This window comes from Ideonella sp. FW305-24, assembly GCF_058788035.1.
The window spans coordinates 1-56,158 of sequence record NZ_JBYTAI010000013.1; the positions used below are offsets into that span (position 1 = coordinate 1).

At 66.6% G+C, this 56,158-nt stretch carries 51 protein-coding genes and 1 pseudogene (1 of these 52 cut by a window edge); 29 read left to right on the forward strand and 23 right to left on the reverse strand.

The features are described from left to right. From AC3WR5_RS26005 to AC3WR5_RS26015, 3 genes are all read right to left on the reverse strand, one after another. Positions 1-2,345: RHS repeat protein (locus tag AC3WR5_RS26005; RefSeq protein ID WP_492488233.1), on the reverse strand; the 2,345-nt coding region annotated here is incomplete at its 3' end. 105 nt (positions 2,346-2,450) lie between these two features. Next, on the reverse strand, positions 2,451-2,747 hold the full coding sequence (locus AC3WR5_RS26010) for a hypothetical protein (RefSeq protein ID WP_492488235.1): 297 nt from the start codon (positions 2,745-2,747) through the stop codon (positions 2,451-2,453). After that, complete coding sequence (locus AC3WR5_RS26015; protein WP_231011867.1) at positions 2,744-2,872, reverse strand: helix-turn-helix domain-containing protein; 129 nt, start codon at positions 2,870-2,872, stop codon at positions 2,744-2,746. The genes AC3WR5_RS26010 and AC3WR5_RS26015 overlap by 4 nt, the downstream gene beginning before the upstream one ends. A 273-nt stretch (positions 2,873-3,145) precedes the next feature. On the opposite strand from AC3WR5_RS26015, the gene AC3WR5_RS26020 reads away from it, so the two are divergent. After that, a complete protein-coding gene (locus AC3WR5_RS26020; protein ID WP_492488236.1) occupies positions 3,146-3,838 on the forward strand; it encodes an XRE family transcriptional regulator in 693 nt (230 codons plus the stop codon). Positions 3,839-3,855: 17 nt separating this feature from the next. On the opposite strand, the gene AC3WR5_RS26025 is transcribed toward AC3WR5_RS26020, so the two are convergent. The 7 genes from AC3WR5_RS26025 to AC3WR5_RS26055 all read right to left on the reverse strand — a co-directional run bounded on the left by AC3WR5_RS26025 (position 3,856) and on the right by AC3WR5_RS26055 (position 10,502). Then, positions 3,856-4,614: a flagellar brake protein gene (locus tag AC3WR5_RS26025; RefSeq protein WP_141285063.1), complete on the reverse strand. Its 759-nt coding sequence runs from the start codon at positions 4,612-4,614 to the stop codon at positions 3,856-3,858. A gap of 50 nt (positions 4,615-4,664) precedes the next feature. Further along, a complete protein-coding gene (locus tag AC3WR5_RS26030; RefSeq protein WP_141285061.1) occupies positions 4,665-4,964 on the reverse strand; it encodes a flagellar protein FliT in 300 nt (99 codons plus the stop codon). Between the two features lie 51 nt (positions 4,965-5,015). Continuing rightward, entirely contained in the window at positions 5,016-5,450 is a 435-nt protein-coding gene (gene fliS, locus AC3WR5_RS26035) for a flagellar export chaperone FliS (protein ID WP_141285059.1), read from the reverse strand. Between the two features lie 223 nt (positions 5,451-5,673). Further along, on the reverse strand, positions 5,674-7,125 hold the full coding sequence (gene fliD, locus AC3WR5_RS26040; RefSeq protein ID WP_492488239.1) for a flagellar filament capping protein FliD: 1,452 nt from the start codon (positions 7,123-7,125) through the stop codon (positions 5,674-5,676). Between the two features lie 139 nt (positions 7,126-7,264). Beyond that, the gene (locus AC3WR5_RS26045) at positions 7,265-8,110 is read right to left on the reverse strand and encodes a flagellin domain-containing protein (protein WP_141285055.1); all 846 of its coding nucleotides are present in this window, start codon (positions 8,108-8,110) and stop codon (positions 7,265-7,267) included. A gap of 383 nt (positions 8,111-8,493) precedes the next feature. Beyond that, positions 8,494-9,339: a flagellin domain-containing protein gene (locus tag AC3WR5_RS26050; RefSeq protein ID WP_141285053.1), complete on the reverse strand. Its 846-nt coding sequence runs from the start codon at positions 9,337-9,339 to the stop codon at positions 8,494-8,496. Positions 9,340-9,656: 317 nt separating this feature from the next. After that, positions 9,657-10,502: a flagellin domain-containing protein gene (locus AC3WR5_RS26055; protein WP_141285051.1), complete on the reverse strand. Its 846-nt coding sequence runs from the start codon at positions 10,500-10,502 to the stop codon at positions 9,657-9,659. A 262-nt stretch (positions 10,503-10,764) separates the two neighbouring features. Between AC3WR5_RS26055 and AC3WR5_RS26060 the strand changes: the two genes are divergently transcribed. The 6 genes from AC3WR5_RS26060 to AC3WR5_RS26085 all read left to right on the forward strand — a co-directional run bounded on the left by AC3WR5_RS26060 (position 10,765) and on the right by AC3WR5_RS26085 (position 18,565). Next, a complete protein-coding gene (locus tag AC3WR5_RS26060) occupies positions 10,765-11,868 on the forward strand; it encodes a glycosyltransferase (protein WP_492488242.1) in 1,104 nt (367 codons plus the stop codon). A gap of 39 nt (positions 11,869-11,907) precedes the next feature. Beyond that, positions 11,908-12,747 carry a PPK2 family polyphosphate kinase gene (locus AC3WR5_RS26065; protein ID WP_492488244.1) on the forward strand — a complete coding sequence of 280 codons (840 nt, stop codon included), beginning with the start codon at positions 11,908-11,910 and terminating at the stop codon, positions 12,745-12,747. Between the two features lie 71 nt (positions 12,748-12,818). Next, the gene (locus AC3WR5_RS26070) at positions 12,819-14,735 is read left to right on the forward strand and encodes an O-linked N-acetylglucosamine transferase, SPINDLY family protein (RefSeq protein ID WP_492488245.1); all 1,917 of its coding nucleotides are present in this window, start codon (positions 12,819-12,821) and stop codon (positions 14,733-14,735) included. A gap of 110 nt (positions 14,736-14,845) precedes the next feature. Beyond that, a complete protein-coding gene (locus AC3WR5_RS26075; RefSeq protein ID WP_492488247.1) occupies positions 14,846-16,360 on the forward strand; it encodes a class I SAM-dependent methyltransferase in 1,515 nt (504 codons plus the stop codon). Further along, positions 16,360-17,733, forward strand: coding sequence for a glycosyltransferase family protein (locus AC3WR5_RS26080; RefSeq protein ID WP_492488249.1), 1,374 nt, complete (start codon positions 16,360-16,362; stop codon positions 17,731-17,733). Before AC3WR5_RS26075 ends, AC3WR5_RS26080 begins: the two co-directional genes overlap by 1 nt. Before the next feature lie 16 nt (positions 17,734-17,749). Then, positions 17,750-18,565, forward strand: a complete 816-nt coding sequence (locus AC3WR5_RS26085; protein ID WP_492488251.1) for a hypothetical protein — start codon at positions 17,750-17,752, stop codon at positions 18,563-18,565. Between the two features lie 8 nt (positions 18,566-18,573). Here the strand turns inward: AC3WR5_RS26085 and AC3WR5_RS26090 are convergent, their stop codons facing one another. Next, positions 18,574-19,077, reverse strand: coding sequence for a hypothetical protein (locus tag AC3WR5_RS26090; RefSeq protein ID WP_492488253.1), 504 nt, complete (start codon positions 19,075-19,077; stop codon positions 18,574-18,576). 320 nt (positions 19,078-19,397) lie between these two features. Between AC3WR5_RS26090 and AC3WR5_RS26095 the strand changes: the two genes are divergently transcribed. Beyond that, entirely contained in the window at positions 19,398-20,942 is a 1,545-nt protein-coding gene (locus tag AC3WR5_RS26095) for a methyl-accepting chemotaxis protein (RefSeq protein WP_492488255.1), read from the forward strand. A gap of 24 nt (positions 20,943-20,966) precedes the next feature. On the opposite strand, the gene AC3WR5_RS26100 is transcribed toward AC3WR5_RS26095, so the two are convergent. Genes AC3WR5_RS26100 through AC3WR5_RS26110 form a run of 3 tightly spaced genes read right to left on the reverse strand, consistent with a single transcriptional unit; the run spans position 20,967 to position 24,053 of the window. Then, positions 20,967-21,671, reverse strand: coding sequence for a class I SAM-dependent methyltransferase (locus tag AC3WR5_RS26100; protein ID WP_492488257.1), 705 nt, complete (start codon positions 21,669-21,671; stop codon positions 20,967-20,969). After that, on the reverse strand, positions 21,664-22,992 hold the full coding sequence (locus AC3WR5_RS26105) for a hypothetical protein (RefSeq protein ID WP_492488259.1): 1,329 nt from the start codon (positions 22,990-22,992) through the stop codon (positions 21,664-21,666). Before AC3WR5_RS26105 ends, AC3WR5_RS26100 begins: the two co-directional genes overlap by 8 nt. A 20-nt stretch (positions 22,993-23,012) precedes the next feature. Continuing rightward, the gene (locus tag AC3WR5_RS26110; RefSeq protein WP_492488261.1) at positions 23,013-24,053 is read right to left on the reverse strand and encodes a hypothetical protein; all 1,041 of its coding nucleotides are present in this window, start codon (positions 24,051-24,053) and stop codon (positions 23,013-23,015) included. Positions 24,054-24,412: 359 nt separating this feature from the next. On the opposite strand from AC3WR5_RS26110, the gene flhD reads away from it, so the two are divergent. The 9 genes from flhD to AC3WR5_RS26155 all read left to right on the forward strand — a co-directional run bounded on the left by flhD (position 24,413) and on the right by AC3WR5_RS26155 (position 32,559). Further along, positions 24,413-24,736, forward strand: coding sequence for a flagellar transcriptional regulator FlhD (gene flhD, locus AC3WR5_RS26115; protein ID WP_141287257.1), 324 nt, complete (start codon positions 24,413-24,415; stop codon positions 24,734-24,736). Positions 24,737-24,815: 79 nt separating this feature from the next. Then, positions 24,816-25,484, forward strand: coding sequence for a flagellar transcriptional regulator FlhC (gene flhC, locus AC3WR5_RS26120; protein WP_141287258.1), 669 nt, complete (start codon positions 24,816-24,818; stop codon positions 25,482-25,484). Between the two features lie 364 nt (positions 25,485-25,848). Beyond that, entirely contained in the window at positions 25,849-26,706 is an 858-nt protein-coding gene (gene motA, locus AC3WR5_RS26125) for a flagellar motor stator protein MotA (protein WP_141287259.1), read from the forward strand. A gap of 102 nt (positions 26,707-26,808) precedes the next feature. Next, positions 26,809-27,747, forward strand: a complete 939-nt coding sequence (gene motB / locus AC3WR5_RS26130) for a flagellar motor protein MotB (protein ID WP_141287260.1) — start codon at positions 26,809-26,811, stop codon at positions 27,745-27,747. Positions 27,748-27,806: 59 nt separating this feature from the next. After that, a complete protein-coding gene (cheY, locus tag AC3WR5_RS26135; protein WP_141287261.1) occupies positions 27,807-28,205 on the forward strand; it encodes a chemotaxis response regulator CheY in 399 nt (132 codons plus the stop codon). Positions 28,206-28,236: 31 nt separating this feature from the next. Further along, positions 28,237-28,869 carry a protein phosphatase CheZ gene (locus tag AC3WR5_RS26140; protein ID WP_211361353.1) on the forward strand — a complete coding sequence of 211 codons (633 nt, stop codon included), beginning with the start codon at positions 28,237-28,239 and terminating at the stop codon, positions 28,867-28,869. A gap of 80 nt (positions 28,870-28,949) precedes the next feature. Then, positions 28,950-29,354 (forward strand): hypothetical protein, encoded by a 405-nt coding sequence (locus AC3WR5_RS26145; protein ID WP_141287262.1) that lies wholly within the window; start codon positions 28,950-28,952, stop codon positions 29,352-29,354. A 64-nt stretch (positions 29,355-29,418) separates the two neighbouring features. Further along, positions 29,419-30,165 carry a class I SAM-dependent methyltransferase gene (locus tag AC3WR5_RS26150; RefSeq protein WP_492488265.1) on the forward strand — a complete coding sequence of 249 codons (747 nt, stop codon included), beginning with the start codon at positions 29,419-29,421 and terminating at the stop codon, positions 30,163-30,165. A gap of 165 nt (positions 30,166-30,330) precedes the next feature. Then, entirely contained in the window at positions 30,331-32,559 is a 2,229-nt protein-coding gene (locus AC3WR5_RS26155; protein WP_492488267.1) for a hybrid sensor histidine kinase/response regulator, read from the forward strand. A 23-nt stretch (positions 32,560-32,582) separates the two neighbouring features. Here the strand turns inward: AC3WR5_RS26155 and AC3WR5_RS26160 are convergent, their stop codons facing one another. The 5 genes from AC3WR5_RS26160 to AC3WR5_RS26180 form a co-directional block, all read right to left on the reverse strand. Beyond that, positions 32,583-33,386, reverse strand: a complete 804-nt coding sequence (locus tag AC3WR5_RS26160; RefSeq protein WP_492488269.1) for a LytR/AlgR family response regulator transcription factor — start codon at positions 33,384-33,386, stop codon at positions 32,583-32,585. Further along, the gene (locus AC3WR5_RS26165; protein WP_492488271.1) at positions 33,383-34,489 is read right to left on the reverse strand and encodes a sensor histidine kinase; all 1,107 of its coding nucleotides are present in this window, start codon (positions 34,487-34,489) and stop codon (positions 33,383-33,385) included. Before AC3WR5_RS26165 ends, AC3WR5_RS26160 begins: the two co-directional genes overlap by 4 nt. A 23-nt stretch (positions 34,490-34,512) precedes the next feature. After that, on the reverse strand, positions 34,513-35,352 hold the full coding sequence (locus tag AC3WR5_RS26170) for a DUF2306 domain-containing protein (protein ID WP_141289664.1): 840 nt from the start codon (positions 35,350-35,352) through the stop codon (positions 34,513-34,515). Between the two features lie 211 nt (positions 35,353-35,563). Then, positions 35,564-36,202 carry a response regulator gene (locus tag AC3WR5_RS26175; protein ID WP_141289665.1) on the reverse strand — a complete coding sequence of 213 codons (639 nt, stop codon included), beginning with the start codon at positions 36,200-36,202 and terminating at the stop codon, positions 35,564-35,566. Beyond that, positions 36,199-37,350: a hybrid sensor histidine kinase/response regulator gene (locus tag AC3WR5_RS26180; protein ID WP_231011873.1), complete on the reverse strand. Its 1,152-nt coding sequence runs from the start codon at positions 37,348-37,350 to the stop codon at positions 36,199-36,201. The genes AC3WR5_RS26175 and AC3WR5_RS26180 overlap by 4 nt, the downstream gene beginning before the upstream one ends. A gap of 304 nt (positions 37,351-37,654) precedes the next feature. On the opposite strand from AC3WR5_RS26180, the gene AC3WR5_RS26185 reads away from it, so the two are divergent. From AC3WR5_RS26185 to AC3WR5_RS26235, 11 genes and pseudogenes are all read left to right on the forward strand, one after another. After that, positions 37,655-38,074: a hypothetical protein gene (locus AC3WR5_RS26185; RefSeq protein WP_231011874.1), complete on the forward strand. Its 420-nt coding sequence runs from the start codon at positions 37,655-37,657 to the stop codon at positions 38,072-38,074. 66 nt (positions 38,075-38,140) lie between these two features. Further along, positions 38,141-38,503 (forward strand): response regulator, encoded by a 363-nt coding sequence (locus AC3WR5_RS26190; RefSeq protein ID WP_141291582.1) that lies wholly within the window; start codon positions 38,141-38,143, stop codon positions 38,501-38,503. A 65-nt stretch (positions 38,504-38,568) separates the two neighbouring features. Then, positions 38,569-40,701, forward strand: a complete 2,133-nt coding sequence (locus tag AC3WR5_RS26195) for a chemotaxis protein CheA (RefSeq protein WP_231011875.1) — start codon at positions 38,569-38,571, stop codon at positions 40,699-40,701. A gap of 304 nt (positions 40,702-41,005) precedes the next feature. Further along, positions 41,006-42,076 (forward strand): annotated as a pseudogene (locus tag AC3WR5_RS26200) (methyl-accepting chemotaxis protein); the annotation flags it as partial. Positions 42,077-42,157: 81 nt separating this feature from the next. Further along, positions 42,158-43,936, forward strand: a complete 1,779-nt coding sequence (locus tag AC3WR5_RS26205; protein WP_492488274.1) for a methyl-accepting chemotaxis protein — start codon at positions 42,158-42,160, stop codon at positions 43,934-43,936. Between the two features lie 162 nt (positions 43,937-44,098). Next, positions 44,099-45,646 carry a methyl-accepting chemotaxis protein gene (locus tag AC3WR5_RS26210; RefSeq protein WP_492488275.1) on the forward strand — a complete coding sequence of 516 codons (1,548 nt, stop codon included), beginning with the start codon at positions 44,099-44,101 and terminating at the stop codon, positions 45,644-45,646. 8 nt (positions 45,647-45,654) lie between these two features. Continuing rightward, positions 45,655-47,586 carry a Cache 3/Cache 2 fusion domain-containing protein gene (locus AC3WR5_RS26215; RefSeq protein WP_492488277.1) on the forward strand — a complete coding sequence of 644 codons (1,932 nt, stop codon included), beginning with the start codon at positions 45,655-45,657 and terminating at the stop codon, positions 47,584-47,586. Between the two features lie 162 nt (positions 47,587-47,748). Continuing rightward, the gene (locus tag AC3WR5_RS26220) at positions 47,749-48,207 is read left to right on the forward strand and encodes a cache domain-containing protein (protein ID WP_492488279.1); all 459 of its coding nucleotides are present in this window, start codon (positions 47,749-47,751) and stop codon (positions 48,205-48,207) included. A gap of 30 nt (positions 48,208-48,237) precedes the next feature. Beyond that, on the forward strand, positions 48,238-49,965 hold the full coding sequence (locus AC3WR5_RS26225) for a methyl-accepting chemotaxis protein (protein WP_492488281.1): 1,728 nt from the start codon (positions 48,238-48,240) through the stop codon (positions 49,963-49,965). A 91-nt stretch (positions 49,966-50,056) separates the two neighbouring features. Further along, positions 50,057-50,590: a chemotaxis protein CheW gene (locus AC3WR5_RS26230; RefSeq protein WP_141290422.1), complete on the forward strand. Its 534-nt coding sequence runs from the start codon at positions 50,057-50,059 to the stop codon at positions 50,588-50,590. Between the two features lie 264 nt (positions 50,591-50,854). After that, positions 50,855-52,408 (forward strand): methyl-accepting chemotaxis protein, encoded by a 1,554-nt coding sequence (locus tag AC3WR5_RS26235; protein ID WP_492488283.1) that lies wholly within the window; start codon positions 50,855-50,857, stop codon positions 52,406-52,408. A gap of 27 nt (positions 52,409-52,435) precedes the next feature. Here the strand turns inward: AC3WR5_RS26235 and AC3WR5_RS26240 are convergent, their stop codons facing one another. Further along, positions 52,436-53,500: a hypothetical protein gene (locus tag AC3WR5_RS26240; RefSeq protein ID WP_492488285.1), complete on the reverse strand. Its 1,065-nt coding sequence runs from the start codon at positions 53,498-53,500 to the stop codon at positions 52,436-52,438. 254 nt (positions 53,501-53,754) lie between these two features. On the opposite strand from AC3WR5_RS26240, the gene AC3WR5_RS26245 reads away from it, so the two are divergent. After that, entirely contained in the window at positions 53,755-54,624 is an 870-nt protein-coding gene (locus AC3WR5_RS26245; protein ID WP_492488287.1) for an SHOCT domain-containing protein, read from the forward strand. Positions 54,625-54,685: 61 nt separating this feature from the next. On the opposite strand, the gene AC3WR5_RS26250 is transcribed toward AC3WR5_RS26245, so the two are convergent. From AC3WR5_RS26250 to AC3WR5_RS26260, 3 genes are all read right to left on the reverse strand, one after another. Beyond that, the gene (locus tag AC3WR5_RS26250; protein WP_492488289.1) at positions 54,686-55,015 is read right to left on the reverse strand and encodes a type II toxin-antitoxin system RelE/ParE family toxin; all 330 of its coding nucleotides are present in this window, start codon (positions 55,013-55,015) and stop codon (positions 54,686-54,688) included. Continuing rightward, positions 55,012-55,284: a YlcI/YnfO family protein gene (locus tag AC3WR5_RS26255; protein ID WP_141289330.1), complete on the reverse strand. Its 273-nt coding sequence runs from the start codon at positions 55,282-55,284 to the stop codon at positions 55,012-55,014. Before AC3WR5_RS26255 ends, AC3WR5_RS26250 begins: the two co-directional genes overlap by 4 nt. A gap of 100 nt (positions 55,285-55,384) precedes the next feature. Further along, positions 55,385-56,158, reverse strand: partial view of an ABC transporter permease gene (locus AC3WR5_RS26260; protein WP_492488291.1) — the 3' portion only. The gene runs 1,800 nt beyond the window's last position; the window shows 774 of its 2,574 coding nt (coding positions 1,801-2,574); the start codon falls outside the window, past its right edge; it ends in the stop codon at positions 55,385-55,387.

The following is a 56,158-nucleotide window of genomic DNA, read 5'->3' on the forward strand; positions in this document are numbered from 1 at the left end:
AAGCGTTCCTTGCCGGTGCCGGTGTCCTTGCGGTGGGAGATCACCGGGCGCCACAGCGCGTCGAAGTAGTTTTCTTCGAGCAGGTTGCCCGTCGTCAGCGTTTGCTTCCAGGTTCCTGCGGCCAAGCCGTAGGGCGGGGCACCCGTGATGGGCGCGAAGGTGACATCGGTGGCGTTGTAGGCCACGGCATCGCCAGTCGGGTAGGTGATGGTCTTGAGCCGGCCCAGCGCGTCATAGGCATAGCCGGTGGTGGCGCCCGCCTCGTCTGTCAGCGAAGTGATGCGGCCGTAGTCGTTGACGACGGCGGTTTTGGTGTGGCCGGTGGGGTAAGCAATGGTCTGCGGAATGCCGCGCTTCCAGCTGCTCAGGGCTATCTTGTGCGGATCGCCCGCACCATCGGTGATGGTGGCCAGCGTGCCGTCGGTGTTGTAGGTGCGAATGTGCTGGAAGGAGCCAAATTTATAGTCGCTGGTCAGCCGGCCCAGCGTGTCGTAGTCATAACCCACGAAGGCGACGCCCGAAGCAGCCTCCTTGACACGGTTGGGCAATCCGATCACCCATTTGTCGAGAATGTCGGTGTAGCTCAGCAACTCAGTGCGTGTGTAAGCGGTATTCAGGCTGCTCGCCTTGGTCACGCTTGCCGGGCGCGCAAAGCTGTCGAAGCTGTTGGCGTACCACTGGAAGGTGGCGCCTTGCTGGGTGATGGTTTTTGAGCGTTGGGGGGTGAGTTGTTCCGTACTGAAATGATCGCCTTCTGCGTCGCTGCTGCCCACAAGAGAAGGAAATGGCTGGCCACCGCCATCGGCCGATGCCGCGTAGGTATAAACCGTCGTGCGGAGCGTGCCATTGGCATTGCCCTCTTCCACCTTCTGCAACTGCCCGTCATTGGCCATCCAGACGGTACCGAAGGTGTGTTTGACCACCTTGCCTTCGCTGTCGGTGACCGTGACAACTTTGGTGTCACCACAGCCTGTGGTGCAGTCTGACCAAGTACCAACCGCTGTCGGATAGCTGTGCGTCCAAGTCATGCTGGGCAGACCTGGCCCGGATAGGGTTTTGGCCTTCAGCGCAAGGTTGGCAAAGATGCGCGGATATACCGCATAAGTCGCTGTTGGAGAGCCGCCTCGGGATAGGCAGATCTTCGGAACATGAGAACGACCATGCTGAGCAGCTGCGATTTGGAACTTGCCAACTGCGCCCGATGGATGGGTCATGGTCACGGTACCGCCACCAGAGGGCGCAACGACGGACTCACAGTTGGGAGTGCCAACATATGAAACGCCTTGCAAGTTTCCGGCAAAATCAAGCGCCCAAGCTGAATTATCAGGCAGCGTGACGGATGTCAAACGTCCATTGACATACCCATACTTCCATGTGCGAGCGCCATCTGTGACTTGGCTAACGGCGAGCGAATTTGAATAACTAAAATCGAGATGCCGACCATCACTTGACACGATGGACAATAACTTTCTTGTATCGGCCGGATCCCAGTTGTACGTTACCGTGTTGCCAAAACGATCCGTGACCACGCTTGGAACCATCCAGTATTCCGCCAACACCACCGATGGCGAGTTGGCACCCGTGGGGGTGGCATTCTTGCGTTGACGCGCCGCAAATGAAGGGTCGCCAGGCGTGATGGCGTACGGACCCGCATACCATTTTTGCATGCGGTCAAACCGATACTTTGTACCGTCCGGCGCAACCACCAAAAACCCTTCCCCCTGCGCAAGTGTAATACAGCCAACCTGATATCCATCATGCGTAACGAGGGGATAGGCGCCGGCATTTCCTCCGGGAGCCGAAGAATTGACAGCGGAACGCTTGACAATTTCCTGATCACCCTTTCCTGGAAGATAGAAAAAAGTACCGTGCCAGAATGACGTGCTCTCTGCTGAATAATCTCCGCTATTATCAGAACCTGCGTGCGGGGCACCAAATTTAGTGCAACGTTGATTGGTTCCATCAGGCGCACCCGGCTCTGCAGGCGTTACCCACCCTCCATTGTGAGCGGCAAATGTCCCGTGAACATGCGGAATCTCCAACTGCCAATCATAGAATGCGCCAGTGGGATTATCGGCGGCAGTCCCCAGGCGCTCACCGAGCGTCCGCCGCCGCCCTGCAGCTACAGGTAGCGCGCTGTTTCCAGGCAATGAAACGTCCTGCTGAACAAACTCCAGGCTGCCGTTGTAGATGTTAACCTTGTCACCAAACAGGTCTGAGCCATACGCCGTGATGGTTCTGGCCGAACCAACGCGTTTGTATTCTTCGTCATACTCATCCGCATGCACCCCGTGCAGCAGCAATGCGCCTGCCAATGCCATCAGGCATTTGATCTTTCTGGACATTCCACCCTCCGTGTTTTTTGCGCGTTGGAGATTAGGTGAGGAAGGGGTGGGTCGCCCATCCCCAAAATGGGGTATCTGGTGAGGCATTTGACGAAGCAGTTTTCATCACGGGTCTTCCGGACCGCCGGACGGCTGTGGCCAATGCAGGCCCACGCTGGCGGCGTTTTCGTTGCTCATGCTGATGAGCCGCGCCACGACCAGCGCGAGGTCATCGGCATCGGTGGTGCCCACGATGAGCTGGGCGGCCGCCATCACATTCGGCAGCGAGCTTTCCGGGCCCACAGCCTGGCGCAGCGCGCTGCGGGCATGAGGGCCCAGGCGCTCATAGGCATGGCAGATGGACAGGTACAGCCGGCGGGGCCGCATGTCGCCGGCGGTCCAGGGGGTGGGCGCCGCGGTCATTTGAGCCCCAGCGCCTTGGCAATGCGATGGCCATCTCCGAAAGTGGCACGGTTCACGCCACGGAGCACCTGGCTCACGGCCTGATAGCGAAAGTCGTTGAGTTCTGCCCACTGCTTCAGTGTCATGCCCTCCTGCTTCAACCGGGTCTTGACCTCTTCCGGCGTCAGAAGCGGAGGACATTGCTCTTTTCGAGACCTCATTGATCAATTCCCCTGAGTTTGATGCTCGTTTTGGATCAATGATAAAGCTCCATAAAGGACATCCACAAGAGCATCCTGTCCTCTGGCATGGGGATGAAAAGCGCAAGGGCACAGGTTCGTCACGGCGAAGCTCACCCGGGCACAGGGGTGAACTGGGGGAGAATTCGTAGCGAATCGCTATCAATTCCGCCACCCCTCATGCCTTCCAAGTCTTTCGTGCCCAGCGCGGATGCCGCGTCTTCCCGTCAGGCGCCGGCACTTGACGTCGCTGCGGTCACGGCGCGGCTGCGCTCGGCGATGGCCGAGGCGGGCGTGGATCAGGCGCGGTTCGCCAGCCGGGCCGGTGTTCCGTTCAGCACGGTGCGGGCATATCTCTCAGGCAGGCGCCTGCCCAGCGCCGAGTTCCTGGCCGGGCTGCACGCGGCGTATGGCATCAATCCCGTCTGGCTGTTGACGGGTGAATCGCCGATGCAGCGCGCGGACCAAGCCCCGGCCATCGGCTGGCACAGGGTGGATGGCGTGAACGAGCCGACGGCCCGCTACGGGCCAGGCCATGCGCTGCGGCTGCCAGAGGACTGGCTGGCGGCACGGGAGCTGAAGCCGGAGGCCCTTTGCGTGGTCAGGGTGGATGGCAATGCCATGGAGCCGGCCCTGCGAAGCGGCGACCTGGTGGTGATCCATCTGAAGGACACCGTGCCGCGCAGCGGCTTCATGTACGCGCTGGTGCAAGGCCCGGAAACGCTGGTGAGGTTGTGCCAGCGGCTGCCGGACGGCTTGATCCGGGTGAGCAGCGCCAACCCGGCGTATCCCGCCTTCGACCTGGACCTGGAGGCCACGCCCGCCGTGACGGTGCTCGGGCGCGTGGTGGCGTCGCTGCGCGACTGGTGCTGAGGCCGGGCCGAAGGGCCTCAGTCCAGCGACAGCATGCGTCGGCGCTTCTGGGTGTTGTCGATATACCGCTGAAGCGCGCGGGTCGCGTTGGCGTCCAGCCGGGTCAGTTCGCAGCCCAGGCGCACGCCCTTGGCTTGCGGCTGGATGGAGGTGACGTGGTGGACCATCAGGCTGGTCTGGAATTCGGTGTCGCCGTCCAGCGAGAGCCGGGTGCCGTGGATGACCACGCCAGGCTCGACCGGGGGCACGTTTTCCGGCAGGAACAGCGCGCAACCGCCAGCACTGACGTCCAGCACACGCAGCTCGAGCCGCATGTCGGGGATCTGCGGGTGGCGAAAGCTCGCCGTCGGCGAGGTGCGTTCCAGCGTGCGCACGCGGTAGGCTGAGCGGCGCTGGAAGCGGAAGAGTTCGCGCGGCATGCTGGTCTGCAGCACGCAGGCGTTCTTGCCATGCACCAGCAACCGGTCGGTCACGTCGAACTGCAGCTTGATCTGGTCCAGATAGCCGACGGCCGAGGCCTCTTCGGCCTCGACCAGGCGCTGCGCGGCGGGCGACATCAGGTCCACGCTGAAGGCCAGCTTGCCCTGCGTCGCGTCGATGCTCCACAGCGTGGTCTGGTAGGCCGTGCCGTCGGACCCGCTGAGGTTGATCACCACGCTGCGGTCCATCAGCGCCTTGAGCAGTGCGCGGATCTCGTGCGGCTCGTCAATGCGGAACTCCTGCATCGATGAACCCGCATGCGGGTTGATCGGGGCCGGGCGGGTGTCGGAAAACATCGGTGAATCCAGTCCGGAGGCGATGAGCGCGTGGGGCTGAGGACAGCCGCTCAGTGCAGCGTCTTGCTGCGGCCGGTCATCATCTGGTCGAGGTCGTCCAGCCAGGGCTCGGCCAGATGGCGGATCTCGGCATCGTTCAGCAAGATGCGCTGCATGATGCGCGACTTGACCTTGCTTTCCTCGGCCTGCAGCGATTCGGAGTGGGCAGCGTTCTTCAACTGGGCAATCAGGACGGCGCAAGCGCCTTCGAGCTTGACGACTTCATCCCAGTTGCCAACGCGGGCGGCTTCGACCATGTCGGCGCTGGCGCGTTCGATCGCCTCGTAAAAGTTCAGCAAGTTGGTGCTCATTTCAGTGTTCCGGCATGTCGTGTCGGGTCTCGGCGTGTCAAAACGCACGGCTCAGTTCAGGCCTTGGTGGACCTGAGGGCCAATGGCCTTCCAGGCTTGGCGCAGGGGATCGACGAGCGAGGCGCACTCATCGAGGATCTTTTCGTCGTTGCGGATGTTGGCCAGCGTCAGGCGCATGGTCAGGTAGGCGTAGAGCGACTGCAGGTCCAGCGCCAGGCGGCCGCCATCCTTCAGGTTTAGGCCGGCCTTCAGCCCTTCTTCGACGATGCGGGCGGCACGGCTGATGGCCTTGCCCTTGGACTCGATCTCGCCAGAGCGCATGTAGCCGCGGGCCTGGCTGACGGATTCCATGAAGCCGTCGAACAACATCTCCACCAGTTTGTGCGGCGAAGCATCGACGATGCTGGTCTCGACACTCACGCGGCGGTAGGCGTGGGCCATGGCACCGGCTTGGCCGAGCGCGTAGGAGAAGCTGGGGGTGAACATTTTGTGAAGTCCGTTTGTTGTTCCGCTTGTGTTGTTTATCGGTGCCCCGTGCGGGCACTTGAGGCGGACCGATCTCCCGTATCACCCCGGGTTTCCGGACAGTTTCAAGACAGATCCAGGGGCTTTTCCCTCTGTGGAACGGCCCTGGAAAGCCCATGAAAAAAGGCGCCCGCAGGCGCCTTCGATGACATGAATCTAGGGAAAGTACCTATCTTTCCGGCGCTCAGGACGACGACGACAAGGCCGCCATCTGCTGGGTGACATAGGACGACAAGGCGTTGAGCGACGCCATCTGCGTGTCCAGCGCCTGGTACTGGGCCTCGTAGCGGGCCTGGACGCCGACCAAACGGGCCTCCATCGAGTCCTGCTGCGACTGGTTGCGTTTGATCGCGGCGTTCAGCGCATCCTGCCGGGTCTGCAGGCTGCCGTCCGAAGCGGTGGCGGCGTCGGCAAGGTCGCGGAAGCGATCCATGAAGCCGGAGCTATCGGCATCGGCGCCGTCGGTGGCCAGCGCCTTGCGCACCTCGGCCGGATTCTTCATCGCAGTTTCAAGCTTCGCGCTGTCCAGCTTCAGGGTGCCGTCCGCGGCCATGGAGATGCCGATGTCGGACAGGTGCGACAGCGAAGACGAGGCCTTGGTGCCGTCGTTGATGATGCCGCGCATCTGCCACTGGAAGCCGATGGCGGTGCGGTCACCCTGCAGCGGCGCGCCCTTCTTGGCCGTTTCGTCGTACTTGGTCTGGTCCTTGATGTAGCTGGCCAAGTCATTGAAGGCCTTGACGAAATCCTTGATGCCGGTGGTCACCGCGTCGGTGTTGTCGGTGATGGTGATCTCGGTGGTCGCGTCACCCGTCACTTTGCCCACGGTGAAGGTCACGCCTTCGGCCACGGTGCTGAAGGTGTTGGTGCTGGACTCGACCTGGATGCCGTTGACCGTGGCTTTGGCATTGCCGGCCGCCAGGTTGCGCGTCATCGTGTTGCTGGAAGCGGTGGCGTCATAAGCCAGTGCCGACAGACCGGTGCCGGCATCGCCATCGTCACTGGTTTCGCTTGCCGTGATGCGGAAGCCGTTCTCGGCGCCGGTGGCAGTGGAGCGCAGCGACAGGCGCGAGCCGTTGGCGTCAGTGACGATGCTGGCCGTGACGCCGGCACCCGCCGCGTTGATCTTGTCCCGAACGGACGTCAGGCTGGTGTCGTCCGGGCCGATGGTGATGTTCAGCGCGCTGCTGCCATCCTTGGCAGTGAAGCCACTCGCAGGACTGCCGCTGCCCCAGGTGCCCAGTTCGATCGTCAACGTGCCTTCGCTCAGCGTTGCGCTGGAAGACGAAAACGCGCCCGAGGTGAGCGTCTGGGACGAGGCCAGGGCCTGCACGGAGACGGAATAGCTGCCAGCGGCTGTGCCATCTTCGGCCGAGCCGGCAACGGCCGTGCTGTCGCTGGAAGTGAAACTCTTCTTCGACCACAGGCTGAGGTCGGCCAGCGCCTGGGCCTTGTCGCCCATGGTCGAGGCATAGCTCTGCATCTTGCCCATCGAGGACAGCGTGGTGCTGAGCGTCGTCTGCTCGGTGGCCAGCAGGTCAACCGGCCTGTGCTCGACCGCCATCAGCGACTTGATGATGGAAGTGACGTCCAGCCCGGAGCCAACGCCCATCGAGGAAAGAGTGCTGCTGGTCATGGTCGGCCCGTCCTTCTGTCCGGCGAGGAATCACCGGTTCTGTGACAACAATGTCGGCGCGAGCACCACGAACTTGAGGGGCTGCGCACCGGAAAGAAAGCCGGCGTCGCGCCGCGTTTGCGCGGCCCCCGGCCGGAGATCAGCCCAGCAGCTTCAGCACCGACTGCGGCAGCTGGTTGGCCTGGGCCACCATCGCCGTGCCGGCCTGCTGCAGGATCTGCGCGCGGCTCATGTTGGCGGTTTCCTGCGCGTAGTCGGCGTCCATGATCCGGCTGCGCGCGGCGGCCTGGTTCTCGACCGATTGCTGCAGGTTGGAGATGATCGCGTCGAAGCGGCTCTGGGTCGCACCGAAGGTCGCACGGGTGTTGTTGACCGTGTCGATGGCCGCGTCGATGTTGTTGATCACATCGGCAATCGCGCCTGACGTCGCCGCAGCATCGATCACCGCGCTGGTCGAGGTGACCGTGGTGATGTCGCTGGACGTCGCCATGTTGGTCGTCGCCACGTCGATCACGTCGTCGGTCGTCGTGTTGGCGCCGATCTGGAAGGTCAGCGTCGTCGCATCGGCGCCCAGGATGTGCTTGCCGTTGAAGGTCGTGCCACCCAGCACGCGGTTGATTTCCGACTGCAGCTGGGTGAATTCCTTGTTCAGCGAATCCTTGTCGGAACTCGAGTTCGTCGAGTTTCGTGCCTGGACAGCCAGTTCCCGCATGCGCTGCAACGCGTCGCCCACCTTGGACAAAGCGCCTTCCGCGGTCTGCGAGAGCGAGATGCCGTCATTCGCGTTGCGGATCGCAACGTTCATGCCGCGCACCTGCGAGTTCATGCGTTCTGCAATCGCCAGGCCTGCAGCGTCATCCTTGGCGGAATTGACACGCATGCCGGACGACAGTCGCTGCATCGACGTCTGCAACGACGACTGCGACATGTTCAGGTTTCGCTGCGCGTTGAGCGAAGCGATGTTCGTGTTAATGGTCTGCGGCATGTGAGCACTCCTCAAGAATCAACCACACCCGGCGAACGTGCCGGCTTGCATGAACCGCTGCGGGTTTGAAACCGCCGCGGGCCCTACAGCCCGGCACTCGATCACCGTCGAAAAGCGCCGCGTCGGATTGACACGGCACCGGACTCGTCAGTGCTTCCGGACCACGCCGCCCGAGCAAGGGCGATGCGTTAGGTGTGATTCTCAAAGCAGTGCCCGATCTGCAAAGCCGCGAAATGCAAGCCGAATCGGGTCTTCTTCCATCCTGGCTTTCGCCGGGATGCCGAACCCGGCCAAAAGCCGGGTGCGGATGGGGAGCCAATGTTCAGAAGGAGGCCAGCGAGGCCGGGGTCGCCCCCGTGTCGCCGGCTTCCTCAGCCCTTTGTTTACTGCAGCAGACGCAGGACCTGCTGCGGCAGCTGGTTGGCCTGGGCGACCATCGCGGTGCCGGCCTGCTGCAGGATCTGGGCGCGGCTCATGTTCGCGGTTTCCGTCGCGAAGTCAGCGTCCATGATGCGGCCGCGGGCTGCGCTTTGCGATTCCACGCCTTGCTGCAGGTTGGCGATCACCGCGTCGAAGCGGCTTTGCGTGGCACCGAAGGTGGCGCGCTGGTCGTTCACCGTGTTGATGGCGGTGTCGATGTTGTCGATCACCGTCGCCAGGGCACCCGAGGTGGCGCTTGCATCGATGGCAGCCGACGAGCCGGTGACAGCGATCATGTCCGTGTTCGTCACCATGTTGGTGGTGTTCACGGTGATGGTGTCGTCCGCGCTGGTGTTCGCGCCGATCTGGAAGGTCATGGCGGTCGCATCGGCGCCCAGCATGTGCTTGCCGTTGAAGGAGGTACCCCCCATCACACGGGTGATTTCTTCCTGCAGCTGGCCGAATTCCTTGTTCAGCGAATCCTTGTCGGAGCTGGTGTTGGTGGCGTTGCGTGCCTGCACTGCCAGTTCACGCATGCGTTGCAGCGAGTCGCCCACCTTGGCCAGTGCACCTTCAGCGGTCTGCGCCAGCGAAATGCCGTCGTTGGCATTGCGGATCGCGACGTTCATGCCGCGAACCTGCGAATTCATCCGTTCGGCGATCGACAGGCCAGCGGCGTCGTCCTTGGCCGAGTTGATGCGCATGCCCGAAGACAGGCGCTGCATCGAGGTGGACAGCGACGATTGCGAAGAAGCCAGGTTGCGTTGAGCGTTCAGCGAGGCAACGTTGGTATTGATGGTTTGAGCCATGATAGTTACTCCAGAATGGGTTCCAAAAGTCTTCCGGTTAAAGCACCGGCGGTTCGTCTTTCGCCTAAGCGCCGGGTGCTCCTCCGGTCGGGCAACTACTCATTTGCCTGACCCTTGGCCATCTCACCGGACCTACAGGACACCGTTGTTTGCGTCCTGTGAGTGGGATATCGGATGCGACTTTTGGAACCTTTAGGACTATCTGCGCCTGCACCCCGAAGCAGCGTCCTGGCAACGCCGGTTCGGGAATTCAGTGGGCTCAGGCCGGTTCGGAAAGAACCGGTTCAACCTGCGACCCTTGCTGGGCCGCCTTGGCGTCATCGAAGCAGCGACAGCACTTGCTGGGGCAGCTGGTTCGCCTGGGCGACCATCGCAGTGCCTGCCTGCTGCAGGATCTGGGCGCGGCTCATGTTGGCGGTTTCGGTCGCGAAGTCGGCGTCCATGATGCGGCCGCGGGCGGCGCTCTGCGCCTCCACGCCCTGCTGCAGCTGGGAGATCACGGCGTCGAAGCGGCTTTGCGTCGCACCGAAGGTCGCGCGCTGGTTGTTGACCGTGTCCAGGGCGGTGTCGATGTCGTCGATCACCGAGGCGATGGCGCCCGAGGTGGCCGAGGCGTCGATGCTCGCCGAGGAGCCGGTCACCGCCTGCATGTCGCTGTTGGTCACCATGTTGGTGGTGCTGACATTGATCACGTCGTCGTTGGTGGTGTTGGCACCGATCTGGAAGGTCATGGCGGTCGCATCGGCGCCCAGCATGTGCTTGCCGTTGAAGCTGGTGCCGCCCATCACGCGGTTGATTTCGCTCTGCAGCTGGCCAAACTCCTTGTTCAGCGAGTCCTTGTCGGAGCTGGTGTTGGTCGAGTTGCGGGCCTGGACCGCCAGTTCACGCATGCGCTGCAGCGAGTCGCCCACCTTGGCCAGCGCGCCTTCAGCGGTCTGCGCCATCGAGATGCCGTCGTTGGCATTGCGGATGGCCACGTTCATGCCCCTGACCTGCGCATTCATGCGTTCGGCGATCGACAGGCCGGCAGCGTCGTCCTTGGCTGAATTGATGCGCAAGCCGGAAGACAGGCGTTGCATCGAAGTGGACAACGACGATTGCGAGGCCGACAGGTTGCGCTGTGCGTTCAGCGAAGCAACGTTGGTGTTGATGGTGGAAGACATTGGGATAACTCCTGCACGGGGCTTGATAACAAGGACCGGAATGGCCCTGGGGTTGCGCCCCCGCTTCAGTTTGTTGGGGCCGTACCCTGGATTTCGGAACCTTGATCGCCGGACTTGAGGGTTTTTTTTCCCGCTTTTCCTTCGATCAACCGGACGCGCTTTGCGGCCTGGGTGGCAGCCGGTCGTCTTGCCGACCAAATGGCCGCCGCCCACCCTGCTTATCGACCGATTGAAGACACCCTGCAGTCCTAAAGTTTCCAAAATGACGGCCAAGCCCCCGCCTCCCCGCCCGCAAGACCCACCGCCCGGCGCCCAGCGCTTCCGGGTGGCGCTGGTGATGATCGTGCGCAACGAGTCGCAGCAGCTCGGCAGGGCGCTGGCCAGTGCCCTGCCCTGGGTGGACGAAGCGCTGGTGCTGGACACCGGCTCCACCGACAACACCGTGGCCCTCGCACGCGCCGCAGGCGCGCGCGTGGCCCATTTCCAGTGGACCCATGACTTTGCCGCGGCGCGCAATGCCGCGCTCGCCCTCGCCGGCGCGGACTGGCACCTGGTGCTGGACGCCGACGAATGGATTGCCGAGGGCGGCCCTGCGCTTGCTTCTCTGCGTGAGTTTGCACCCACTTTTGTTGGCGCCGTGCGGGTGGACAGTCGCCAGGGCGAAGGCCCGCAGGCCAGCACCGCGCCCAGTTGGCTCAGCCGCGTGCTGCCAGGCCATGTGCGCTACGCCGGCCGGGTCCATGAACAGCCGCAGCACCAACTGGATGTGCAGCGCCTGCCGGTGGCCGTGGGTCACAGCGGCTACGCGCCGGCCGCACTGGCCGCCAAGGCCGGCCGCAATGCCAGGCTGCTGCTGGCAGATTTGCGCGAACAGCCAGCCGATGCCTACCTCTGGTACCAGCTGGGCAAGGACCACGACGTGTACGAGCGTTACGCAGACGCCGTGGCCGCCTTCGACCGCGCCGAGGCACTGACCCTCAGCGCCGGCCGCGGCCGTCCGGCCTGGCTGCACGACCTGGTGATCCGCCGCCTGCACGCCTGGAAGCGCTGTGGCCGCCACGCCCAGGCCTTGCAATGGGCCGAGGAAGCGCTGGTGGCCTGGGCCGAATCACCCGACTTCTTCTTTGCCTTGGGCGACCTGCTGCTGGACTGGGCCGCCGACGAACCCCACCGCGCCGAACACCTGCTGCCGATCATCGAACAGGCCTGGCAGCGCTGCCTGCACCTGGGCGAGCGGCCGGAGCTGGAAGGCGCGGTGGCCGGCCGCGGCAGCGTGCTGGCGGCCAACAACCTGGCACTGCTGTACGACTTGATGGACCGCCCGGCCGAAGCCGCCTCCTGCCGCGCCCTGGCTGACGCAGGCTGAAGCCGGGGTCGACCAGCTTCCGCCTGTCATCATGGCGGCATGCCTGCCCGCCAAACCCCCCTGAAACAGCTGCTGGCCAACCACCAGTTCGCCAAGCCCAACCGCGAATTCAAGCTTGCGGCCATCGACACCGCCGCCAAGCCCTTCTCCGGCGGCGACAAGGCCGATGACAAGGCCGCGGTCGACGCGCTGGCGCTGGAGCTCGACACCCTGCAGAACCTCTTCTTCGCCGACCGCCGCTTCAAGCTGCTGGTCGTGCTGCAAGGACTGGACACCAGCGGCAAGGACGGCACGCTGCGCGGCGTGTTCGGCCGCATGAGCCCGCTGGGCGTGCGCACCGTGGGCTGGAAGGCGCCGACCGAACCGGAGCGCGCGCATGACTTCCTCTGGCGCATCCACCAGCAGTTGCCCGCAGCCGGCGAGATCACCGTCTTCAACCGCAGCCACTATGAAGACGTGCTGGTGCCGGTCGTCAATGGCCAGCTGAGCCTCAAGCAGACCTCGCAGCGCTACGCCCAGATCAACGACTTCGAGCGCCTGCTGAGCGAAACCGGCACCGTGATCGTCAAGTTCATGCTGCACATCTCCAACAAGGAGCAGCGCCAGCGCCTGCAGGACCGGCTGGACGACCCGACCAAGCGCTGGAAATTCCAGTCCGACGACCTCACCGTGCGCAAGCAGTGGGACGCCTACCAGCAGGCCTACCAGCGGGCCATTGCCGCCACCGCGACCCCCTGGGCACCGTGGACCATCGTGCCGGCAGACTCCAAGACCCACCGCAACCTGATGATTGCCACGGTGCTGAAGGACCAGTTGCAGCGGCTCAAGCTGCGCTACCCGCCGTCCGACCCGGCGCTGGACCGGCTGCGGGTCGAATAGCAGGGAACTGGCCGGCTGCGGGCCTGCTTATCCGCGCCTGCCGCCGCGCCAGCGCTGCCACAGTGGCAAGGATGAGCCGCCATGCCACCGCCCTCCCCAATGCCCTCGAACGCCATTGGCAAGCGGGGCTGCAAGCCTTGAAAAACCGCGCCTGGGACCGCGCCATCGCCGAGTTCGGCCACGGCGCGCGTCTTGCGCCCTCTGACCGGCTGATGTGGCTGAACCTGGCCCGCGCGCAACTGGCCGGCGGAGCGCTGGACGCTGCCATCGACGCCAGCCGCCAGGCGCAGGCGCTGATGCCCGAGGACCCGCTGGCCTGCCGCCTGCTCGCCGAGTGCCTGGTGCGCCAGCACCGCTTTGCCGAAGCCGCGCAGGTGTTCGATGCCTACCCGGCCCAGGCCGCGCGCGACTTCGAGTGGTACCAGGCCCAGGGCAATGCGCTGTTCCAGAGCCAGCGGCTGCAGGACGCCGTCAGCGCGTTTTTCCAGGCCCTGGCGCTGAAGATCGACGATGCGCTGACCCACTACCGCCTGGGCCTGTGCTTCAAGGACCTGGGCCTGACACGCGAGGCCGCCGAATGCTTCCGCACCGCCGTCTCGCTGGACAGCGACAGCACCCGCGCGCTCGCCCTGTCACTGCTGGTGCACGAAGGCCGGCAGACCTGCGACTGGCGCCTGGTCGACCAGGACACCGCCGAGCTGCTGCAGGCGATTGACCAGGCCGACGCCAAGACCGGCCAGCTGCTCTCGCCGTTTGCACTGCTGGCGGTGGACGCCACGCCGGCCCAGCAACGCCGCATTGGCGAGATCCGCGCCAAGGGCTTGTCGCGCGAGCTCAAGCCACTGCCCGCACCGGTCGGCCCGCGTCGGCCCGGGCGCATCCGCGTCGGCTACCTGTCTTCCGACTTCCACCAGCATGCCACCTCGGTGCTGATGGCCGAGCTGCTGGAGCGCCGCGACAGCAGCCGCTTCGAAGTCACGCTCTACTCGCACAGCATCAACGATGGCAGCGCCGTGATGCGCCGGGTGCGCGCGGCCTGCGAGCATTTCGTGGACGTGACGCACCTGACCCACACGGCCATCGCGCAGCGCATGCGCGACGACGCGATCGACATTGCCGTCGACCTCAAGGGCCACACCCGCGGCAGCCGCTTCGAGCTGCTGGCCCAGCGGCCGGCGCCGGTGCAGGTGGCCTACCTCGGCTACCCGGCCACGACCGGCGCCGACTACATCGACTACATGATTGGCGACCCGGTGGTGACGCCGCTCTCGCACGCCGCGAACTACAGCGAACACATCGCCCAGCTGCCCAACAGCTACCAGCCCAACGACCGCCAGCGCCCGCTGCCGCCAGCCCCCAGCCGCGCCAGCCTGGGCCTGCCGGAAGACGCGGTCGTGCTGTGCTGCTTCAACCAGGTCTACAAAATGTCGCCGCACATGCTGGACCTGTGGGCCGCGATCCTCGCGCAGGCCCCCCGGGCGGTGCTGTGGATGCTGGCCTGGAACCCGCACGGCCAGGCCAACCTGCAGCGCGAGCTGGAAGCCCGCGGCGTGCCGGCCGGCCGCATCTTCTGGGCGCCCAAGCTGCACCTGGGCGAACACATTGCCCGCTTGCGCCAGGCCGACCTGTTCCTCGACACCTGGCCCTGCAACGCCCACACCACCGCCAGCGAGGCCTTGTGGGCCGGCGTGCCGGTGCTGACGGTGCCGGGCCCGACCTACGCCTCGCGCGTGGCCGCCAGCCTGGTGCACGCCTGCGGCCTGCCCGACCTGGCCTGCGCCAGCGAGGCCGACTACGTGGGCCTGGCCGCCGCGCTGGCCAACGAGCCGCAGGTGCTGCAAGGCCTGAAAGCCCAGCTGGACGAACATCGCCTGGCCCTGCCGCTGTTCGACACCGACCGCTACGCCCGCGACTACGAAGCCCTGCTGCAGCGCATGTTCGACCGCCAGCAGGCAGGCTTGTCGCCCACGGCACTCGCCGCAGCCTGAAGACGATAAGGCGCCGCTTGGCCCGTCTCATCGCGCTTTAGTTCACGGCGAGCGCAGGCACCATCGCCTCAGCGCTGGCAGTTGCCGCCGGCGGCCGAGGAACCCTGCGTATGCAACTGCCCCCCGTACACCTGGCCATCATCCAGCCGGCCGGCTATGTCCATTCGCTGGGCTTCCTGGACCAGGCGCGCTATTTCCGCCACCAGTTCACGCGCATGGGCGCGGAGGTGACGATTGCCAAGAACCGGTTGCGCGAGGACGCGGTGAACCTGGTCTTCGGCGCCCACCTGGGCTTTCCCGCCGACTGGCAGCGCCGCCACGCCTGCGTGTTCGTCAACCTGGAACAGCTGGGTGACGGTGGCGCACGCGTCAGCAACGATTACCTGAATCTCTTGCGCGGCGCCGCGGTGGTGGACTACGACGCCGCCAACGTCGCCAGCTACTGCAGCGAGCCGCAGGACGTGCCCATCGTGCCCTTCGGCCACGCGCCCTACCTGGCCGACGGCACCGCACTGCCGCTGCAAGAGCGCCCCATCGACCTGCTGTTCTTCGGCAGCATGAACCCGCGCCGCCAGGCCTTCATCCAGCGGGTGGAAGCCTGCGGCTGGAACGTCGCCAACTTCGACCACCCGCTGTACGGCCCCGAGCGCGACCATTTCGTGCGCCAGGCCAAGGCGGTGCTGAACTGCCATTTCTACGAAAGCAGCCGCTTCGAGCAGGCGCGTGCCTTCCATGCGATGTCGCTGGGCACGCCCGTCATCTCCGAACGCGGCCCGCAGACCCGGCCGAGTGCCGCCTTCGACGAGTCGGTCTTCTGGCTGCGTGAGGGCGAACTCGAAAACTTCTTCCAGCACCAGTTCGCCAGGCCCGTCTTCTTCGCGCAGGCTGAAGCCAGGCTGGCCGCCTTCGCGCGCCACGACACCATCGACGCCTATGCCGACCTGCTGGCCTTTGCCGCCGGCTTCTTCCAGGCCTGGGGCAAGACCCGCGCGGCCGAACCATGGAAGCCCACGCGCGTGAACCTCGGCTCGGGCAAGGACTACAAGCCCGGCTGGCTGAACATCGACATCCTGGCCCGCGCCCAGCCCGACCTGGTGCTGGACCTGGGCCAGGCGCAGAGCTTCCCGCTGACGCTGCAAGGCGAGCGCGGCACCGAGATCCTGCTGGCCCCCGACAGCCTGGACCTGCTCTACGCCAACAACGTGCTGGAGCATGTGCCCGACCTGCCGATGCTGATGGGCAACGCGCTGACGCTGCTCAAGGAAGGCGGCGAATTCCAGATCGAGGTGCCTTACGAAAAGGCGCTCACCGCCTGGCAGGACCCCACGCACCTGCGCGCATTGAACGAGAACTCCTGGCTCTACTACACCGACTGGTTCTGGTACCTGGGCTGGTTCGAGCACCGCTTCGAGGTCGCCCAGTCGCAGTGGCTGGACATGCAGACCAAGCCTTGCAACAAGGAACAGGCGGCGTTCATGAAGATGACGCTGCGCAAGATCGCCACCACGCCGCGCGAGCGCACCGTGGCCCGCGCGATGCAGGCCGATTTCGGCGGCATTGCCGATGACAGCTGGGTGTTCACCGAAGCTGCCGCCCACCCGATTCCGACCGAGGAGGTGCTGTGATGCAGCCCCATGCAGAAGTGATGGCCGTGCTGGCCTTCGAACACCCGAACAATGCCGTGACCAGCGTGGCCGAGCGCATGGCGGCCGGACTGGTCTGCCAGGGCCTGAACGCACGTGTCTTCACGCTGCCGGGCGACGCGCAGGCGCTGGCCGCCGTGCCGCCGCAGCAGATGCTGGGTGTGCTGTCGCTGGGCCCGATGCCGCTGGCCACAGAGATCGACGGCCGCCCGCTGTGGGAACACTTCGGCCGCTCGCCCGTCTCGGTCTACCTGCTGGACGCGCTGCTCTACGACCTGGCCCGCGTGCCGGTGATGAAGGAATTCCTGGCCGACGCCGCCAGCCAGCCCCGCCTCTCGCTGATCTCGCCCGAAGCCGGCTACCGCGACTGGCTGGGCGGCACGCTGCCGGTGGCCTGGCGCTACCTGCCGTTTGCCGCCTTCCCGCAGCTGGCCCTGCCCGGCACTGCAGACGCCACGCCGGCCGAGCCGCAAGGCCGCTTCTGCGTGGTCGGCACGATTGGCGGCGAGCTCGGCAACGCACCGGCCGGCGAAACCCTGCCCGCCTTGCTGCAGCGACTGCTCGGCCGCCGGGTGGACAGCCGCCGCCTGCAGCAAACCGCCGATGCGCTGAACGCACCAGATGCGCACCCGATGCCCGCCCGCACGCTGGCCGCCAGCCTGGGCTGGACGCCGGCCGAGGTGATGACCGGCAACGAGCAGCTGGCCGCGACGATCGCGGTGGACTCCTGGTTCAAGCGCGAGCGCCGCCTGGCCGCAGTGCGCAGCATGACCGGCCTGCAGGTGGACTTCTTCGGCAGCGGCTGGGACCAGCTGCTGGGCGAGGTGCCCGGCTTCCGTCACGTCGGCCAGATCCGCCATGGCGACATTGCCAAGCTGGTGCCGCACTACCTCGGCCTGGTGAACTTCGACCCGAACTGGCAGCACGGCCTGCACGACCGGGTCTACACCACCACCGCGATGGGCTGCCGCATCATCACCAACGACAACAGCGCGCTGGCCGAAGCCGCGCTGCCGGCCGAACAGGTGCTCTGCTACGACGCCAACCGCCCGGCCATCGCAGAAAGCGTGGCCGCCGCCGGCTGGCTGGACAGCCTGCCGCCACCCGCCCGGCCGAACAGCGAACTGCTGGCCCGCCACCAATGGGGTACCCGAATGGCCCAGTGGCTGACCGACGCGCCAATCGACGTGCCCGCGCTGCCCGCACCGGCCATGGCCGATCCGGCCCCGGCCGCCGTCCAGCCGATGCCCGGCCCGGCCTTTGCCGCCAGCGTGAACGCCAGCCTCGGCGCCCAGACCCACTTCTCGCCAGCCCTGCACCCACTCATGCACACGCTGGCCGGCACCCGCCGCTGAGCCGAGGCGAACCCGCATGCCAGCCAACGACCTGCGCGTGGTGCAACTGGGCTCGATGGCCCGGTCCGGCGAAACCCTGTTCCTGCGCACCTTCTCGGTCCACCCGCAAGTGCAGGTGGTGCACGACCTGCGCGTGGGCAACACCGCGGCCGAAACCGCACTGTTCAAGCTGCTGCGCATCTGGCCGGCCAACCGCGTGCCGCGCGTGGAGGTCGAGCGCCTTCTCGGCCCGGCGCTGAAAGCCAGCGCCACCCACCTGCTGCTCAAGCAAGGCGTCTTCCATCCACGCCATGCCTGGCGCGGCGTGAGCCTGGTGCGCAACCCGTACGCGATGTTCGTGTCCCTGTGGACCTACGACGCCGGCAAGCATGCGAACGACCAGCAGCACCTGCGCAACTGGCGCACATTGCGCCTGCCGCGGCTGCTCGCCTGGTGCGACGCGATGGACCCGGTGCTCTCGCGCCAGCTCGCCGCGATGAGCGACCCACTTGAGCAGTTCCTGCTGTTCTATGCCATGCGCGCCCAGCAGCTGAAGGCCAGCGGCCGGCCGCTGCTGCACTACGAAGACCTTGTCAACCAGACCTTGCCGACGCTGCGCAGCGCCTGTCAGGGCCTGGGTTTGACCCCGCACGACGACCTGCTGCGCGCCCACCAGTTCTATGCCAGGGGCGAGGCCGGCCACGGCGGCATGGACCTGGGCTCGCCGATCCGGCCCGGTTCCGACTGGCAACCGTATCCTGGCCTGCCGACTGCCCCGTTCGACGCACTGGTGCGGCAACTGGGCCTGCAGCGCTACATCGGCCTGTACGAGGCTGCGGCACAAGCAGCCTGAGCGGCGTGCTACTCGACCTTGTGGTCTTCTTCCTTGGCAGCGGCCATCGCCTCCGGTTCCAGCTCTTCGGCCGACCGGTTGAAGCGGATGAACACGCCCCAGGCAGCCAGCAAGACGCCAACCGAGACGATGAGCGCCGCCGCGTGCGGCAGCAGCGCCAGGTCTTCATGGATGGCTTTGAAACTCGCCACCAGGCCTTCGATGCCCAGCGCGACCACGACCACCACGAAGAAACGCGAAAGATAACGCCGCACGCGCGTCGGTGCGCTGATGTCCGCGTCGCGGATCACCTCTTCCTCGGCAATGGTCTCGGCGATCTGCAGCGCCACCACCGCCGCGGCCAGCAGGCCGACGGCCTCGATGATGGCCTGCGCGGCAGTGCCATCGAGTCCGCCCATGAAGGCCTGCCAGCCCATGCGGGCGGCTATGACCATCAGCATGAGCGCGGCAAAAGCGAAGAATGCGGCCATCAGGCCATGAACAATGCTGAAAAGACGCTGTACGAGCTTCATCTGGCCTGCCTGGAAGTGCTGGCGAATTTTTTTCCAGCGCCCAGCTGCCTGTCTGTCAGACCACCGGCCGGCGAGGTGCCGGCCAAGGCCTCACCAACACAGCTTCACCCGTTCAGTCGCTGCAGGCTGCCGTCGAACGGAGCGTTCGGGCCGTTGCCGGCAAATGGCAGGGTAGGCGGCGCTGTGTCTGAACACGGTCCCTCTTGGCCGGGACGAAATCACGCTTGGCCCGAAACCGCGCTCATGTGTCTCCACTCATTCGTCGAAGGACACGTCAGCCCGCTGGCCGCGGCACAACCAGAACCATTCGAGGCATCCAATTGCGCGACAACCAACCCATCACCCAACGGGAATACGAATTCCCTGACAACGCGACCCTGATGTCCACCACGGACACGCAGAGCCACATCACCTATGCCAATGCGGCGTTCGTGGAGGTCAGCGGGTTCACACGCGAAGAGGTGATGGGCAAGCCCCACAACCTCGTGCGCCACCCCGACATGCCGGCCGAAGCCTTCGCCGACATGTGGGCCACGCTCAAGGGCGGTGAGCCCTGGACAGCCCTGGTCAAGAACCGGCGCAAGAACGGCGACCACTACTGGGTGCGCGCAAATGCCACCCCGGTGATGCGCGATGGCAAGGTCGCAGGCTTCATGTCGGTGCGCACCAAGGCCTCGCGTGAGGAAATCGCAGGGGCTGAGCAGTTTTACCGTGAGGTCCGCGAGGGCAAGGCCGGCAGCCGGCGCTTCCACAAGGGGCTGGTGGTCCGCTCAGGCCTGGCCGCATGGCGGTCCATGTTCAAGACCCTGTCGGTTCGCTGGCGGATTCGCTTGCCGTTGATGATGCTGGCCCCCACCCTGACCGCTGCTGCAGCGCTGCTGGATGTGAGCGGCGTGGCGCTGGCAGAGTTTGCCGGCGCCAATGCGGCGCTGACACTGCTTGCCTGCCTGTGGCTGGAAGCCCAGATCGCCAAGCCGCTGGAACAACTGCGCGCGCAGGCGCTGCGCGTGGCCAGCGGCGAGAGCCAGAAGTCGGTGCACATGGACCGGGTCGACGAGATCGGCATGACCTTGCGCACCGTCAGCCAGCTGGGCCTGATGTTCCGCTGGCTGATTGATGACGTCAGCGAGCAGGTGCTCAATCTGCAGACCGCGATCCATGAGATCGCGCAGGGCAACCAGGATCTCAGCGTGCGCACCGAGCAGGCGGCTTCCAGCGTGCAGCAGACGGCCTCTTCGATGACGCAGATGACCACCACGGTGCGCAACAGCGCCGAAACCGCGACCACGGCCAACCAGTTGTCTGGATCGGCTTGCGAAGCCGCCACGCGCGGCGGCAAGGCGGTGTCGCAGGTGGTGAACACCATGCACGACATCACGCAAAGCTCCAAGAAGATTGCCGACATCATCGGCGTGATCGATGGCATTGCCTTCCAGACCAACATCCTGGCACTGAACGCCGCCGTGGAAGCCGCCCGCGCGGGCGAACAAGGCCGCGGCTTTGCCGTTGTGGCCGGCGAGGTGCGAAGCCTGGCCCAGCGCAGCGCGGACGCCGCCCGCGAGATCAAGTCCTTGATCGGCAGCAGCGTGGAAAAGGTCGAATCGGGCGCCAAGCTGGTGGACGACGCCGGTCGCACCATGGAAGACATCGTGAAACAGGTTCAGCGCGTCTCGGACCTGATCGCCGAGATCGGCTCCGCCACCCACGAGCAGACCACCGGCATCGGTCAGGTGGGTCAGGCAGTGGGCCACCTGGACGAGATCACCCAGCAGAACGCGGCACTGGTGGAGCAAAGCACCGCCGCCTCGGAAAGCCTGCGCCAGCAGGCCACCCGGCTGGTCGAAGCGGTCAGCGTATTCCGCTGAACACGCTGCACGCTGCCCCTGCCTTCACCAGTTCAGCCGCTGCAGGTTCCCGTCGAACGGGTCGTCCAGGTCGTTGCTGGCGAACGGCAGGTTGGCCGGCAGGAAGGCCTTGAGGCGGCGGATGTCGCCGCAGTCGAAGGCGAGTTCGGGCACTTCGATGCTGCGCTTTTCGAGCAGCACCGAGATGTTGTAGCCGTACTGGCGCACGCGGGCCTGGCGGCAGTCGAAGCCGGCCAGCACCAGGCGGTACAGCAGCAGGCCGGCGTTCCACAGGCTGACGTGACCGCCCACGATCTGGTGTTTCATCGGCGGCACGCTCAGCGCCAGCACGCCGCCTTCGCGCAGCGCGCCGTGCAGCCGGCCAAGGAAGCGCTGGGCGTCGAGCTGGTGTTCCAGCACGTGGCTGCACCAGACACAGTCGTAGCGCTCGGGCAGTTCCAGCGTGTTGAAGTCACCGATCACGCACTGCAGTTGCGGGCTGCGGCGCTCGAAGTAGACCGATTTGCCGTAGTCCACCGTGGTGACCTGCTTGCCAAAGGCCAGGAAGACCTCGCTGTGCTCGCCGGCACCGCCGCCCACGTCCAGCACGCTGTCGAAGTCGTAGTCGCTCAGCAGCGTCCACAGCGCCAGGTCGGCGAACTGCGGGCGCTTCAGGCCCAGCACCTCGAAGCCGGGCAGGCGTTCGTCGGCGCGGGGGTCGTTGGCGGCGCGGGGGGAAAGCTCAGCCATTGACACGCAGCCCGGCGGGGCGTTCGGGGTGCTTGGGGCGCTCGAGACGGCCTGCGCGGGCTGCGGTCTGGCGCATGACCACGCGCAGCGCATCCTTCAGGCCGTCCACTTCCTGGCGCAGGGTGTCGATCTGGTGGTGCGCCTGGGTCAGGGCCTGGCGCATCGTGTCGCTGCTGGCGCCGTCGTCGCGGCGGCTGCCGTGCAAGGCGAAGACCTGGCGGTAGAAGTCGCTGTGGCGCGCGCTGTGGCTGGCATAACCCCACCATGTGTTGTGCAGCTCGCGCAGGTGGTTGGGCCGCGGTGGGTGGCGCAGCGGTTGCGCCCGCGGTGCATCGGGGTTCAGTGCGGCGGCCCACATGGGCTCGCTGAGGAAATCGTGAGAGGCTATCTGCAGGTAGGCCTCGGGGCCGTGCTCGGGCTGGAAGGCCGGCTGGCAGATCGGCGCCATCAGCGAAACGGCTTCCTTGCCGAACCACTGCGCTTCCTGCAGCACGCCGGAAGACAGGCCCACGAAACGCACCGGGCGCTCGCCGGCCATCAGCTCGTAGGTCTCGGCCTCGCAACGCGGCACAGCGCGGCCGAGGATGCGTTCGAGCTGCTGGTGCTCGGCCACGGCAAAACCGTGGGCCAGCGGGTGCGGCTTGTAGACCAGGCGCTCGTTGCCGGCCAGTTGGCGCAGCGTGGTGGCATGGTCGGCCACGCGGGCGAAGCGGCCCTGCGGGTTGATCAGCGAAGCGTCGGCCTCGGTCTGGCCGATGTAGATCCAGGCGCCGTCATACGGGCCAGCGGATTCGTCGTAGCGCTGGCGGTAGCGAACCTGTGCTGCCATCAGCGAGGCTTCGGAGAAGACCTCGTCCATGCGCTGGGCGTGCGGCAGCAGGCGGGCATACAGGTCCGGCCGGTTGGTGCCCAGGGCCATGTAAAGGTCGCTGGCAAAGCGCAGCGGCGACAGCCGCATGTCCAGCCAGGCGTGGCCGCCCTGGTCCAGCGCCTGGCGCAGCCAGGCCGGCATTTCGTAGCCGACGATCAACGCGCCTTCGGGCACGTGCGCGTTCAGGTAGTCGGCCGCAGGGGCCGAGATGCCCAGGTACAGCGCGGCCCAGTCGTGCGCACCGGTGCCGGCGCCGCACAGGCGCAGGAAGTGCGCGGTGTCGAAGCCGGGCTTCAGGTTGTGGCGCTGGCCGCGGCGCGGCGACTTGCCCAGGTCCATGCCGGTGGCATGGAAAACGGGCACGCGGATCAGGTCGTACATGAACTCCTTGGCCGGCCAGAAGGCGTCGCGGCTGAGGTCGTCCAGGCAGGCGATGGTGGTGTAGTGCATGCGCGTGAGCAGTGAGGGTTTCAGCGGGCGTGCAGGCCGAAGGACTGCATCGGCGAGGCGACCGTGTGGATGGGCGCGGGTGTCGGCGCTGGCGGGGCGACCGGCGCTGTCGCAGCCTGCTTGGCGGCCGGCTTCTTGAAACGCATGCCGGTGGGCTTGACGGCGCGTTCCAGCAGCGAGCTGATCAGCGAGCGCGGGTAGCGCAGCCGGTTCTGCTGGCCGCCGCCCCAATACTGGTAATGCTGGCCGAGGTAGCGCGTGACCTGCAGCGCCGTCACCGGCACCTGGCTGCAGGACGACAGCAGCGCCTGCAGCATCAGCTCCATCTCTTCCTCGGACTCGCCGATGGCGATGGCGTCGCCGTTCTGCAGCAGGCCGCCGTAGTTGATCTGGAAGTCGCCGTTGGCGTCGATGAAATGGCTGGCGCAGGTGATCCAGTCTTCCTGCAGCGCGGTCAGGCCGGCCTGCTGGTTGAACTTGTAGTTCGGCCCGCCCAGCGGCCGGGTGTGCTTGACCGGCACGTCGTCCAGGATGGCCACGCGGCCGAGCTTGCTCATGCGCGGCCAGACGCTGTCCAGCCCGTAGCCGCTGATGTTGCCGGCCAGCGTGGGAAATACCCGCGCCAGCATGTCGATGGACAGCACCGGCGCCATGATCTCGACGAAGTTGGTAAAGCGCAGCTGGAATTCGGCGTGCTGCAGCGTGATGGGGTGCACGAAGTAGGAGTCCGGCGTCAGCGCGGGCTGGGCCAGTTCGAGCTGCAGTTCGTCGCAGGTGGTGAACATGCGCGAAACCTGCTCGGGCACGCAAAGCAGGTCGTCGTCCGGCATCCAGACGTAGCGGTACTTCGAAATGAGTTCCCAGTTGGCCGCCAGCGTGCGTTCCAGGCCGGGGTACTTCGGGCCTTTTTGCATGTGGACAAAGACCGCACCGGGCGCCTGGGGGTGTTCATCGCCGAACCAGGACAGCGCATAGTCGAAGTTCTGCTGCTCCAGGCGTTCGATGGTGTGCGGATGCAGGGAGCCGGGACCCGCGCGGTAGAGGATCAGATAGGGTTTCACGGAGGCGCTCCTGGGTTGTCTCTGGCTGGCATGTGGCGCCATGCGGGCGGGCCGCGAGGCGTGAAGCCAGTCTAGGAGCGCACTTGAGCCGGCAAAGCGCCGATGTGAGAGCGCTTTTCGGGGCATCTCGCGGCTGCACAAGTGGCCCGCGGTTTGCCCGGAGAGGGCGGGTTTTGGGCGCTTTGCAGGAGACCCTGCCGCCAGCGTGTAGGAATTTGCCTGACACGCGGATAGTGAAAACGGGGACTCAAGCCGCGGAAGTACCCCGATGTTTCTGCTTTGTATCCATCCCTACAGTTCACTCCATCGCATCTTGATCTTCACCCGGCAAGCCGCCAGCCACTCTTAGGAGCAGACACATGGACACCAACCAAATCCTCGCCGAGATCCGCGAAGCCAACCTGTCTTACCTGATGCTGGCCCAGAGCCTGATCCGCTCAGACCGCGAACAAGCCCTGTTCCGCCTGGGTGTTTCGGAAGAGACCGCCAACCTGATCAGCGCGCTGACCCCGGCGCAGATGATGAAGATCGCCACCGGCAACACGCTGCTGTGCCGCTTCCGCATGGACGACGACCTGGTCTGGGGCCTGCTGACCAGCCACGGCAAGTCGGCCTCGAACGACAGCGTGTCTCGCCTGCATGCCTCGATCCTGATGGCCGGCCGCCATCAAGAGGCGGCCTGACCTGATGTCCCTGGTCCGGCGGGTTGCCGGACAGCCTTGACACCGATACAGATCAAATCAACAGGACGGAGAGAAGACCATGGCCCGCAGCAAAAGCATCCTGACAGAAGCACGGCAGATCGAACGTGCCGTCATCCTGATCAACCTGGGCGCCCGCCTGCAGGTGCTGGAATCTGAAACCGACCTGTCCTACGAGCGCCTGCTGCGCCTGTACAAGGAAGTCTCTGGCAAGAGCCCGTCCAAGGGCCAGTTGCCCTTCTCCACCGACTGGTTCATGACCTGGCAGCCCAACATCCACGCCAGCCTGTTCCTGAACATCCACGAGTACCTGAACAAGACCTCGGAACTCGAAGAGATCGACACCGTCATCAAGGCCTACCAGCTCTACCTGGAGCAGACCGCTTCGCAAGGCCTGGAGCCCATGCTCTCCGTCACCCGCGCCTGGCGCCTGGTCAAGTTCGTCGACAACGGCATGCTGACCATGACCAAGTGCACCGGCTGCGGCGGCCATTACGTGACCCACCCGCACGAGATCGCCCGCCACTTCATCTGCGGCCTGTGCAACCCGCCGGCCCGCGCCGGCAAGGGCCGCCAGGCAGGCGCCCTGCAGCTGCCCAGCGCGGCCGAGCGCGTGCAGCAAAGCCAGCAGGAAGCCAGCGCCCTTGCCGCAGCGGCCGCCGCAGCAGACGAAGCGGACCTGGTGCTCAGCAACGGCAAGGTGATCGATTCGTCGGCCGAAGCCCACTGACGCCACCGCCACCCTGACCCCCACCGAATTCCCGACCCGGCAGCAATTTCCCTGGCATCAACCCGAGCCCGGCTCAAGTTCACGCCGCCGCTGCCGAAGAACCCCTTACGCAGTGCCTGCTTCCCGCAGGACCCCGCTGCAGCGTTTCATGCTTGTCTCCTCCTAGCACTCCCCTGTGCTTTCCTGGCGGACTCCCTGGCGGAGCCCGCCATTTTTCTTTGGGGAGGCGACTTCGCTGCCTGTCGCCGTGGCTTTGGGCTGCTTTTCCGCCTTTCCGCAAGTCTCAAGCCGGCGATGCTCAGCGCCGATATGTTCGCCAAGGGTCGCACTCCTGGCGACTCCACGAGATTCGGAACTCCACACCATGTTCGTCATCGTCGGTTGGCTGCTCGCCATCGGTTGCATCTTCGGCGTGTACATCGCGCACGGGGGCAACATCGGGGTGATCCTGCACGCCCTGCCCTTTGAAATGCTGACCATCTTTGGTGGCGCGATTGGCGCCATGGTGGCCAACAACCAGCCCAAAGTGCTGAAGGCCACGATGAAGGGGCTGGGTGCCTGCTTCAAGGGCTCGAAGTACTCCAAGGCCCGCGCGATGGAGCTGCTGGCGCTGCTGTTCGAGATCCTGCAGAAGGCCCGCAAGGAAGGCCTGATGTCGATCGAGAAGGATGTGGAAGATCCGCACAACTCGCCGCTGTTCCAGAAATTCCCGGTGGTGGGCCATGACCACCACGTGACCGAATTCATCACCGACTACCTGCGCATGATGGTCTCGGGCAACCTGAATGCCCACGAGATCGAGTCGCTGATGGACACCGAACTCGAAACCCACCACCACGAGGCGCACGGCGCTTCGGCGGCCATCGCCCGGCTGGCCGGCGCGCTGCCCGCCTTCGGCATCGTGGCTGCGGTGCTGGGTGTCGTGAACACCATGGGCTCGGTGGGCCAGCCGCCCGCGGTGCTGGGCGGCATGATCGGCTCGGCGCTGGTCGGTACCTTCCTGGGCATCTTGCTGGCCTACGGCTTTGCCGAACCGCTGGCGGGCCTGCTGGAACAGAAGATCGACGAAGACGGCAAGGAACTGCAATGCATCAAGACCACGCTGCTGGCCTCGATGCAGGGCTACGCACCGCAGGTCGCCATCGAATTCGGCCGCAAGGTCCTGTACTCCACCGAGCGCCCGACCTTCGGCGAGCTCGAAAGCCACGTCAAGAAGAAATGACAGCCCCCAAGACGCTGAGTACAGCGTCGCCCCCCCGAGGGGGAGCGGCTGCCTTGGGGCGGCCCGGCGGCAGCCAACTCTTCACCAACGGAGACCTGAGCCATGGCGGGTGATGCGAAAAAGCTCCAGCCCATCATCATCAAGCGCGTCAAGAAGGGCGGCCATGGCGCCCATGGCGGCGCCTGGAAGATTGCCTACGCCGACTTCGTGACGGCGATGATGGCCTTCTTCCTGCTGATGTGGCTGCTGGGCTCCACGACCGAGGGCGACAAGAAAGGCCTGCAGGACTTCTTCCAGTCGCCGCTGAAGGTGGCGATGGGCGGTGGCTCCGGTGCCGGCGATGCGTCGTCCGTCATCAAGGGCGGCGGCGAGGACCTCACCCGCAGCGGCGGCCAGGTCAAGCGCGGCGACATCGAAGCCGGCAAGCGCACCTTCAACCTGCAGGCGCTGAAAGCCGAGCAGCTGCGCGCCGAGGCCGGGCGGCTGCAGGAACTGAAGGCCAACATCGAGCAGCGCATGGGCGCCAGCGAGAAGCTCAAGGCCCTGTCCTCGCAGATCCGGCTGGACATGACACGCGACGGGCTGCGCATCCAGATCGTCGACGACCAGAACCGGCCGATGTTCGACTCCGGCAGCGCCATCGTCAAACCCTACATGCGAGAACTCCTGCGCGCGATCGGCGAGGTCTTGAGCGACGTGCCCAACCTGCTGACCGTGGAAGGCCACACCGATGCCACCCCCTTCCCCGGCGGGGAACGCGGCTACAGCAACTGGGAGCTCTCGGCCGACCGGGCGAACGCTTCGAGACGGGAGCTGATGGCCGGCGGCCTGGCCGAAAACCGCGTGCTGCGGGTGCAGGGCCTGGCCTTCAGCCAGCCCTTCAACCGGCAGGACCCCACTGACCCGAGCAACCGACGCATCTCGATCATCGTGATGAACCGGGAAGCCGAAGACCGTGTGTTCAAGACCGCGCCGGAGCCTCTGCCGGAAGCCGCGCCGGCCACGGCGCCGGAGGCGGCCGAAGAAAAGCCTTCACATTGAACTCAAGTGTGCCCACCCCCCGCCGATAACGCTCTCAAGACCGCCGAGAGGAACCCGACATGAGCAACCCCACCGACCTGAAATTCCTTGTTGTTGACGATTTCTCCACCATGCGGCGCATCGTGCGCGGCCTGTTGAAGGAAATGGGCTGCAACAACGTCGAGGAGGCCGAAGACGGCCAAGTCGCGTTGAACATCCTGAAAGGCGCGAAGTTCGACTTCGTCGTCAGCGACATCAACATGCCCAACATGAACGGCTTCGACCTGTTGAAGGCCATCAAGGCCGACGACACCCTGAAGCACCTGCCGGTGCTGATGGTGACCGCCGAAGCGCGCAAGGAAGACATCGTGCTGGCCGCCCAAAGCGGCGCCGCCGGCTACATCGTCAAGCCTTTCACCAAGGCAACGCTGGAAGAAAAAGTCCAGAAGATCATGCAGAAGCTGGCCGCCACGGCCTGATGCGATCACCCCAAACAACAGGGACCCAGCCATGAAAATGGAAGATCTGACCGCCGTGGCACCCGTCGAGCCCTTGATGGTCTCGCCGGAAGTGTTTCAGCAACTCGGCAACATCACCCGCGTGCTGCACGACACCATGCAGCAACTGGGCGTGATGCCCAAGCTGCAAACCGCCACAGACGGCCTGCCCGACGCCCGCAGCCGGCTGACCTACATCGCCACCAAGACGGCAGAAGCCGCCAACAAGGTGCTGAACTCGGTCGACCAGGCCAAGACCGACCATGCCCGCATCACCGAACTGACGCGCGACATGGCAGCGGCCATCGTGGCCGACCCGGTTCGCGCCGTGGCCTCCGGCTCGGTGATGAATTTCGTCAAGGAAGTCGAAGGCGCCACCTCGCGCATCGACAACCACCTGACCGACATCATGATGGCGCAGGACTTCCATGACCTGACCGGCCAGGTGGTGGCCAAGGTGGTGACGCTGGCCAACGACCTGGAAGACAGCCTGGTCAAGCTGCTGGTGCAAGTCATTCCGCCGGAACAGCGCGAGAAGATCGAGCCGCAGATGCTGCAAGGCCCGGTGGTGAACGCCGAAGGTCGCACCGACGTCGTCACCAACCAGGGTGAAGTCGACGATTTGCTGGCCAGCCTGGGCTTCTGAGCCCCGCCTGCATCCACCTGACAAACGCGCCCCACCCCGGGCGCGTTTTGCCATCCGCCGCCCTCCTTCCCGCCACGCCCATGAGCGACACAGCAGACCCCGCTGCCGCCGCAGCAACCGCCGAAGCAGAAGACCTTGACGCACCCGTGGCGCAGGCCCTGGCCTGGCTGCTGCCGCAGCACCGGGCCACGCCAGCCGACGCGCTGCAACGCATCCGCGTGATCTGCCAGCGGGCCGGCAGCGAGCTCTACCCTGCGCTGCTGCTGGTGCTGGCCACGCATCAGTCGGTGCCGCGCGAGATCCTGGCCGCTGCCATCAAGCAGTTCCGCCGCGACTGCGACGCCTTCAGCCGCGAAGACGTCTGCGGCCTGCTCAACGGCATCGCCAACGGCGGCTTCCAGGGCTTTGACGTCATCCTGCGCACCCGCAAGACCGGGGAAAAGAAGTCCTCCGGCTTCTCCTGGATCCGCGAGGATGATCAATAGGACCTGATAAACCCCGGGTTCTCCGAGCGCTGCCCAATCGGCGCATCGCCACAATCACTGCCAGATGCTGATCTGGCCGCTTCCCGCCTTGCTGACCTGGCTTGCTGCCTGGGGTATGTTCCTCGGGCTGCCGGCGCTGGGCGTGGCCGGGTTGGCGGCGTTCGTGATCGCGGCGGTGCTGGGCTGCGGCGCTGCACTGCTGGCCCGCCGGCAGACGCTGTGGCGCCAGGGTTTCATCGCGCTGGGCTTTCCGCTGTCGCTGCTGGCCCTCGGCGGCGCCGGCCTGCCGGGCTGGCTCTGGCTGCTGCCGCTGGGCGGTTTGCTGCTGCTCTACCCGCTGCGCAGCTGGCGTGACGCGCCGCTGTTCCCCACGCCCGAAGCCGCGCTGCAAGGCCTGGCACGCACCGCGCCCCTGCCCGCCGAAGCCTCGCTGCTGGAAGCCGGCTGCGGCCTGGGCGACGGCCTGCGCGCCTTGCGCGCCGAATACCCGCAAGCCCGCCTGTTGGGCCTGGAATGGAGCTGGCCGTTGCGCCTGTTGTGCGACTGGCGCTGCCGCCGCGCCGGCCTGCAGGCGCAAGTCAGGCGTGCCGACATCTGGGCCTGGGACTGGTCGGCCCACCAGCTCGTGTACCTGTTCCAGCGGCCCGAAAGCATGCCCCGTTCGGTGGCCAAGGCCGAGCGGGAACTGCAGCCTGGCGCGTGGCTGGTCAGCCTCGAATTCGAGGCCACGGAACTGGTGCCCAAGGCCAGGCTCGAAAGCGTGGCCGGCAAGCCGGTGTGGCTGTACCAGGCGCCGTTCAAGCGGCGCTGAAAGCGCCCCGTCCGCAGCCCGCGGCCATTCGTCCACTGCCGTGAGGACTGGCTGACCATTCTTCGACCATGGCCTTCCACCGCAAGCGCAAGCTCAACGACACTGCATCCAACCATTCGGCTACCGGCCCATGACACAAGACTTGATGGCACCGGAGACAGTTGTTTGCACACCCGTGCCCATGTGCTGAAGCATTTCGCCAAGCTGATGCTTCCCTTCGGTGCCCTGACCTGCGCGTTGGCAGGCGTGGCGCTGTGGCGCGGGCTGGACTATGAGGAAGACAGGGCGCTGTTCGCCGAGCAGTCGGCCGCGCTGCGCGGCGCCACTGCGCTGACCGAATCGCTCGCGCCTGTCTTCCGGCACGTGCGCTCGCTGACCCAGGAAGACCCGGTGCGCCAGACCCTCGCCCACCCGGACGACACGCAGCCCATGGCCAAGGCCTTCCACAGCCTGCTGCAACGCAACCCGAACTACCAGCAGGTGCGCTGGCTGGACACCTCCGGCCGCGAGCGGATGCGCATGCAGCTGGTCGACGGCAAGCCGCAGCGGGTCCAGGTCGAGTCCGAGCTGCAGGACAAGTCCGAACGCTACTTCGTCAAGGAAGCCCGGGTGATGCCGCCAGGGGCGATCTACCTGTCGCAGGTGGACGCCTACCAGGAGCACGGCAAGGTGCAGCTGCCGCTGCGCCTGGTGCTGCGGGTGTGCATCGGCGTGGCCGACGACGCCGGCAAGCCGCTGGGCCTGCTGATCATCAACCTCGATGCCAACGCGATCTTCGCCACGCTGGACCGCACGTCCACCGTCGGCAACCGCCAGCTGCTGCTGGTGGACGACCAGGGCCGCTGGCAACGCGAGTTCCGCGCGCCAGCGACGGCCGACGCCCCGCGCATCGCCGACTTCGGCAACCAGCACCGCGGGCTGTGGTCACGCCTCCAGGCCGAGCGCGAAGGCACGGCCATCGACAGCGGGCTGTGGGCCTGGCGCAGCATGGACCCGATGGCGATGGACCAGGCACCGCAACAGTCGCACAACATGCGCTGGTTGGTGCTGACCTACCGGCCGATGGGGGAGCTGCAGGCCACCCGCCTGCGGCTGACGCTGGGTGTGCTGGGCTTTGCCGCCTTGACCCTGTCCATGCTGGCCTTCCTCTGCTGGCGGCTGGCCAAGGAGCGCGGCCTGCTGGTGCAGGCCAGGCAGGATGCCGAGAGCGCTGCCCGCACCAAGGCCGCCTTCCTGGCCAACATGAGCCACGAGATCCGCACCCCGCTGCACGCGGTGGTCGGCATGACGCTGCTGCTCAAGCGCAGCCCCTGCACGCCGCAGCAATCCGAGCGGCTGGAACGCATCCACAGCGCCGCCGGCCACCTGCTGGCGCTGCTGAACAACATCCTTGATGCCTCCAAGCTCGAAGCCGGCGGCCTGCAGCTGGAGGCGGTGGATTTCTCGCTGCCGGCGCTGCTGGACTCGGTGGTCTCGCTGGTCACACCGGCCGCCGAGACCAAGGGCCTGTCGCTCAGCGTGGACCACCGCGACTGCCCGGACTGGCTGCGCGGCGACCCGCTGCGCCTGCGCCAGGCCTTGCTGAACTACGCCAACAACGCCGTCAAGTTCACCGAGCGCGGCGGCATCTCGCTGAATGCCCGGTGCCAGCCGCTGCCCGAGGATCCGCAGCGGCTGGAATTGCTGCTGGAGGTGGAGGACACCGGGCCGGGCATCGCGCCCCAGGTGCTGGCCCGACTGTTCGGCGAGTTCGAGCAGGCCGATGAAACCGTCGTGCGCCGCTTCGGCGGCACCGGGCTGGGCCTGGCCATCACCCGCAAGCTGGCGCGCTGGATGGGCGGCGAAGCCGGCGCCACCAGCGAGCCCGGTCGCGGCAGCGTGTTCTGGCTGCGGGTGCCGATGCAGCGCGGCCAGCCGGTGACCACGGCCACGCTCTCCAGCGGCGAAAACCACGGCGCCGACCAGTTGCTGCGCCAGCGCCATCCCGGCGCCCGCGTGCTGCTGGCCGAAGACAACCCGGTGAACCGCGAGATCGCCTGCGAATTCCTGGCCCATGCCGGCCTGCAGGTCACCGCGGTAGACGATGGCGCCAAGGCGCTGGACCTGGCCCTGGCCAAGGACTTCGACCTGCTGCTGCTGGACATGCAGATGCCCGAGCTCGACGGCCTGGAAGTGGCCCGCCGCCTGCGCGCCGGGCGCGCCGCCCCGCCGCATGTGCCCATCCTCGCCCTCACCGCCAACGCCTTCGACAGCGACCGCCAGGCCTGCCTGGCCGCCGGCATGGACGACTTCATCACCAAGCCCGTCAACCCCGAGCACCTGTACCTGATGCTGCTGCGCTGGCTGGACCATGGCAAGCAGGAGCGCGAGCACTACGCGCAAGTGGCGCAGTGAACCGAAGCGTAGCGCCAAACGCCCTACATCTGCCGGAACAGGTGCAGGAAGCTGCGACTGACTGGCAGCACCTCGCTGCGGTCCTTCAGATGGATGTCGGCGGTCTCGTGCAAGCCGCGGGTCACATGGCTGACCGCAGACAGATTCACCACCACCGAGCGGTGCACCTGAGCAAAGCAGGCCGTGTCGAGTTGCGGCAGCAGTTCCTTCAGCGGCGTGCGCAGCAAGGCCTCCGCAGGCTGGCCAGTTTCGCTGCGCCAGGCCACCAAGGTGTACTTCTCATCGGCCCGAAGAAAGTCGATCTGCTCGACCGGAATCAGTCTCAATGACTGACCCACCCCGGCGCGAAGCCAGCGCAACGGCGCCGCGCCGATACCGGCGGTTTGCTCCTGGCGCTGCAGCAAGCCCGCCAATTGCTGCAACATGACTTCGATGCCAGGCCCCGGCACCTCGACCATCCTCAGGCGCTCCTTCAGCCGGGCCACCGTCTCGGCCAGCCGGGCCGCTTCGACCGGCTTGACCAGGTAGTCCAGCACCCCATGCTCGAAGGCCTTCAGCGCGTAGTGATCGAAAGCAGTGACGAACACGAGATGGGCACGCCGGCCGATCTGCCGCGCCGCCTCCAGGCCTGAAATGCCCGGCATCTGCACGTCGAGAAAGCAAATGTCCGGTTGCAGGGCCTCGACTCCTGCCAGCGCCTCGCGGCCATTGCGGGCCTGCGCCACGACCAACAGCTCGGGCCAGACCTGGGCCAGCATCAGCGCCAGCTCATCACGCAACAGTGGCTCGTCATCGGCAATCAGCGCCGTCGGGCGTCGATCAGTCATGGCGCACCAAGCCCGGACTCGGACTCTTCAGCGGTTTCAGCTGGGAACTCCAGTTCAGCACAGACACCATGCGGCATCAATGCGGTCAAACTCAGCCGGGCATCGCCTGCAAAGGCCAGCAGCATCCTCTCGCGCAACATCGCCAATCCGGTGCCTGGCGGGTCACTGCCGCCGCACTGCAGGCCCACACCGGTGTCCAGGACACGGGCGGTGCAGCGTTGCCCGCGCCGCGATATGCAGACCTCGATCCGTCCCCCCTCCTCGCTGGGGTCGATGCCATGCCGTACTGCGTTTTCCACCAGCGACAGCAGCGCCATCGCCGGGCAGCGCAATGCCGTCGTGGTCTCGTCTGCATGTACCGCGTAGTGGAGGCGGTCGGGCATGCGCATGTGCATCAATGCCAGGTAGGCACGTACCAGCGCCAACTCCTGCGCCACGGTGGCGCTGGGCTCGTTCAGCCTCGGCACGGCGGCACGCAGATAGGCAATCAGGCTGTCGAGCAACGCTGGCGCCCGCGGCGAGCCCACATTCACAAGCGCCCGCACGTTGGCCAGCGTATTGAACAGGAAATGCGGCTGCACCTGCGCCTGCAGAAGCCGCAACCGGGCATCCAGCGCCTGGCGCTGCAGTTCACTGCGCTCCAGCTCGAAGCCCAGCGCCAAGTGGCGTGCCAGTCCTTCGCGCTGCCGCACCATGGCACCGAGCGCCAGCCAGGGCCCGAACAGCACGCCGCAAAAACACAGCGTGCGAAAACCGTTCAGCCGCGTCGGCTCCTGCAAGAGTTGCGGATCGCCGCCGGAAGTGAGCCACATGGCCGCATAGGCACCGATCGGCGCCGCCACCACGACACCCAGCAGTTGCAGCACCCAGCGCGCAAGCCATGCCGGCAGCCGCACCGGCCACTGCTCGGCCCAGCCGTAGGCCAGCATCATCGCCAGCCCGGTGACCACCGCGCGCGCCACCCAGGCCAACAGCGGAGTGACGGTGGAACCCACCCCGAACACCAGGCCGAACGGCAACGTGGCGAACAGCACGAAGCGCACCCGCCGCCACGCCACCAGGCGCCGCAGGCAAGAAGCTGGCAGATCCGAGATGGCGTTCATGCCTTGAGCATAGGGGAGCGGCGTTAGCGCAGTCTCGGCAGCCACATCAACATGGCGGCCGCGCCGATCCCCAGCGCGGTCAGCAAGGTGATCACGCCCAGGCCCGCAGCCATCGCCAGGCGGCCCCGCGACCCGGCCTGGGCACGCACCCGGAAATAGATCTCCAGCACCGACAACGGCAGCAGGTACTGCGCGAAGGCGAGAAACGTCAGGAAGGGCCCCTGGAAGCTGCGCGGATCAAAGCCCGCGGGCCCGCGGTTCAGCACCAGCCAGGCCATCAGCCCGATGCGGAAAAACCACACGCCCGCCACCGCCAAGTAGAGCCGCAGCGCCCAGCGCCGATGGCTGTCGAATCGACGGGCCACCGCGTCCCGTCCGGCCAGTGCGGCAAAGGTCAGGATCAACAAGGCATTGACGCAAATGGCCAGGTGCTGGGAGGTATCACCCACGCCCTGGCGGGTGCCCACGATGAACAGCCCGCCCAGGCTCATCACCACCGCCGAGAACAGGTAAACCCGCCCGTTCCAACGATGCAGCGCCGGCGCCCGCCGCCGCACTTGCGGCAGCAGCTGGATCGCGCCGCCCACGATGATCAGCACTGCAAACAGCAGATGCGAAGCGACCACCCCGTTGCCCAGCGTGTCGCCCGGGACCAGGCCACTCGGCAGTGTCTGGTTCCAACGAGAAGTCTGGCCATCCGCCACGGCACGGCCGTAGAACACCGCCACGTAGCCAGCAAACATCAGCTGGCCGACCACCGCCACAACGCACCAGCCTGCTGCGGCTGCCTTCAGCACAGCCGTCGGCCAGCAAGCGGCAGGCGCAGAGAAGGCCTGGGATGGGTGGCGAATGGAAGGCGGCATGGCATCGACTCCTGCGGTTGGGCCGGCCACCCGGCGCGCAGTGCAACGGGCGATGGCGAACAACCCAGTGTGCCGAGCGAGCGGATGCGCCGAAAGCGCCATGGGACGGACCACTGCGCGGCGGCTTCGAGCCACGCCAGATGCGGATGAACTGCGCCCTGCCTGCAGCCGTTACACCTGAATCGCGCTTTGCGGGTCCGGTACCGGCGGTCTACTCGCCAACCAAGCCATTGCGAATCGCGTAGACCGTCAGCTCGGAGTTGTTGCCCAGCGCCAGCTTTTCCAGCACCCGGGCGCGGTAGACGCTGACCGTCTTGGGCGACAGCGTGAGTTCGGTGGCGATGTCGGACAGGCGCTTGCCGGAGGCGATCATCACCAGGGTCTGCAGTTCGCGGTCGGAGAGCTTTTCGTGCGGGCTCTCGTGCTGGTCGTCCTTGCCGATGTTCTCGGCCAGCAGCTGGGCGATTTCCGGGGTGATGTACTTGCGGCCCTGGGCCACCGTGCGCACCGCCTGCACCAGCACCGCCGGGTCGCCGCCCTTGTTGACGTAGCCGTGCGCGCCGGCCTTCAGCGCGCGGATGGCGTACTGGTCCTCGGGGTACATGCTGACCACCAGCACCTTGACCTGCGAGCCTTCGTCCTTCAGCACGTGCAGCACGTCCAGGCCGCTGCGGCCGGGCATGTTGATGTCCAGCACCAGCACGTCGCAGGTGTCCTTGCGCAGCAGGGCGCGCAGCTCACCATAGTCGCCGGCCTCGCCAATGACTTCGAGGTCAGGCGCATCGGCCAGGGTGTCGCGGATGCCGCGGCGGATCAGGGCGTGGTCGTCACAAACAATGACGCGGGTCATAGGCTTCCCCAGGCGGACGGGTCGTGCGGCCCATGGTCGTCGTCCTCGTCGCCGGGGAGGGTCGGGATGGCATCGGGCTGCAGTGGCACCGAGAGTATCAGCGTTGTGCCGGTCGGGCCGCTGGAAAGGTCGACCCAGCCACCCACGGTGGACGCCCGCTCGTGCAGCCCGCGAATGCCGAAGCTGCGTGTCTTGGCCAGGTCCTCGCCGGACAAGCCCTTGCCGTTGTCGCTCACTTCCAGCGACAGCACGTCCTGCGCCAGCGACAGGTCCAGCCGCACCTTGCTGGCCTGGGCATGCTTGCTGACGTTGGTCAACGCTTCTTGTGCGGTGCGGTAGGCCACCAGCGGCACGCCGGCTGGCAGCACCGGGTTGTCCTGGCTGGTGCGGAACTCGGTGGTGATGCCGGTGCGCTTCTCGAAGCGGCTGGTCATCCACTGCAGCGCGGCCACCAGGCCCTGCTCCAGGATGGCCGGGCGCAGGTTGTGCATGATGCGCTGGCTGGCTTCCAGCGCATGGGTCACGGTCTCGATCGAGGTTTCCAGCCTGGCCTTGAGTTCCGGCGGCGTGCTGGCCTGGCGCGCCATCCAGGCCAGCTCGAACTTCAGCGCGCTCAAGCCGCCGCCCACGTCGTCGTGGATCTCGCGGGCAATCGCCGCGCGTTCCATCTCCACGCTGGTCTGCAGGTGCTGGGCCAGTTCGGACAGGCGCTGGCGCGACGCGGCCAGTTCGCGGTCGGCGCGCTGGCGGGCGCGCAGCGTCTGGTGCGCGGCAATCGCGTGCTCGACCGCCGGCACCAGCCTGGCCAGCTTGGCCTTGAGCAGGTAGTCGCTGGCGCCATCGCGCATGGCCTGCACCGCCACGTCCTCACCGATTTCGCCGGAAACCAGGATGAAAGGCAGCTGCAGCCCCATGCCGCGCACGATCTCCAGCGCCTTCAGCCCGGAGAAGCCGGGCAGGTTGTAGTCGGAGATGAGGGCGTCCCAGGGCTGGCCCAGCGCGGCGCGAAAACCGGGCTCGGTGTCGACCCGCAAGGTTTCGACCTGCAGCCCGCCTCGTTGCAGATGGGCCATGACCAGCGCATGGTCAAGGTCGGAGTCTTCCAGGTGCAGCACCCGCAGCGGGCGGCTCGGATCAGGAACAGCCATTGCTGAAGTATGAACCAGCGCTCGGGGGCCTCGACCGGCGGCGCCCAAGTTTTCTCGCGACTCGGGTGGCGCTCGCTGGCCCTTAATCACGAAATACGCCCTCTTTCTACCTGTGATCGGGTCAACCTCAGGGGGTCTCGTGCCGAAAAATCACTGGCAACTCCTCCACTGACTGTGTCTGTGGGAGGCCGAGTGGCGTGTCGCCCGGCCGGTCCCGAAATAGGGGGAGAACGGAAAAAACTGCCCTGGAGCAACGATGCAGACAATTGAAGTCCAAGTGCCTGATGCGGGAGGAGGTCCCGGCATGCCATTGCTGGCGGCCGCCGACCTCCAGGATCACCTCATGGTGGCCAGCAACGACCTCGAACGCCTGCAGCGGCTGCTGGACGACGCGAGTGAAACGCTGTCCGGGCATTTTTACGGCGCCAGCAGCCAGCTGAACGACGTGATGAGCGCATTGAAAGCGCTGCCCGACCTCGACGGCAGCATGCATGTCGCCATGCAGAACCTGGCCGGCGCGATCACCGCGCTGCAGTTCCATGACATGGCCACCCAATTGATTTGCCACACCCAGAAGCGGCTGCGCAGTTGCGCTGACCGCATCGCCCGTGACGCCATGGGGGATGAAGACGAAGACGGGATGGCGATCGTGGAGGACGGCCCCGGCCGCCCCAACCCGGTGACCCAGGACGAAATGGACGCCGGTTCCATCGATCTGTTCTAGCCCCTCTTCCAACCCGTTCCGCACCTCAGCCTCAGCCCCCCTTAAAGAAATTCTCGGAGAAAAGCGATGCACTCGATTCTTGCCGTTGACGATTCCCCCTCGATGCGCCAAATGGTGGCGTTCACCCTCAAGAACGCCGGTTTCAACGTGGTTGAAGCCGTGGATGGCCAGGACGCCTGGGAGAAGGCCGGCCAGCGCGACTTCAACCTGGTGCTGACCGACCAGAACATGCCCCGCATGGACGGCATCAGCCTGACCAAGAAGCTGCGCGAGAACCCCAAGTTCAAGGCCACGCCCATCCTGATCCTGACCACCGAGTCCAGCGACCAGATGAAGCAGGCCGGCCGCGCCGCCGGTGCCACCGGCTGGCTGGTCAAGCCTTTCGACCCCGCCAAGCTGATCGAGGTGATCGGCAAGGTCATTCGCTGACCTCACCGGTCCACGTTCCGGTCTGACCGGAGCAGCAGAAGTATCAAGATCAGGAGCTTGCAAAAATGGGCGAGACCTCGCACGACAACGGCACCAACGATGGCATCGATCTGAGCCAGTTCTACCAAGTCTTCTTTGAGGAAGCTGGTGAGAACCTGGAAGCGATGGAGCAGAAGCTGCTCGAGCTGGACATCACCGCAGCCGACGACGAGGAGATGAACGCCATCTTCCGTTGCGCGCACTCGGTCAAGGGCGGCGCTGCCACCTTCGGTTTTTCCGACGTGGCCGAATTGACCCACCAGATGGAGACCCTGCTGGACAAGCTGCGCCGCCACGAGCTGCAGCCGACCTCGCAGATGGTCGACGTGCTGCTGTCCGCAGGCGACGCCCTGAAGAGCCTGCTGGCCCGCCACCAGGGCTCAGGCGCCGCGGCGCTGGACACTTCCGAGCTGGTGGCCCACATCCGCGCGCTGGCCGAAGGCCGCGGCGCGTTTGCGCCGGCAGCTGCCGCCACCCCGGCTGCTGCGGCTGCGCCGGTTGCAGCCCCGGCGCCCGCGCCGCTGGTCAGCGGTGTGCGCATGCTGGAGCTGACGGTCGGCCCGCTGGACCACCCTGAAGAGGCCGACAGCATTGCCGACCTGTTCAAGGAAATCACCAACCTCGGCACGATCGAGCCGCTGGACGCCGGCCGCTCGGCCGACGGCATGCGCCGCTTCAAGATCATGACGACGTCGGCCGACGGCGATCTGCTGGACCTGTTCACCTTCCACGTGGCCCGCGAGCAGCTGAAGCTTTCGCCGCTGGGCGATGGCTTCGGTTTCCACGAGGGCGCACCGGGCGCACCCGAAGCGTCTGCCAACGCCAACCAGGACCTGGGCTACGGCTTCTTCGACGACGCCCCTGGCGCGCCGCAGGAAAGCACCGCCGCCGCACCGGCCGCAGCCCCCGCGCCCAGCGCCGAGGTGTCTGTCGTCGCCACGCCGGTGGCCCAGCGCCCGACCGCTCGCGCCGAAGCCAAGGCCGCTGCCGGCCCCGAGTCCAGCACGCTGCGCGTCTCGATCGAGAAGGTCGACCAGCTGATCAACCTGGTGGGCGAGCTCGTCATCACCCAGGCCATGCTGGCCCAGAACAGCCGCGCCGTGGACCAGCAGATCAACCAGCAGCTGCTGTCCGGCCTGGCCGACCTGGAACGCAACACCCGCGACCTGCAGGAAGCGGTGATGTCGATCCGCATGATTCCGATGTCGGTCGTGTTCAACCGCTTCCCGCGCATGCTGCGCGACCTGGCGGCCAAGCTCGACAAGAAGGTCGACCTGGTCACGCAGGGTGAAGCCACCGAACTGGACAAGGGCCTGGTCGAGAAGATCACCGACCCGCTGACCCACCTGGTGCGCAACAGCTGCGACCACGGCATCGAATCGCCGGCAGACCGGGCCGCCAAGGGCAAGCCTGAGAACGGCACCGTGACCCTGGTCGCTTCCCACCAGGGCGGCTCCATCGTGATCGAAGTGCGCGACGACGGCCGCGGCCTGAACCGCGCCAAGCTGCTGAGCAAGGCCCGCGAACGCGGCATCGACGCACCCGATTCGATGACCGACCAGGAGGTCTACGGCCTGATCTTCGCGCCGGGCTTCTCGACCGCCGACCAGGTGACCGACGTGTCCGGCCGCGGCGTCGGCATGGACGTGGTCAAGAAGAACATCACCTCGCTGGGTGGCACGGTCGAGATCGACTCGGCCGAAGGCTACGGCATGAGCGTCAAGGTCCGGCTGCCGCTGACCCTGGCCATCATGGACGGCATGAGCATCGGCGTCGGCGAGGAGTGCTACATCCTGCCGCTGTCCTCGGTGGTCGAATCGTTCCAGATCGAGCCGGGCATGATCAAGACCATTGGCGGCTCGGGCCGCGTGGTCGAGGTGCGTGACGAGTTCATGCCGGTGATCGACCTGGAGAAGGTCTTCGAGGTGCCGCGCTTCGACTTCGAGAACGTCTCGAACATCATGGTCGTGGTGGAAGCCGAAGGCGGCCGCGTGGCCCTGCTGGTCGACGAACTGCTGGGCCAGCAGCAAGTCGTGGTGAAGAACCTGGAAGCCAACTACCGCAAGGTCAACGACGTCTCGGGCGCCACCATCATGGGCGATGGCCGCGTCGCGCTGATCCTGGACATCGGCTCGCTGGTGCGCCGCTCGCGGCACTGATCCCCGCTCCAGCGCCGAAGCGCCTCCACCTGCGCCCTGATCGGCGCAGGCCTGCCTCCTCCTGCTCCCCATCCAGCCCACTCCTATGCTGTCATTCCTCTCGGCCAAGCAGCGTGCACTGCTGGTGCTCGGCTTCATCGCAGCCGGCCAGGCCTGTGTCGCGACCGGCCTGTCGCTTGGCTGGACCACGACCGCCGTGCTCGCCTCCAGCCTGACCCTGAACGCCGTGGCTGCTGCGATCTACGTCGGCAGCCTGATGGTGATCCGTCAGTTCAACGTGCATTTCTGCGGCCTGGTGCGCAACCTGTCCAAGGGCGACCTGTCTCAGGAAATCCGCCCGGTCAATGCGAACCCGGAAACCGCCGTGCTGCTGGGCCTGCTGTCCGAGCTGCAGGCCGAACTGCGCCGCTCGATCACCTCGATCCGCACCGGCGCCGACGGCGTGACCGTGGCCGCCAGCGAGATCGCCACCGGCAACCAGGACCTGTCCTCGCGCACCGAGCAGACCGCCTCCAGCCTGCAGCAGGCTGCCAACTCCATCTCCGAGCTGACCGGCACCGTGCGCCAGAGCGCCGACGCTGCAGCCCAGGCCAACCAACTGGCCAGCTCAGCCGCCGAGGTGGCGCGCCGCGGCGGCGACGTGGTTTCGCAGGTCGTCTCGACCATGGGCGAGATCAGCACCAGCTCGAAGAAGATCGCCGACATCATCGGCGTGATCGATGGCATCGCATTCCAGACCAACATCCTGGCGCTGAACGCGGCCGTCGAAGCGGCACGCGCCGGCGAACAAGGCCGCGGCTTCGCGGTCGTGGCCGGCGAAGTGCGCAGCCTGGCCGGCCGCTCGGCCGAGGCCGCGCGTGAAATCAAGACCCTGATCGGCGCCTCGGTCGAACGTGTCGAAAGCGGCACCCGCCTGGTGCAGGACGCCGGCTCGACCATGACCGAGATCGTCTCCAGCGTGCAGCGCGTGTCCGACATCATTGGCGAGATCAGCGCCGCCGCCAGCGAACAAAGCAGCGGCATCGGCCAGGTCAACAGCGCCGTGACCCAGCTCGACCAGATGACGCAGCAGAACGCTGCGCTGGTCGAAGAGTCTGCCGCCGCGGCCGAGAGCCTGAAGGAACAGGCTTCGCGCCTGGCTGGCGTGGTCGCCAACTTCCGGCTGCAGGACCAGGCTGGTGCGGCGCAAGCGGTGCCCAAGCCGGCGCCGCCTGCCGCCGCGAAGGCGGTCGCCCGCCCCGCTGCCGCACACAAGCCGGCGGCCAGGCCTGTGACTGCCCGCGCACCTTCGCCTGCGCCCGCACGCGCCGCTGCGCCGCCCCCGGCGGCCCGCGTCCCCGCGCCCGCCGGCGACGACGACTGGGCCAGCTTCTGACACGACCGCAGCGCGAGGCGGCAACGCCGGCCTTTGCCACTTCATTGCCTTGAACCCAAGAAACACCGGAGCCTACCCACCATGATGACCTGGATGCGGAACTTCAAGATCCGATTGCGCATGCAAGGCGCGATCGGCATCGTGCTGGCCTTGTTCGCACTGGTCGGCGCCACCGGCCTGATCGGCGGCAGCCAGATGGCCGAACTGAACACCTCGTTCATGACCGCCTCCATCCTCGAGATCAAGGATGTTGCGTCGATCCGCGAGCACCTGGGCGCCGTGCGGCTCTACGAGAAGAGCATGGTCATCGACTACGAAAACACGGCTTCGGTGCAGGCCCATGCCGCCAAATGGCGCGAGAGCGTGGCCTCGCTGAACAAGGCGATCAATGCGCTGCTCGAAGGCGAGGAAGATGAAGACAACGCGGTGGCACGCGAGGCGCTGAAGGACGTGGCGGCCTACACCGAGGGCACCAGCCGCGTGATCAAGCAGATCGAGGCCGGCGCGTTCGACAACGCCCGCACGGCCGACAAGATGCTGGGCCGCGCCAAGGAATCGATCGCGTCGGCCGAGACCAAGTTCGAAAAGATCGAGCAGATCATCGACAACGAGGCCTTGAGCACCCAGCGCGAGTTCAACGAGAAGATGCACATGACGCTGATCATGTTCATCGGCGTGCTGGCGGTGGTGGTCATCGTCGTCGTGCCGGCCACGCTGCTGAACTCGGCCTCCATCATCAAGCCGATGATGCATGCCACCGAGATCGCCAACGCGATCGCCGAAGGCGACCTGACCCACCGCATCGACGCCACCGGCAAGGACGAGGCCGGCGAGCTGCTGCGCTCGCTGCAGCACATGCAGCAGTCGCTGGCCGGCCTGGTCGGTGAAGTCCGCAGCACCTCGGGCAGCATCCATGCGGCGGCCAGCGAAGTGGCCTCCGGCAACACCGACCTCAGCGCCCGCACCGAGCAGGCCGCCAGCAGCCTGGAAGAAACTGCCAGCGCCATGGAAGAGCTGACCGGCACCGTGCGCCAGAGCGCCGACTCGGCCAACCATGCCAGCGAGCTGGCCGGCTCGGCCTCCAGCGTCGCCGAGCGTGGCGGCGAGGTCGTGGCCCAGGTGGTGCACACGATGGACGAGATCAACAGCGCCAGCCGCAAGATCGCCGACATCATCGGCGTGATCGACGGCATTGCCTTCCAGACCAACATCCTGGCGCTGAACGCCGCCGTGGAAGCCGCCCGCGCCGGTGAGCAGGGCCGCGGCTTCGCGGTCGTGGCCGGTGAAGTGCGCAGCCTGGCTGGCCGCTCGGCCGAAGCCGCGCGCGAGATCAAGCGCCTGATCAATGCCTCGGTCGAGAAGGTCGACACCGGCGCCCGCCTGGTGCAGGACGCCGGCAGCACCATGGGCGACATCGTCAGCTCGGTGCAGCGCGTCACCGCCATCGTGCGCGAGATCAGCACCGCCGCTTCCGAGCAGAGCAAGGGCATCAACCAGGTCAATTCGGCCGTGGTGCAGCTGGACCAGATGACGCAGCAGAACGCCGCGCTGGTCGAGGAAAGCGCCGCTGCCGCAGAGAGCCTGAAGGACCAGGCCAGCCGGCTCAACAGCGTCGTGGCGCGCTTCCGTGTCGACGCCTCTTCCCCGGTGGCGGTGCCGGCCCCGAAGGCGCCCGTCGCCAGCCCGATCTCGGCTGCGGAGGCCAAGCCCGCCGCATCGCCGTCGAAAGTTACCAAGCCGGCCGCAACCAGCACCGTCAAGGCCGTCGCCAAGCCCGCAGCCGCTCCGGCGCCGCGTGCCCAGGCCGCCACCGCTGCGACCAGCGCCGCCATCAACGAAAGCGACTGGGAAACTTTCTGACCCCCGGTTAGCGGACCACCGCTTCCTGACGCCAGAACCCGGCAAAGACCGGGTCATGCCCCGCGCCCTGCGCGGCGCGTGGCGACAACGGATACCCATGGAGACGCGAGCTTTGCCGTTCGGGCCACCCCAGGCCCGCTCCAACCCATCCGCGCCATCGCCATGAACCACTTTCTCCGCCGCTTCACCATCCGACAGCGGCTGCTGGGCAGCACCCTCACCCTCTGCATCCTGATCCTCGCAATGGGTGGCTGGTCCGCCATCAGCTTCCGCGCGCTGCAGCAGCACGTGGGCGACATGCTGGACATGCAGGCCGCGACCTCGCGCGACACCAGCGCCATCCTGGCTGCGCTCGAACGTGTGCAGCGCCTCGAACAGTCGGTGATGCTCAATGGCAACAATGCCAACGAAGCCGGCGACTACCACGCGCAGTGGAAGAAGACCGTTGCCGCGACCCGCGCGCAGCTCCAGGCCGTGATGGCCGACCCCGAACGCGCCGCCGCCCTCAAGCCTGGCGTGGACGGTTTCGAAGCCCACGTCAAGCCGCTGGAAGACATCCTGCAGCAGGTGGTGGACGCCAAGATGGACGCCACCGCCGCCTATGCCTACGCCGGCCAGGCCCAGGCCGACCTGGACCAGGCCCGCGACGTGTTCAACAAGTGGGTGGCGCAGACCCATGAGCAGATTGCCAGCACCCGCGAAGCCGACCGCAGCTCCGAAGCCGCACAGTCCAGCGTTCGCATTGGCGTGATGCTGGTGGTGCTGGGCGGCATGGCGGCACTGATGCTGACCATGGTGCGCTCCATCACCGGCCCGCTGCACCGCGCCGCCCACCTGGCCGGCGACATTGCCAGGGGCGACCTGTCGGCCAACATCGCCGACGAAGGGCGCGACGAAGTGGCCAATTTCATGCGCGCGCTGGGCGACATGCAGCATTCGCTGCGCGGCATCGTCGGCCAGGTGCGCGACAGTGCCCACAGCATCCGCATCGCCAGCGACGAGGTTGCCACCGGCAACCTGGACCTGAGCCAGCGCACCGAGCAGGCCGCCAGCAACCTGCAGGAAACCGCAGCCTCGATGGAGACGCTGACGGGCACCGTGCGCCACAGCGCCGACGCGGCGCTGCAGGCCAGCCAGCTCGCCACCTCCGCCTCGGCCGTGGCCCATCGCGGCGGCGAGATGGTCGAGCAGGTGGTGCAGACCATGGCGCAGATCAACCATTCCAGCCGCAAGATTGCCGACATCACCGGCGTGATCGACGGCATCGCCTTCCAGACCAACATCCTGGCGCTGAACGCCGCCGTCGAAGCCGCCCGCGCCGGCGAGCAAGGGCGCGGCTTTGCGGTCGTGGCCACCGAAGTGCGCAGCCTGGCGCAGCGCAGCGCCAACGCCGCCAGGGAAATCAAGGGCCTGATCGGTGCCTCGGTCGACAGGGTCGAGAACGGCGCGCGCCAGGTGCAGGACGCCGGTAGCACCATGGGCGAGATCGTCGCCTCGGTGCAGCGCGTCAGCAGCATCATCAACGAAATCAGCGGCGCTGCCGGTGACCAGAGCCGTGGCATCGGCGAGGTCGGCACCGCCGTCAACCAGCTCGACCAGATGACGCAGCAGAACGCCGCCCTGGTCGAAGAAAGCGCTGCCGCGGCCGAGAGCCTGAAGCAGCAAGCCCGCCAACTGGCCGACGTTGTCGCCACCTTCCGACTCGGCTGAGCCTCCGAATGAAAACCTCACCTCCCTCTTCCGCGCGCCCTTCGGGCTCGATCGCCCGTGACGTGGCCTTGCTCGGTGCCAGCGCCAGCCTGCTGATGCTGCTGGCCGTTGGCAGCCTGCTGGGCTGGCGGGCCACCCGGGCCGAACAGCTCCAGGTGACGCAGCAGGCGCTGCAGCGCACCGAAGCCGTCGCCCACATGATCGACGCCTTCGACGCCGCGGCGCGCGAGTCGGCCCTGCAGGCCCACGCCGGCTTCCGCTCGCTGCTGCCCGGCACGCTGAGCCTGGCCGATGGCCAGCTGCTGCACGGCGGCACCGTGTTGAACAATGAATTTGCCGAGGTCGACAAGTTCCACACGCTGACCGGCGGCGTGGCCACCATCTTCATGCGCGACGGCGACGGCTTTCGCCGCATCAGCACCTCGCTGAAGAAGGAAAACGGCGAGCGCGCCGTCGGCACGCTGCTGGACCCGGCCAGCCCGGCCTGGAAGCCGGTCAATGCCGGCGAGCCCTTCGTCGGCCGCGCGGTGCTGTTCGGCAAGCCCTACATGACGCGCTACGAGCCGGTCAAGGACAGCGGCGGCAAGATCATCGCGATCCTGTTCGTCGGCTTCGACCTGAGCGCCATCCAGGCCTCCATCGTCAAGGTGGTCAACGAAGGCCAGCTGTTCGAAACGGGCGGCCTGGTGCTGATCGACCCGAAGAAGGAAGCCAAGGAAGCGCTGCTGCTGGCCCACCCGAATGCGGCCGGCAGGAAACTGCTGGAAGTGGCGCCACAGGCCGAGCTGCTGCTGAGCGCCACCGACACGCCAGTGGCGCTGCCAGCTGGCGCACTGCTGCGAGGCAACCCGGCCGACGACAGCCAGCGCGCCGTGGTACGCAGCGTGGCCAGCACCGGCTGGCTGCTGGTGGCCGAATGGTCGCAGCGCGAGGCCTTGCGCGAGCACTGGGCCGCGATGCGCTGGCTGGCCGGGCTGGTGCTGGGCAGCGCGCTGCTGCTGGGCCTGGGCCTGCGCGACCTGATGCGCCACCGCGTGGCCGCGCCGCTGGCCGAGCTGGCCGTGGGCGTGCACCGCCTGGCCGACGGGGACCTGCGCGAACCGATGCGCAGCGGCCGCAACGACGAAGTGGGCGCACTGGCAAAAGACCTGGAGCACATGCGCCAGCGCTTCAGCCAGGCACTGCTGACGGTGCACGACAGCGCGGAAGCGATTGCCCATGCCTCGGCCGAAGTCGCCGCCGGCAATGCCGACCTGAGCCAGCGAACCGAGCAGACCGCCAGCAATCTGCAGCAAACCGCCAGCGCGATGACGCAGATGAACGGCACCGTGCGCCACAGCGCAGATTCGGCCCAGCAGGCCGACACGCTGGCCGGCTCGGCCAGCGAGGTCGCGCAGCGCGGCGGCGCAGCGGTGGGCCAGGTCGTCGCCACGATGGACCAGATCAATCACGCGAGCCAGAAGATCGCCGACATCATCGGCGTGATCGACGGCATTGCCTTCCAGACCAACATCCTGGCGCTGAATGCCGCCGTGGAAGCCGCCCGCGCAGGCGAGCAAGGCCGCGGCTTCGCGGTCGTTGCCAGCGAAGTGCGCTCGCTGGCCGGCCGCTCGGCCGAGGCGGCACGCGAGATCAAGCGCCTGATCCAGGCCTCGGTCGAGCAGGTCGACAGCGGCACGCGCCAGGTGCGCGACGCCGGCGCGACGATGGAAGAGATCGTGCGCTCGGTGCGCCGGGTCGGCGACATCGTGCGCGACATCAGCACCGGTGCCGCCGAGCAGAGCGACGGCATTGGCCAGATCCACCTCGCGGTGGGCCAGCTGGACCAGATGACGCAGCAGAACGCGGCGCTGGTCGAAGAAAGCGCGGCCTCGGCCGACAGCCTGCAGCAGCAGGCGCAGGCCTTGAGCGGCGCGGTGGCCAATTTCCGGCTGCGCTGAGCCGCACGCACCGCCTTCTCACCATCAGGTCTTCGCGGCAGTTGCCGATATCCCTCGAAGACAAGTTGATTGCCCCGTGAACAACACCGGCCCGTGCCAGGGCCAAGCCACCGGTCAGCCGCCTCGCGCGGCACCGGATTTCCTCAGCCCAAGGAGACACCCATGCGCCATTTCACCGCCACCCTGATCACCGCCGCCGCCGCTCTCGGCTGCTCCGTCGCCCATGCCGCCGCAGGCGGTGCCACCGAGGCCGACGCGATCGCGATGGTCAAGAAAGGTGTGACCTTCGTGAAAGCCAGCGGCAAGGAAAAGGCCTACGCCGAAATCACCAGCAAGACAGGCCAGTTCCGCCATGAAGACCTGTACCTGACCGTCTACAGCATGGACGGCACGGTGCTGGCCCACGGTGCCAACGAAAAGATGGTGGGCAAGAACCTGATCGAGCTGAAGGACGTGGACGGCAAGGCCTTCGTCAAGGAACGCGTGGAGCTGGCCAAGGCCAAGCCCAGCTTCTGGCAGGACTACAAGTTCACCAACCCCGAGACCAAGAAGATCGAGCCCAAGGCGATGTACTGCGAGCGGCTGGACGAAACCGTCGTCTGCGGCGGCATCTACAAATAAGCCGCAACCCGCGCCGCGTCGGAGGCCTTCATGAAACTTGGAACCAAACTGCTGCTGCCGCCCATCATCACGGCCCTGGTCGCGTTGACCGGCGGCGCGATCAACGGCGCGCTGATGCAGCGCGAGGCCAGCAGCAATGCCGAGGTCTTCACCGCCGCGCTGGACCAGTTGCGCACCGTCACCAGCGTGCAGGAGCAGATGGGCCAGATGCACAGCGGCGTGTACCGCACGCTGACGCTGATCGCTTCGATGGACGAGCCCGCCGTGAAGGCGGTGCGCACCAGCCTGCCCAAGCAGGTGCAGGACATCTCCCGCGTGGCCCAGGACATCAGTGGCCTGCACGACGACGACCAGGCCTTGCGCGACAACGCGCAGCAGGTCGCCAAGGACCTCGCCGCCTATGCCAAGCAGGCCGACCAGGCGATTGACCTGGCCCAGGTCGACCCGAACACCGGCGTGGCCGCAATGCAGGGTGCCGACGCCAGCTTCAAGGCGGCCAGCCAGGCCATGTCCAAGCTGATCGACAGCATCGAGGCCGCAGGCCAGCACACGCAGGAGGCTTCTGCCTCGCGTGGCCAGCGCAATTCGCTGGGCCTGGGCCTGCTGAGCCTGCTGCTGACGGCGGTGGCGGTGCTGGTTTGCGCCGCGCTGCTGCGCAGGGTGATCCAGGCGCTGCGCGAAGCTTCGGCGCTGGCCGAGGCGGTGGCCGATGGCGACCTGTCCCAGCAAGCCGGCGAGAACCAGCGCAGCGACGAGATCGGCCAGCTGCAGCGCAGCCTGACGCGCATGGTGCAGCGCCTGCACGACTCGCTGCAGACCGTGCGCCACGCGGCCAGCAGCATCGCCACGACCAGCAGCGAAATCGCCACCGGCAACCAGGACCTGTCCAACCGCACGGAGCAGACGGCCGGCCGGCTGCAGCAGACGGCTTCGTCGATGCTGCAACTCACGGGCTCGGTCGGCCAGAGCGCCGAAGCCGCAGCGCAAGCCAACCGACTCGCCAGCTCGGCCGCCGAGGTCGCCCAGCGCGGTGGCGCAGCGGTCGCCGAGGTGGTGACGACGATGGACCAGATCCAGGCCGCGTCGCGCAAGATCGGCGACATCATCGGCGTGATCGATGGCATCGCCTTCCAGACCAACATCCTGGCGCTGAATGCCGCCGTGGAAGCGGCACGTGCCGGCGAACAAGGCCGCGGTTTTGCAGTGGTGGCCGGCGAGGTGCGCAGCCTGGCCGGGCGCTCGGCCGAAGCCGCGCGCGAGATCAAGGCGCTGATCGGCGCCTCGGTCGACCGGGTCGAGAACGGCTCGCGCCTTGTGCAGGACGCCGGCACGACGATGAACGAGATCGTCGAATCCTCGCGCCGCGTCTCCAACATCATTGCCGAGATCACCGCCAGCACGGTCGAGCAGCGCGACGGCATTGGCCAGATCAATGGCGCAGTGGCGGAGCTGGACCAGATGACGCAGCAGAACGCCGCGCTGGTCGAGGAGAGTGCCGCCGCGTCCGACACCATGAAGCAACAGGCCCTGCGCCTGGCGCAGGTGGTGTCGACCTTCCAGCTCGGCGCCGCCAGCCACGCCGAAGCGCCGCCAGCTGCGCCCAAGCCCAAGCCCAAGGCCGCCGCCAGCACCGCAGCCCCCACGGAGAGCGCCAGGCCCGCCAGCAAGCCGGTGCCGGCGAAGCCCCGCGCATCGGTGGTGGCACAGGCGGCAGCGCCAGCAGCAGCCGGTGGCGACACCGACTGGACGAGTTTCTAGAAGCCCCTTCACATCGCCGGGAAACGGCCGATATCAACGTCATGCGGTGCCGCAAGAAGGCCCGCCCATCCCACGCAAAGGACCCAACACCATGGACATGATCACCGAAGCCAAGCAAGTGGCCCGGCACGAGGCCGCGCGGGCGGGCAAGGCCGCCAAAGGCGCTGCCGCCGTCACGCACGGCGAATACCTGAGCTTCCGCCTCGGCGGCGAGGAATACGGCATCGACATCCTGCGCGTGCAGGAAATCCGCTCCTACGAGCAGCCGACCCGCATCGCCAATGCGCCCGCCTTCCTGAAGGGCGTGGTCAACCTGCGCGGCGTGATCGTGCCGATCATCGACCTGCGCGTGAAGCTGAACTGCGAACAGGCCGAGTTCAACGACTTCACCGTCGTGATCGTGCTGAACATCAAGGGCCGCGTCGTCGGCGCCGTGGTCGACTCCGTCTCCGACGTGCTGGAACTCTCCAGCGACGCGGTCAAGGAAGCTCCGGCCATGAACGCCAACGTCGACATGTCCTTCATCACCGGCATCGCCAACGTCGGCGAACGCATGCTGATCCTGATGGACATCACGCAGCTGATGAGCTCGTCCGACATGGGCTTGATCGACGACAACTCCTGAAATGGGGCACCCGGTTCGGCGGGAAATGGAGCACCCGGTTCGGCGAAACGCCGAACCACCCGCCGGGCGGGTTGCGCGGCCGCCTTGAGGCGGCTCGGCGCCGGCCGCCGGGGGGCGCTTCGTTCACCCGCCGTGCGGATTAGAGAAGGCCGTCACTTGCGACGGCCTTCTTGCTTTGGCGGGCCAGCGTGAACACCTCAAGCTGCGTTGCCGCTGAGTCGATATCCCCCACACAAACCCGAACATTGAAAGGCTCGTTTCGCCATGTCCTTGAACCGATGGAAGCTGGGGGCCCGGCTGGGCGGGGGATTCGCCATCGTGCTGAGCCTGATCGCGGCCATGGCGCTGACCGGCATCTGGCGCCTGCACTCGCTGGAGGCCTCGATGCGCGCGACGATGGAAACGCCGCTCGCCAAGGAGCGCATGTTCGAGGAGTGGTATCGCAACATCGCCGTCGGCGTGATGCGCTACACCGCCATTGCCAAGAGCGCTGACACGACGCTGGAAGCCCAGTTCGCGCCCGAGGTGAAGATCACCACCGCGCGCGGCACCGAGATCGCCAAGCTGCTGGAGGCCATGCCCAAAAGCGCCGAGGAAAGCAGCCTGCTGGAAGGCGTGTACGCCGAGCGCAAGAAGTACATCGCGGCGCGCGACAAGGTTGGCGCCGCCAAGCGCGAGGGCAACTCCGAAGCCGCGGAGCAGTTGCTGGCCAACGAGTTCCGCCCCGCCGCCAAGGTCTACATGGAGAAGATGCAGGCGCTGATCGACTACCAGCACCGGCACATCGACACGCTGGCCGCCGAGAACGACGCGCTGGCTTGGCAAAGCCAATGGCTGATGGGCATGCTGGGCCTGGTGGCGCTAGGCTTGGGCGCCTGCTTTGCCTGGCTGCTCACCGTCTCCATCACCCGGCCGCTGGCCCGCGCCGCAGACGTCGCCGGCCAGGTTGCCGGCGGTGACCTGCGGGTGCAGGTGCGGGCCGAGGGCCGGGACGAGGTCGCCGTGCTGATGCGCGCATTGGGCACCATGACCGACAACCTGCGCGACCTGGTCAGCCAGGTGCGCACGACGACCGACAGCATTGGCACCGCCAGCTCGGAGATCGCCACCGGCAACCACGACCTGAGCGCCCGCACCGAGCAGACCGCTTCCAGCCTGCAGGAGACCGCCGCCTCGATGGAGCAGCTGACCGTCACGGTGCGCCAGTCGGCTGCCTCGGCCCAACAGGCCAACCTGCTGGCCGCCACCGCCGCCGAAGTGGCCGCGCGCGGCGGCACTGTGGTCGGCGAGGTGGTGGCGACCATGAGCGCCATCAGCGCCAGCTCGAAGAAGATCGCCGACATCATTGGCGTGATCGATGGCATCGCCTTCCAGACCAACATCCTGGCGCTGAACGCCGCCGTGGAAGCGGCCCGCGCCGGCGAACAAGGCCGCGGCTTTGCGGTGGTGGCTGGCGAGGTGCGCAACCTGGCCCAGCGCTCGGCCGGAGCCGCCCGCGAGATCAAGAGCCTGATCGGCAGTTCGGTCGAAAGTGTCGACGGCGGCGCCCGCCTGGTCGGCGACGCCGGCCGCACCATGACCGAGATCGTCACCTCGGTCCAGCGCGTGAGCCACATCATTGGCGAGATCACCACCGCCACCGCCGAGCAGAGCCAGGGCATCAGCCAGGTCAATGGCGCGGTCACGCACCTGGACCAGATGACGCAGCAGAACGCCGCGCTGGTCGAAGAGTCGGCTGCGGCGGCGGAGAGCATGAAGCAGCAGGCCGAACAGCTGACTCACCTGGTCGGCCGCTTCCGCCTGCCGGCGAACGCTTGACGCTGAACCGCTCGACGGGCCCGGGCTTCAGGGCTTGGGCGTGAGCAGGAACACCTTGGTCAGCCCGGTGAAGACGTTGTAGGACTCACCGGCGATCAGACCCGCGTCGTTGACGGCCATGGCCTGGCGCAGCCGCCAGCCCAGCGCCAGAACAGCCGGCTCCACCAGCTGGTTCAGGTCGGCGATCTGGCCGTTGGTCCAGATCGTGGCGTGCGGATAACGCTCGGAGGCGGTGTAGGCCCAGCCGACCACGGTGCCCAGGTTGTTGAGCGCCTTGGCCTGGCTGATGCTGCCGCCCAGCGTGCCCAGGTCGATCACACTGCCGCCGCTCCACAGCGTCGCGTGCACGTTGATCGCGCCCAGATCTGACACGCCGGCCATCTCGCCGTTTTCATTGAGCGCATAGGCCTCGCTGAATTGGCCGCCGGGCAGCGTGCCCATGTCGGTCACCACGCCATTGATCCAGCGGGCCGCATGCTGGTTGCCGCTGGCCGTGCCGGCCCAGCCTGCCACCACCCCGGCGTCATTGACCGCCGTGGCGGTGCTCTGGTCGCCGCCCAGCGTCCCAAGGTCCGAGACCACTCCGTTGGTCCACGAGGTCGCATGCGACAAGCCCGGCGTGGCCTCCGCGTAGCCCACCACCAGGCCGCTGGCGTTGACATCGGCGGCATACGAGATGCGGCCACCAGGCAGCGGCGGCAGCACCGTGTAATCGCTCGCGCTGCCATGCCACCAGATGCCGGCCGTCTGGCCGTTGTATTCGCCGTAGCCCACCACGTCGCCGATCTCGTTCAGGCCGTTGGCACCGCTGTTGCGCAATTCGTCCGGCCCGAAGTCCACCGCCAGCTTCTGCTGCCACACCGTGGCATTCGAAAAGCCCGAAGGATTGCCCGAAGCGCCGGCCACCCAGCCGTTCTGGGCCATGGAAGTGGCTCGCTCGAAGTCGCCGCCCAGCGTGGGCAGGATGGTGAAGGTGTAGGCAGCAGCAGCCTGGGCGGGCGTGGCAGCCAGTGCGGCAAGACAGAGGGTCGATGCGCCCAGCAGCAGCCGAACAGCAGCCACCCGCGAGGCAAAAGCAGGTGAAAGGTGCATCACTTGGTTTCCGTTCAGAAAAAGTTGAGGAACAGCCATGGTCGCCAAGGCCGGGTCGGCTGTCTCTCCCCTGTTCGGCGTCCATCCATGTGGCGCTGGGCGTGCCTCGACGACGTTCAGGCCGGCCACGGCGACTGCCCCCGGAACAGGCCTGTCATGCGGGCGCCTCTACCATTGGCACCCATCGGCCCTGATCGGCTGGTGTGACGATCTTTCCTTGCGCCACCAGGCGTGCCAATCCGAGGCTCCGCGCGATGCGACACCTTTCCCCCGCCGGCCAGCAGGCCATCAACGACATCGCCCAGCGACACGGCTTCAGCCAGGACGCGGTGATGCACATGCTGGACGCCGTGGTGCGCGGCAACGGCGGCATGGCGCAGTTCAGCCACGGCGAGTTCGCCGGCTCCGGCCAGTGGATGCGCGGCGGCATGACCATGGTGTCGGACATGTTCAACAACTACCTCAAGGGCCGGGTCGACAACCTCTGCAGCGAGCTGTCCAACCTGGTCGCCCACCAGCCCGGCCTGATGCAGGCCGGCAGCTTCCAGTCCCAGAACCAGGGCGCTCCGATGCCTGCGGTGGGCTGGGGCCCGTCCGGCGACTCGGCGGACAACAGCTACGCATCGGCCGACAACCTGTTCACGCCCCCGCCGCCCGACTGGTGGGGCCCCAGCCTGCGTTTCCCGAACAGCACTGGCAGCCAGAACGGCGCCCGTTACGCCTACTTCGCCCAGGCCCGTCGCCTGGCGGTGGACATCGGCGGCACCGTCACCATCTACGACACGCTGGACCACCAGATCGGCGGCTTCTCGCAGCAGCAAGCCGCGGACGGCACCATGACCTGCAGCAGCCAGTACGGCACGGTCCCGCTGAACAGCCTGCCGGTGGTGTCGATCAACGGCATGGCGCCGCCGCAAGCGCAGGGGCAGGCGCAAACGCCCTACCACGGTAGTGGCGTGGCCCCGCTTCCCGCGAACCCTGCGCCGACCTCGTTCGGCAACTCAAGCTCGTCGCCGACCGATCTTCTTGCGACCCTGCAAAAGCTCGCCGAGCTGCACGCCGCCGGTGTGCTGACAGCTGAGGAGTTCAGTGCGAAGAAAGCGGAGTTGCTGGCTCGGCTGTAGCCAAGCCTTGCCGGACACAAACACCGCGCGGGCGCCGACATCAACCAAGAAGATGCAGGCTTCAGTGATAGTCCTCTTCGCGTTGATGGCGGACAGCCAACACGAGTACCTTGGCCTGCACCTCCTCCATCGTCGGAATGACTTCGAAGAGGACGACATAGCCAGTGCGGCCGAATGGGATGACCAGTTCACGCCGGCGACCGCCTGCTGTCGCCTTGCGGCAAATGAACGGATTGGTCTTCAGCTGGGCCGAAACCGCTTCTCCGATGGCGGCGATCGCGTGCTGAGCCGCTTCGATGTCCTCGTGAGTTTGAGCCCGACTCAGAAGGTGTTCGTGGAGGCGGATCAAGTCCAACCTGGCGGACGCACTCAGTTCAACCAGGTAGCTCACAGGCCAAGCTGCTTGCGTCTGGCATCGGTCATGGCCCTCAGCTCGGCCAGCACGTCATCGACAGGATAGGCCTCACCCGTACGTTGGTAGTCCTGCCAGGACGCCTCGCCGCGAGCGTAAAAGTCATCCTGCACACGCCGGAAGTCGACCGCCTTGCGGACCGAGGCCTCGACAAACTCCGAGAGCGTCTCGCCCTCACGAAGCACTGACTCGAGGTCAGCGCGGAGCTGCGGCTCCACGCGCACTTGGGGAAGGATTGAAGTCTTCATGCGACCATTGTGTTGCATTCGCGTTGCAACGTCAAAGCACAGCCGGGCGAACCTGAGACTCGAATGCTTCGAGCTTGGGGCCAATGATGACCCCGACGAGTCAAAGCAACCCCGCCCGTCTCAAGGTCTCCATCACCGGCCGCCGCAGCAACTCCCTCAACCCCCACCACCCCGCCGCCAACGCCAGCAAGGCACCGACCAGCGAGCCGACCAGTGGGACCCAGGGCGCTGCGGTCCAGGTGAAGTCGAAGGCGAAGCGGGCCAGGGCCCAGCCGACGGCCATCGCGCCGAGCGAGGCCAGCACCCCCGCCAGCGCGCCCACGCCCAGCAGCTCGGCCCGCTGCACCTGAGCCAGCAGGCGGCCGCTCGCGCCGCAGGCGCGCATCACGGCGTACTCCCGCGCCCGTTGCTCGCGCGTGGCGCTGAGTGCGGCAAACAGCACGGCCAAGCCGGCGGCCACGGTGAAAACGAAGAGGTATTCCACCGCCTGGATCACCTGGTCCAGCACCTGCTGCAGCTGGGCCAGCGTGGCCGAGATGTCGATCGCGGTGATGTTCGGGAATTCGTGCGTCAGGCGGTTGTCGAAACCGGGCTTGGCCGGGGCGCGGAAGGCGGAGATGAAGGTGGTGGGCAGGTCCGGCATGTCGGCGACCGGGAACATCACGAAGAAGTTGGCACGCATCGAGGTCCAGTCCACCTTGCGCAGGCTGGTGACCTTGCCTTCGCGCGGCTGGCCGCCAATGTCGAAATGCAGCACGTCGCCCAGCTTCAGGCCCAGGCTCTTGGCCAGGCCTTCTTCGACGCTGAGGCCGTCGGCCTCGCCGGCTCGCCATTGCCCGGCGACCAGCTGGTTGTGCGCCGGCATCTGGGCCGA

Bases quoted from the DNA above. Each gene is read 5' to 3' on its own strand.
- AC3WR5_RS26010 (WP_492488235.1), bottom strand. From the start codon at position 2,747: ATGACCGCGGCGCCCACCCCCTGGACCGCCGGCGACATGCGGCCCCGC.
- AC3WR5_RS26015 (WP_231011867.1), bottom strand. From the start codon at position 2,872: ATGACACTGAAGCAGTGGGCAGAACTCAACGACTTTCGCTATCAGGCC.
- AC3WR5_RS26020 (WP_492488236.1), top strand. From the start codon at position 3,146: ATGCCTTCCAAGTCTTTCGTGCCCAGCGCGGATGCCGCGTCTTCCCGT.
- AC3WR5_RS26025 (WP_141285063.1), bottom strand. From the start codon at position 4,614: ATGTTTTCCGACACCCGCCCGGCCCCGATCAACCCGCATGCGGGTTCA.
- AC3WR5_RS26030 (WP_141285061.1), bottom strand. From the start codon at position 4,964: ATGAGCACCAACTTGCTGAACTTTTACGAGGCGATCGAACGCGCCAGC.
- fliS (WP_141285059.1), bottom strand. From the start codon at position 5,450: ATGTTCACCCCCAGCTTCTCCTACGCGCTCGGCCAAGCCGGTGCCATG.
- fliD (WP_492488239.1), bottom strand. From the start codon at position 7,125: ATGACCAGCAGCACTCTTTCCTCGATGGGCGTTGGCTCCGGGCTGGAC.
- AC3WR5_RS26045 (WP_141285055.1), bottom strand. From the start codon at position 8,110: ATGCCGCAGACCATTAACACGAACATCGCTTCGCTCAACGCGCAGCGA.
- AC3WR5_RS26050 (WP_141285053.1), bottom strand. From the start codon at position 9,339: ATGGCTCAAACCATCAATACCAACGTTGCCTCGCTGAACGCTCAACGC.
- AC3WR5_RS26055 (WP_141285051.1), bottom strand. From the start codon at position 10,502: ATGTCTTCCACCATCAACACCAACGTTGCTTCGCTGAACGCACAGCGC.
- AC3WR5_RS26060 (WP_492488242.1), top strand. From the start codon at position 10,765: ATGACGGCCAAGCCCCCGCCTCCCCGCCCGCAAGACCCACCGCCCGGC.
- AC3WR5_RS26065 (WP_492488244.1), top strand. From the start codon at position 11,908: ATGCCTGCCCGCCAAACCCCCCTGAAACAGCTGCTGGCCAACCACCAG.
- AC3WR5_RS26070 (WP_492488245.1), top strand. From the start codon at position 12,819: ATGAGCCGCCATGCCACCGCCCTCCCCAATGCCCTCGAACGCCATTGG.
- AC3WR5_RS26075 (WP_492488247.1), top strand. From the start codon at position 14,846: ATGCAACTGCCCCCCGTACACCTGGCCATCATCCAGCCGGCCGGCTAT.
- AC3WR5_RS26080 (WP_492488249.1), top strand. From the start codon at position 16,360: ATGCAGCCCCATGCAGAAGTGATGGCCGTGCTGGCCTTCGAACACCCG.
- AC3WR5_RS26085 (WP_492488251.1), top strand. From the start codon at position 17,750: ATGCCAGCCAACGACCTGCGCGTGGTGCAACTGGGCTCGATGGCCCGG.
- AC3WR5_RS26090 (WP_492488253.1), bottom strand. From the start codon at position 19,077: ATGAAGCTCGTACAGCGTCTTTTCAGCATTGTTCATGGCCTGATGGCC.
- AC3WR5_RS26100 (WP_492488257.1), bottom strand. From the start codon at position 21,671: ATGGCTGAGCTTTCCCCCCGCGCCGCCAACGACCCCCGCGCCGACGAA.
- AC3WR5_RS26105 (WP_492488259.1), bottom strand. From the start codon at position 22,992: ATGCACTACACCACCATCGCCTGCCTGGACGACCTCAGCCGCGACGCC.
- flhD (WP_141287257.1), top strand. From the start codon at position 24,413: ATGGACACCAACCAAATCCTCGCCGAGATCCGCGAAGCCAACCTGTCT.
- flhC (WP_141287258.1), top strand. From the start codon at position 24,816: ATGGCCCGCAGCAAAAGCATCCTGACAGAAGCACGGCAGATCGAACGT.
- motA (WP_141287259.1), top strand. From the start codon at position 25,849: ATGTTCGTCATCGTCGGTTGGCTGCTCGCCATCGGTTGCATCTTCGGC.
- motB (WP_141287260.1), top strand. From the start codon at position 26,809: ATGGCGGGTGATGCGAAAAAGCTCCAGCCCATCATCATCAAGCGCGTC.
- cheY (WP_141287261.1), top strand. From the start codon at position 27,807: ATGAGCAACCCCACCGACCTGAAATTCCTTGTTGTTGACGATTTCTCC.
- AC3WR5_RS26140 (WP_211361353.1), top strand. From the start codon at position 28,237: ATGAAAATGGAAGATCTGACCGCCGTGGCACCCGTCGAGCCCTTGATG.
- AC3WR5_RS26145 (WP_141287262.1), top strand. From the start codon at position 28,950: ATGAGCGACACAGCAGACCCCGCTGCCGCCGCAGCAACCGCCGAAGCA.
- AC3WR5_RS26150 (WP_492488265.1), top strand. From the start codon at position 29,419: ATGCTGATCTGGCCGCTTCCCGCCTTGCTGACCTGGCTTGCTGCCTGG.
- AC3WR5_RS26160 (WP_492488269.1), bottom strand. From the start codon at position 33,386: ATGACTGATCGACGCCCGACGGCGCTGATTGCCGATGACGAGCCACTG.
- AC3WR5_RS26165 (WP_492488271.1), bottom strand. From the start codon at position 34,489: ATGAACGCCATCTCGGATCTGCCAGCTTCTTGCCTGCGGCGCCTGGTG.
- AC3WR5_RS26170 (WP_141289664.1), bottom strand. From the start codon at position 35,352: ATGCCGCCTTCCATTCGCCACCCATCCCAGGCCTTCTCTGCGCCTGCC.
- AC3WR5_RS26175 (WP_141289665.1), bottom strand. From the start codon at position 36,202: ATGACCCGCGTCATTGTTTGTGACGACCACGCCCTGATCCGCCGCGGC.
- AC3WR5_RS26180 (WP_231011873.1), bottom strand. From the start codon at position 37,350: ATGGCTGTTCCTGATCCGAGCCGCCCGCTGCGGGTGCTGCACCTGGAA.
- AC3WR5_RS26185 (WP_231011874.1), top strand. From the start codon at position 37,655: ATGCCATTGCTGGCGGCCGCCGACCTCCAGGATCACCTCATGGTGGCC.
- AC3WR5_RS26190 (WP_141291582.1), top strand. From the start codon at position 38,141: ATGCACTCGATTCTTGCCGTTGACGATTCCCCCTCGATGCGCCAAATG.
- AC3WR5_RS26195 (WP_231011875.1), top strand. From the start codon at position 38,569: ATGGGCGAGACCTCGCACGACAACGGCACCAACGATGGCATCGATCTG.
- AC3WR5_RS26205 (WP_492488274.1), top strand. From the start codon at position 42,158: ATGATGACCTGGATGCGGAACTTCAAGATCCGATTGCGCATGCAAGGC.
- AC3WR5_RS26210 (WP_492488275.1), top strand. From the start codon at position 44,099: ATGAACCACTTTCTCCGCCGCTTCACCATCCGACAGCGGCTGCTGGGC.
- AC3WR5_RS26215 (WP_492488277.1), top strand. From the start codon at position 45,655: ATGAAAACCTCACCTCCCTCTTCCGCGCGCCCTTCGGGCTCGATCGCC.
- AC3WR5_RS26220 (WP_492488279.1), top strand. From the start codon at position 47,749: ATGCGCCATTTCACCGCCACCCTGATCACCGCCGCCGCCGCTCTCGGC.
- AC3WR5_RS26225 (WP_492488281.1), top strand. From the start codon at position 48,238: ATGAAACTTGGAACCAAACTGCTGCTGCCGCCCATCATCACGGCCCTG.
- AC3WR5_RS26230 (WP_141290422.1), top strand. From the start codon at position 50,057: ATGGACATGATCACCGAAGCCAAGCAAGTGGCCCGGCACGAGGCCGCG.
- AC3WR5_RS26235 (WP_492488283.1), top strand. From the start codon at position 50,855: ATGTCCTTGAACCGATGGAAGCTGGGGGCCCGGCTGGGCGGGGGATTC.
- AC3WR5_RS26240 (WP_492488285.1), bottom strand. From the start codon at position 53,500: ATGCACCTTTCACCTGCTTTTGCCTCGCGGGTGGCTGCTGTTCGGCTG.
- AC3WR5_RS26245 (WP_492488287.1), top strand. From the start codon at position 53,755: ATGCGACACCTTTCCCCCGCCGGCCAGCAGGCCATCAACGACATCGCC.
- AC3WR5_RS26255 (WP_141289330.1), bottom strand. From the start codon at position 55,284: ATGAAGACTTCAATCCTTCCCCAAGTGCGCGTGGAGCCGCAGCTCCGC.